Raw genomic sequence first — 57,671 nt, 5'->3', positions numbered from 1 at the left:
GACCGAACCCAGTTTGAGGATCTGGGTCAGTTCATCCAGTGCCGTACGACATTCCAGCAACAACTGCGGATCAGCCAGGTCGGTTTCGCTCAGGCGATCGCGGTAGTGCTTGTCGACCCACTGGGTCAGGGTGTCGTACAGCGGTGCGGTCATGATAACGCCTGGATTGACCGCCGCCAGTTCCGTTTCATTCAATGCCACGCGCAAGCGCAGGCACGCCGGCCCGCCACCGTTCTGCATGCTCTGCTTGAGGTCGAAGACCTTGACCTCGCTGACCGGCCCGCCTGCGCTGGTCAAGGACGACAGATAGGCCCAGACCCGCTCGTTGTTGCGGCACTCTTCCGGCACGATCAGCAGCATCGAACCATCGGCGCGAGACAGCAACTGGCTGTTGAACAGGTACGAACGCACCGCGTCCTCAACCGTCACAGCCGAGCGCGGAACGCAGATCGCCTTGAAGCTACCGCCTCGTTTAGCCAGTTTAGCCTGCAGTTGGCCAAGCATCGCCTCGGTCTCGAGGAAGGCGTCTTCGTGGTAGAACAGCACTTCACCGTTACCCACCGCGATCACATCGTTGTGGAACACGCCCTGGTCGATCACTGCCGGGTTCTGCTGGGCGAAGACCACGCCCTCCTCGCTCAGGCCATGCAGGCGCGCGACGGCTTGCGACGCCTCAAGCGTCTGGCGCGCCGGGTACTTCTGTGGCGCCGGGTAACGGGTGTCGAAGGCGCTGCGGCCGTAGACGAAGAATTCGACACCGGCCTCGCCATAGCTGCGGCAGAAACGCGTATGGTTGGCCGCGCCTTCATCACCGAACTGCGCCACCGCCGGCAAGGCGGCGTGGTGGGCAAAGTGCTTGTTATCGGCAAACATGGCGCCGAGCACGCGACTGGTGGTCGGGTGCTCGATGCTGCGGTGGTACTTGCAGTTGAGGTTGGCGGCGGTGAAGTGCACGCGGCCGTCCGCAGTGTCGGCACTGGGGCTGACGGTGGCGGCGTTGGCCACCCACATGCTCGAGGCCGAGCAGCTGGCGACCAGCAACGGCATGGCCTCTTTGGCGGCACGTTCGATCACTTGTGCGTCGCTTCCGCAGAAGCCCAGGCGGCGCAGCGCGGCCACGTCCGGACGCTCCTGCGGGGCCAGTACGCCCTGCTGGAAGCCCATTTCCATCAACGCCTTCATCTTCGCCAGGCCCTGACGTGCAGCCTCCCGCGGGTTGGACGCCTGCTGGCTGTTGCTTTGCGAGGCAACGTTGCCGTACGACAGCCCGCCGTAGTTGTGCGTCGGTCCGACCAGACCATCAAAATTCACTTCAAACGATTTCATCGGCAAGGCTCCGTGGACCTTTTGTTATAGGGAGACGCCTGGCGTCAGTGTCGCAGGCAGGGTCAGGCTGGCGGTCTCCAGCGAGGCTACCGGGTAAGCGCAATAATCGGCTGCGTAGTAGGCGCTGGCGCGGTGGTTGCCGCTAGCGCCCACACCGCCGAATGGCGCGCTGCTGGCAGCACCGGTCAGCTGCTTGTTCCAGTTGACGATGCCGGCGCGGCTTTGCAGCCAGAAGTACTGGTAGCGCGCGTGAGAATCGGACAACAGGCCGGCGGCCAGGCCGTACTGGGTGTTGTTGGCCTCGGCGATGGCTCCATCGAAATCGCTGTAGCGAATGACCTGCAGCAGCGGGCCGAAGAACTCTTCGTCAGGGCGGTCAGCGACCGCGGTGACATCGATGATGCCCGGGGTCAGCAAGGCGGCCGTGGCTTGCGGCTGGGTCATTTGCAGCAGCGACACGCCGCCGTTGCCGAGCAGGTGCGCCTGGGCATCAAGCAGTGCCTTGGCCGCGCCCAGGGAGATCACCGAGCCCATGAACGGCGCCGGCTGCTGGTCGAAGGCACCGACCGAAATGTTCGTGCTCACCTCGACCAGGCGCTTGAGCAGCGCATCGCCCCAGGCGCCTTGCGGCACCAGCAGACGGCGCGCACAGGTGCAGCGCTGGCCGGCGGAAATGAACGCCGACTGAATGATGGTGTAAACCGCAGCGTCGAGGTCCTTGACCTCATCGACCACCAGCGGGTTGTTGCCGCCCATCTCCAGGGCCAGGATCTTGTCCGGGCGCCCGGCGAACTGCTGGTGCAGCAGGTTGCCAGTGCGGCTGGAACCTGTGAAGAACAAGCCATCGATACCCGGGTTGGCAGCCAGGGCCACGCCGGTTTCGCGGGCACCCTGGACCAGGTTGAGCACGCCCGCCGGCAGGCCGGCCTCGATCCAGCATTTGACCGTCAGCTCGGCAACCTTCGGGGTCAGCTCGCTGGGTTTGAACACCACGGTATTACCGGCCAGTAGCGCCGGGACGATATGACCGTTGGGCAGGTGGCCGGGGAAGTTGTACGGACCGAACACCGCAACCACGCCGTGAGGCTTGTGGCGCAGCACGGCGGTGGCATCGGCCAGCGGGCCGCTTTTTTCGCCGGTGCGTTCACGGTAGCTCTGTACCGAAATCGCTACCTTGTTGACCATGCTGGTCACTTCAGTTGCAGCTTCCCACAGGGGCTTGCCGGTTTCTTCACCGATGCAGCGCGCCAGTTCGTCGGCATTGGCCTTGAGTGCGGCGGCAAAGGCTTCAAGTACGCTGATGCGCGCTTCCAGTGACTGCAGCGCCCAGCCGGCAAAAGCCTGGCGCGCGGCCTTGACCGCGCTGTCGACCTGCTCGGCGTTGGCGCCCTGGCCTTGCCAGACAACCTGCTGGCTGACCGGGTCGAGTGATTGCAGCGCTTGACCCTGCCCTGCCTGCCAACTGCCGGCGATAAAGTGAGTCGTCATTATTTGGCCTCCCGGGCAGCGGACAGTGGTACGGCACGCACCTGGTCACCGGCGCTCAGGCGCAGGCGTTTGGCGGTCTGTGGATCGACCACCAGGGTGCCGGCCGCAAGGCGCGCCGGTGCGGCAGTGATGCGGCAGTCTTCGCGCTTGCGGTTGTGGATGATGAAGGGGGTCGCGTCGTCGCCCGGGGTACCGACGGCCATCACCAGCGCCTGGCTGTCGTGCACCGCACGGATCTTGGCGGTCTCGCACTCCACGGCAGGGCCTGCGTCGAAGATGTCGACATAACCCTGGTAGCTGAAACCTTCGCTCTTGAGCATCGCCAGCGCAGGCTCGGTATCGGTATGCACCCGGCCGATGACGTTGCGCGCCGCTTCCGAGAGGAAGCAGGTGTACAGTGGGAACTTGGGCATCAGCTCGGCAATGAAGGCCTTGTTGCCGACACCGGTCAGGTAGTCGGCCTGGCTGAATTCCATTTTGAAAAAGTGCCGGCCCAGGCTTTCCCAGAACGGCGAACGGCCCTGCTCGTCGGACATCCCGCGCATCTCGGCGATGATCTTGTTGCCGAACAGCTCCGGGAACTCGGCGATGAACAGCAACCGCGCCTTGGCCAGCAGGCGGCCATTGAGGCCGCTACGGTGATCGGCACGCAGGAACAGCGAGCACAGCTCTGAGTTGCCGGTCAGGTCGTTGGCCAGGAACAGGGTGGGGATTTCCCGATAGATGTTCAGTTCCTGGGAAGCACTGACGGTCAGGCCGACCCGGTAGTTGTACCAGGGCTCACGCAGGCCGACCGCACCGGCAATGGCGGAGATACCTACCACCACGCCTTCGTCGTTTTCCAGCACGAACAGGTAATCGGCATCACCGCGCTCGGCTTCGCCACGGAAAGTCTTCTCGGCCCAGCCGACCCGGTGCGACAGGCGCTCTTCATTGGCCGGCAAGGTGGTCAGGCCGGTGCCGGTACTGCGCGCCAGCTCGATCAGCGCGGGTAAATCGCTGCTGCGTACGGGACGAACGATCATGCTATCTCCTCGGGCGGCGGCCTGTGGCCTGCCGCAAAACTCGACCTGGGTGCTCGGTTATCGAACCGCAGGGATCAAACCGCGACCAGGCGCACGCTGGCGCCTTCGCCGACGCCCAGGGCTTCGGCGGCTTCAAGACTCAGGCTGACCGGCTTGCCAGGTGCCCAGTCGAGCTCCAGCAGCACTGCGCGGTAATCCTGCAACTGGCCGTTGCTGACCAGGTACGGGCGCCCGCCCTTGCTGGCGTCATCGTCCAGCTTGACCGGCATCACCCGGCTTTGGGCAATCGAGCGGATCCCGGAAACCCGCGCATGCAGGGTCGGGCCGCCGTCGAAAATGTCGATGTAGTGATCGGTCTCGAAGCCTTCGCGCATCAGGATGTCGAAGGTGATCTGCGCCCGCGGGTGTACCTGGCCCATGGCCTCTTGCGCGGCATCCGGCAGCAGCGGCACGTAGATCGGGTAATGGGGCATCAGCTCGGCCAGGAAGGTCCGGCTCTTGAGACCGCACAGGCGCTCGGCCTCGGCGTAGTTGAGGTCAAAAAAGTTGCGCCCGATCGCATCCCAGAACGGCGAATCGCCGTGCTCGTCGCTGTAGCCGACGATCTCGGTCACCACCGATTCGGCAAAGCGCTCCGGGTGGGCCGCCATGAACAGCAGGCGCCCGCGGGAGTTGAGCTCGGCCCAGCCGCTGCCGACCAGTTCCGGCAGCACGTAGAAGCTGGTCAGCAGGCTGTTGCCGGTCAGGTCGTGGCACTGCGAGAGGACGTGAATCTTGTTGTGGATCTTCAGCTCGCGAGACGCATGCACGAAGGTCTCGTTGCGAAAACTGTAGAACGGCTCGGAATAACCGGCTGAGGCGACGATCGCCGAGCAGCCCACCAGCTTGCCGGTGCTACTGTCTTCGAGAACGAAGAAATAGCTCTCTTCACCGTTGAAGCTCACTTCAGCAGCGAAGGAGGTTTCCGAAGCGGCAATCTTGTCGCTCAGGCGACCGGCATCATCCGGCAAGGACGTGACACCAATGGGGCTGTCTGCGGCAAGACGCTGTACTTCGCCCAGATCAGCCATTTGCGCGGGGCGCATCACCAGCATGGTGTCACTCCTTTCGGGTATACAGGCCGACATCCGCCGGCTCAGAGAAAAACAGCAGGTGCCCGCAGGCACCTGCTCTGGAATTCGGTATCACCGGCCCCGCAGGGCCGATGACAGGACGGCAGGCGTGAATCAGGCCTGAGTCAGTTTTGCCGCGGCACGTTCGAAACGGTCCAGGCCTTCGTCGATGTCGGCATCTTCCACCACCAGGCTCGGGGCGAAACGCACGACATCAGGGCCGGCTTGCAGGACCATCAGGTTTTCTTTCTCGGCGGCGTTGAAAACCTCCTTGGCCTTGCCTTTCCAGGCCTCGGACAACACGCAACCGATCAGCAGGCCGACGCCGCGCACCTGGGTGAACAGGCCGTACTTCTCGCCGATCTGCTCCAGGCGCTTCTTGAAGCGCTCGTGCTTGGCCTTGACGCCCGCCAGCACTTCAGGGGTGTTGACGATATCGAGCACGGCGTTGGCCACGGCACAGGCCAGCGGGTTGCCGCCGTAGGTGGTGCCGTGGGTGCCGACGGTCAGGTGCTTGGCCAGGTCTTCGGTGGTGAGCATCGCGCCGATCGGGAAACCGCCGCCCAGGCTCTTGGCGCTGGAGAGGATGTCCGGGGTCACGCCGTAGTGCTGGTAGGCAAACAACGAGCCGGTACGGCCAACGCCGGTCTGCACTTCGTCGAAGATCAGCAGCGCGTTGTGCTTGTTGCACAGCTCGCGGGCGCCTTGCAGGTAGGCAATGTCGGCCGGGACCACACCGCTTTCACCCTGGATCGGCTCGATGACCACCGCGCAGGTTTTGTCGGAGATCTGTGCTTTCAGCGCTTCCAGGTCGTTGTACGGCACGTGGCTGATGCCGGTGATTTTCGGCCCGAAACCATCGGAGTACTTCGGCTGGCCGCCGACGCTGACGGTGAACAGGGTGCGACCGTGGAAGCTGTTAACGGTGGCGATGATCTCGTGCTTCTCGGGGCCGAAACGGTCGTGGGCTACACGACGGGCCAGCTTGAATGCGGCCTCGTTGGCTTCGGCACCGGAGTTGCAGAAAAACGCACGGTCGGCGAAGGTCGCGTCGACCAGCTTGTGCGCCAGGCGCAGGGCCGGCTCGTTGGTGAACACGTTGGACACGTGCCACAGTTTATTGGCCTGCTCGGTCAGGGCGCCAACCAGCGCCGGGTGGGCATGGCCAAGAACGTTCACGGCGATGCCGCCGGCGAAATCGATCAGCTCGCGGCCCGCCTGATCCCAGACGCGGGAGCCCGCTCCACGGACGGGAATGAACGCCGCCGGGGCATAGTTGGGGACCATCACCTGGTCGAAATCGGCGCGTTGCACCGGAGCTTGCGGAGCGGACATCGGAGTCTCCTGAAGATGAACGCCTGCCTGGAACTGGCGAGCGATGGGGGGATTGTAAGGACAGATCGGCGCCTGACCTTGCCGCCAAGCGACAACTTCTTATAGCGCCAAACCCTGTTTTACCAAGGCTTACGGCAATGCGACAAATAGGGTCGCAAAGGCGCAGTTTAAACGCTGCGGGGAATACGCGGGAGATTCTGTATGGGCGGTTCGATCGCGGGGCAAGTCGGGTCGCCGCACCGCCGTTCCCACAGTCATGATACCTGCGGGAGCGGGCTGGCCCCGCGATCAAAAATCAGCCGCGCTCCGCGGGGACCGACGACAGTTCGAACGGGCTGCTGCTACGTCGCTGGTTACGATCTTCGCGCGGCGTGGCGCCAAAGAAGTTGCGGTAGGCGCTGGAGAAATGCGGCCCGGAAGAAAACCCGCAGGACAGCCCGATCTGGATGATCGACTTGCTGGTCTGCATCAGCATCTGCCGTGCCTTGTTCAGGCGCAGTTCCAGGTAATACTGGCTCGGCACGCGATTGAGGTACTGCTTGAAGATCCGCTCCAGCTGACGGCGCGATACGCACACATGCTGGGCGATCTCGTCGGTGGTGAGCGGCTCTTCAATGTTGGCTTCCATCAGCAGTACCGCCTGAGTCAGCTTCGGATGGCTGGAACCCAGACGGTTCTGCAGCGGAATGCGCTGGCGCTCACCGCCTTCGCGAATCCGCTCGACCACCAGCTCTTCAGACACTGCGCCGGCAAGCTCGGCACCGTGATCACGGGCCAGCACCGCCAGCAGCAGATCGATCACCGACATGCCGCCGCAGGCCGTCAGGCGGTCACGATCCCAGTCGAACAGGTGGCTGGTGGCGATGACCTTGGGGAAACGCTCGGCAAAATCATCCTGCCAGCGCCAGTGCACCGCCGCCCGGTAACCATCGAGCAGACCCAACTGCGCCAACGGATAGACCCCCGCCGACAGCCCGCCGACCACGCACCCGGCACGCACCAGTTGTTTGAGTGCGCTGGCCAGGCTCGACGCCACCGCCTGCGGCGGCTCGTCCGCCAGCAAAAACAGCTTCTGGCAGCCCTCGAGCTTGCCGGCCCACGGCTCGCCCGGCAGGCGCCAGGCACCTTCGCCCGGCGCTTCGGCCTGCAGGAACGACAACTCGTAGACCACTTCCGGATGGACCTTCTGGGCAACCCGCAACACCTCTTCGGCCAGCGCCAGGGTCAGGGCTTTGGTGCTGGGCCAGATGAGAAAACCGATTCGCTGGGTGGTCATGGGATGCGGTCCGAAACCTGAGAGAGGTCAAGAAGTTAGAGCCTGGTCAGGCTGCGCTTGGCACGCAGCATGACCCATTTTGGTGCAAAGCGGCAATCTTACTTCAAGCTGCCCGAGAGGAACTGCTGCAGACGCTCCGACTGCGGGTTGACCAGCACTTCGCGCGGGTTGCCACTCTCTTCCACCAGGCCCTTGTGCAGGAACACCAACTGGTTCGACACCTCGCGGGCAAAGCCCATTTCGTGGGTGACCACGACCATGGTCCGGCCTTCCTGGGCCAGCGACTGCATGACCTTGAGCACGTCACCAACCAGCTCGGGGTCGAGCGCCGAGGTCGGCTCGTCGAACAGCATCACTTCCGGCTCCATGGCCAGCGCCCGGGCAATGGCCACGCGCTGCTGCTCACCACCGGACATATGCCCAGGATAGGCGTCCTTGCGGTGGGCGACACCAACTTTGGCCAGGTAGTGCTCGGCTTTTTCCAGGGCGTCTTTCTTCGACATGCCCAGCACGTGCACCGGTGCTTCGATGATGTTTTCCAGCGCGGTCATGTGCGACCACAGGTTGAAGTGCTGGAACACCATCGACAGGCGCGAACGCATGCGCTGCAGCTGCTTGGGATCGGCGGCCTTGAGCGCGCCGTCCTTGTTGGCGACCAGCTTCAACTCTTCGTTGTTGAGCAGGATCTTGCCCGCGTGCGGCTGCTCGAGCAGGTTCATGCAGCGCAGGAAAGTACTTTTGCCCGATCCGCTGGAGCCGATGATGCTGATCACGTCGCCTGCCTTGGCCGCCAGGGACACGCCCTTGAGCACTTCGTGACTGCCGTAGCGTTTATGCAGGTCTTGGACTTCGAGTTTGTACATGCTGTCGATTCTCACAAAGCAGTCAGTCTTGAGCTAACGCTCAGGGCGAAAAAGTGGGCGCAGGCTTCAGTGCTTGCGCGGCGCCAGGTAGCCCAGCCAGCGGCGCTCGGCCAGCTTGAACAGGCGCACCAGAATGAAGGTCAGGCACAGGTAGAACACGCCAGCGGTGATGTAGGCCTCGAACGGCAGGTAGTACTGGGCGTTGACCGTGCGCGCCGCACCGGTGATGTCAATCAGGGTGACGATCGACGCCAGGCTGGTGGTCTGCAGCATCATGATCACTTCGTTGCTGTACTGCGGCAGCGCCCGGCGCAGGGCCGATGGCAAAAGGATGCGGCGGTACATCTTGACCCGCGACATGCCCATGGCCTTGGCCGCCTCGATCTCGCCATGGGGCGTGGCCTTGAGGCTGCCGGCAATGATCTCGGCGGTATAGGCGCTGGTGTTGATGGCAAAGGCCAGGCAGGCACAGAAGGTCGCACTCGACAGCCAGGGCCAGAGGAAGCTTTCACGCACCGCCTCGAACTGGGCCAGGCCGTAGTAGATCAAGAACAGCTGCACCAGCATCGGCGTGCCGCGGATCACGTAGGTGTACAGCCAGGCGCTCATGTTCACCAGCGGCTGCTTGGAAACACGCATCAGGCCCAACGGGATCGCCGCCAGCAAACCGAACAGCAGCGAAAGTGCCAGCAGCTTGAGGGTGGTCAGCAGGCCGCCCAGGTACAGCGGCAGCGCTTCCCAGATGACGTTGTAGTCAAAAATCATAGATCAGCCGCCTTTACGCCAACCGAGTAGCGCTTCTCGAGGTAACGCAGGGCCAGCAGCGAAACACTGGTGATCACCAGGTACAGCGCTGCTACCGCCAGGAAGAAGGTGAAAGGCTCGCGGGTGGCGTCGGCCGCCTGCTTGGCCTTGAACATCATGTCCTGCAGGCCGACCACCGAAATCAGTGCAGTCGCCTTGGTCAGGACCAGCCAGTTGTTGGTGAAGCCCGGGATCGCCAGGCGAATCATCTGCGGCACCAGCACCCGGAAGAATACTTGCAGGTTGCTCATGCCATAGGCCATGCCGGCTTCGGCCTGTCCCTTGGGGATGGCCATGAACGCGCCGCGGAAGGTTTCCGACAGATAGGCACCAAAAATAAAACCCAGGGTGCCGATACCCGCCATCAGCGGATTGAGGTCGATATAGTCGTCAAAGCCCAGCAGCGGCGCGACGCGGTTGAGCAGATCCTGGCCGCCGTAGAAGATCAGCAGGATCAGTACCAGATCGGGAATCCCGCGGATCACGGTGGAATACAGATCGCCGAGCCAGGCCAGCCAGCGCACTGGCGACAAACGCAGCGCCACACCGATCAGACCGAGCACGATGGCCAGGGCCATGGACGACAAGGCGAGCTGTAGCGTCAGCCACGCTCCGTCGAGGATGACTGCCCCGTAGCCTTTCAACATGATGAGGTCCTCGACCTTAGGGATGAAAAAATGGTGCAAACCTCAGAGTCTCTGCTGCTTGCACCATTGAACAGGTGAAACGTCGACGATTTACTTGGCTTCTGGGCCGTAGATGTCGAAGTTGAAGTACTTGTCCTGAATCAGCTTGTACTTGCCGTTGGCACGGATGCCGGCGATGGCTGCGTTGATCTTGTCTTTCAGCGCGTCACCTTTGCGTACAGCGATACCAATGCCGTCACCGAAGTACTTGGCGTCGGTGAACGATGGGCCAACGAAGGCGAAGCCTTTACCGGCGTCAGTCTTCAGGAAACCGTCTTCCAACAGCGTAGCATCGGCGACGGTACCATCCAGACGGCCAGCGGCGACGTCCAGGTAGATTTCGTTCTGGGTGCCGTAGGGAACGATGGTGGCGCCTTGGGCACCGAACACTTCCTTGGCGAAGCGGTCGTGGATCGAGCCGCGCTGCACGCCGATCTTCTTGCCCTTCAGTTCAGTCAGGCCTTCGCTGACGGCAGTACCTTCCTTCATCACCAGGCGCGCCGGGGTCAGGTAGTACTTGCCGGTGAAGTCCACGGACTTCTTGCGGTCTTCGGTGATCGACATGGACGACAGGATGGCGTCGATCTTGCGCACCTTGAGTGCCGGGATCAGGCCGTCGAATTCCTGCTCAACCCACACGCACTTGACCTTCATCTCTTCGCACAGGGCGTTGCCGATGTCGTAGTCGAAGCCGACGATGCTGCCGTCCGGCGCCTTCGATGCGAACGGTGGGTAGGCGGCTTCGATCCCGATTTTCAACGGTTTCTCATCAGCCAGCGCTGCCAGGGAAAACACGGACAGCGCCAGGGCGCCAAGCAGTGCGAGTTTCTTCATCTGGAACTCCATCGGTAAAGGGCAATACGAGGCAGGATTGAGAGCTGCCCGATATGCGAATGGGTACAACGCGAGCTGCGCAGGGTCGGCATTGAAGCAGACGCGACGAGCGAGTGATCGGCATTTTAACGACAGCTCCGAAGCCGATATTTCTTCAATGCGACAACTAGTTACAGAAGCGCAGGAACGCGGGGGCGCAGATATTGACAGCTTTCACGGAATATGCAAAAGCAAAAGACAAATAACCAATCAATGAAGCAATAAGCGGGCCTATTATTGGCAAAGCCTTCTAATCCGGCAAGCGCAGCGTTTGAGCAGGCGAAAATGGGCGACTGAAACGCCCTGAAAACCCACAGTTGCGTTTCGCTTTGCCCCGCTTTTGTGCGAAAGCGGTGACAGAAGGGTTACCGATGATTGTCGAAGTAACAGAATGCACAAAGCCCCGCCGGGAGAACCAGGCGGGGCTTTGTGTGAACCCGATCGCTGTGTAGGAGCGGGCTTGCCCCGCGATGCTTTTAGGCCGAAGCCTTGCTCATATCCTTATGGGTATCGATCAGGTGCTGCACCACGCCCGGATCAGCCAGGGTCGAGATATCACCCAGGCCGTCGTACTCGGCCGTGGCAATCTTGCGCAGGATGCGGCGCATGATCTTGCCCGAGCGGGTTTTCGGCAGGCCGGGCGCCCACTGGATGACATCCGGCGAGGCAATCGGGCCGATCTCCTTGCGCACCCAGTTCTTCAGCTCCAGGCGCAGTTGCTCGGTTGGCTCGACGCCGCCATTGAGGGTGACGTAGACATAGATGCCCTGCCCCTTGATATCGTGCGGCACGCCAACCACTGCGGCCTCGGCGACTTTCGGGTGGGCGACCATGGCACTTTCGATCTCGGCGGTGCCCATGCGGTGGCCGGAGACGTTGAGCACGTCATCGACGCGGCCGGTGATCCAGTAGTAGCCGTCTTCGTCGCGACGGGCACCGTCACCCGTGAAGTACATGCCGCGAAAAGTCTTGAAGTAGGTGTCGACGAAGCGGTCGTGGTCACCGTACAGCGAGCGCGACTGGCCCGGCCAGGAATCGAGGATCACCAGGTTGCCTTCGGCGGCGCCTTCGATCAGGTTGCCCAGGTTATCCACAAGGGCCGGCACCACACCAAAGAACGGACGGGTCGCCGAACCCGGCTTGAGCGCGGTAGCGCCTGGCAGCGGGCTGATCAGCACGCCGCCGGTTTCGGTCTGCCACCAGGTGTCGACGATCGGGCAACGCTCCTTGCCGACGGTGTGGTAGTACCAGTTCCAGGCTTCCGGGTTGATCGGCTCGCCCACCGAACCCAGCAGGCGCAGGCTGGAACCATCGGCACCGGCGACGGCAGCCTGACCTTCGGCCATCATCGCGCGAATGGCAGTCGGTGCGGTGTAGAGGATGTTGACCTTGTGCTTGTCGATGATCTTCGACACGCGGGTGATGTCCGGATAGTTCGGCACGCCTTCGAACAGCACGGTGGTCGCGCCGTTGGCCAGCGGACCGTAGACAATGTAACTGTGGCCGGTGACCCAGCCGACATCGGCGGTGCACCAGTAGACTTCACCTGGACGGTAGTCGAACACCCGCTCATGGGTCAGCGCGGCGTAGACCATGTAGCCGCCGGTGGTGTGCAGCACGCCCTTGGGCTTGCCGGTAGAGCCGGAGGTATAGAGGATGAACAGTGCTTCCTCTGCGCCCATCTCCTTCGGCGCGCAGTGGCTGGAGGCAACCTTCATCAGGTCTTCGTACCAGATGTCGCGGTGCTGGTGCCAGGCGATGTCGCCGCCGGTGCGCTTGCAGACGATGATCTTCTGCACGCTGCTGGTTTCCGGGTTGGTCAGCGCCAGGTCAACGTTGGCCTTGAGAGCGGTGCGCCGACCGCCGCGCAGGCCTTCGTCGGCGGTGATGACGATTTTTGACTTGCAGTCGATGATGCGCCCGGCCAGCGCCTCGGGCGAGAAGCCACCGAACACCACCGAGTGGATCGCACCGATACGGGCGCAAGCCAGCATGGCGACCACGGCTTCGGGAATCATCGGCATATAGATGGTGACCACGTCACCACGGTGCACATCCTGGCCGCGCAGGGCGTTGGCGAACTTGCACACTTGCTCGTACAGTTCACGGTAGGTGATGTTGCGGTGCTCGGAAGGGTCGTCGCCCTCCCAGATGATCGCAATTTGATCGCCGCGCTCGGCCAGATGGCGGTCCAGGCAGTTGTAGGAAACGTTCAGAGTGCCGTCAGCAAACCATTTGATATCGACATGGTGGTCGTCGAAGGAAGTCTGCTTGACCTTGGTGAAAGGCTTGATCCAGTCGAGGCGCTGAGCCTGCTCGCGCCAGAAGCCGTCCGGGTTGATCACCGACTGCTGGTACATGGCCTTGTAGGTCGCCTCGTCGGTCAACGTGTTGGCCGCAACCTCGGGACGAACGGGATACAGGGGAGCCGCACTCATCTTTGTTACCTCGGTGTAATAGTTGTTTTTGTATGACCTCGTTGTAACTGTACCAGACTGCGCCGGCCATTCGACGTTGGTAGTAACGCCTTGGTCTTTTCTGCCTGCGACAAGCCGCGAAGGCTCAAGGCTGGGGCTGCACGGCAGAAAAATTAAAAATCCCGGCAGTCTGCCAGGCGATTGTTACAGTTTCTGCCAACAGTGTTTATCAAAACCGTGGCTGTTTAAGCGCAAGCCGCACTCCTAGAATTCACCTCGCCAGCAACGGCACCACGATTAACTTTCTTGTAGCCCCCCACGAAGGGAAGTTAATCGGCAAATAATCGTGATAGTTGATCCTGTTGTACACGCGGCGCCACAAGCGCTGCGTGCCCCCTTACGACCTTAGACAGGTAAAAATGAAGATGAAAGCTTTACTGGTATTGGCACTGGGTAGTCTTTGCAGCGTGGCCATGGCCGACGAAGTTGCAAATGGCGGCGCCGAGCAGATTCCGGTTGAACAGTACAGTTACTCGCAGCATCTGGACATCGCCAAGGTCATTTCCATGAGCGAAGTGCCGAATGTCTGCGAAGTGGTCCCGGCGCGCATGACCTACGAAGATTCCCAGGGCAAGCGCCACATTCTCGAGTACCGGGTGATGGGTAACGGTTGCTCGAACGGTTGATCCAATGGGTTGACCGCCTGCAGCGCCTCGGTTGGCAATCAACGAGGCGCGCTGCACTAAGTGAACAGCACACCTGTAACTAACACCCCACCGCTATTACCCATACTTTATTAACAGCGGATTAATTAATCCGATTTGCCGACTGCATGTTCACGCAACTTGTTGGCAATAGTGGTATGGGAAACTCCCAGACGCTTACCCAGTGCCCGGCTACTGGGAAATTCGCTCATCAAACGCTCCAGCACCGCCTTCTCGAAACGCCCGACTATTTGCCCCAGATCGCCCTCAAGGGAAAACTCGCCCAGGGGTTGCCGACCGCCGTAGTCCGGCAAGCGAATATGCTCGCTCTTGACCACCCCGCCATCGCACAGTGACACGGCCTGGAACAACACGTTCTCCAGTTGCCGCACATTGCCCGGCCAGTGGTACTGGCTCAGACGCTCCATGGCCGCCGGCGCGAGCTTGGGCAGCGGGCAACCGATCTGCCGGCTGGCCTGGTCAAGAAAGTGCTCGACCAATGGCGGCAAGCCATCCAGGCACTCGCGCAGCGGTGGAATGTGCAGCGACAGCACGTTGAGGCGGTGGTAGAGGTCCTGACGAAACTCGCCACGGGCGCACAGCTCGGACAGGTCGACCTGGGTCGCGCAGATGACCCGTACATCCAGGTACACCTCTTCATCACTGCCTACCCGGCGAAAACAACCGTCCTGCAGAAAACGCAGCAGTTTTACCTGCAAGCGCGGACTCATCTCACCGACGCCATCGAGAAACAGCGTGCCGCCGGCCGTCAGCTCCAGTAGCCCCAGCTTGCCCTCGGCCCGCGCGCCCTCGAATGCCCCCGGGCCATAACCGAACAATTCGGTCTCGGCCATCGACTCGGGCAAGCCGGCGCAATTGAGCGCCATCAGCGGCGCCTGGCCACGGGGGCTGGCCAGGTGACAGGCGCGGGCCAGCAATTCTTTGCCGGTGCCGGTCTCGCCCTCGATCAGCAACGGTGCGTCCAGCGGTGCCATGCGCCGCGCCTCGCGCACCACCGCGGCCATCACCCGCGAACTCTGGAAGATGCTGTCGAAACCACGCAACTCCTGCTTGCGCACGTTATAGATGCGCTCGCCAATACGGTCGGCGCGGTGCAAGGTCAATACCGCTCCGGCCAGGGCCTCGCTGTCGTCGTGCTCGGACTGCAACGGCGCAATATCGGCGAGGAACACATCGCCCTTGACCTTGACCCGCAGGCCGTTGATGCGCGACTTGTTGGCCCGCACCAACTCCGGCAGGTCGAAATCCTCGGCGTAGCGCGACAGCGGAATGCCCGGCACCTCGTCGACACGTACCCCGAGCAACTGCGCCGCCGCGCGGTTGGCGGCGACGATGGAGCCGCCCATGTCGATCGACAGCACCGGGAAGTCCAGGGCGCCGAGCAAGGCATTGAGCTCCATGTGCCGACGTTCGCTAGGCATCAGGCCGACGCGCTTGACCCCGAAGACCCCGGCGATCGATTCGAATTTCGGCCGCAAGGCCTGGAACTGCAGGTTGATCAGGTTCGGGCAGTGCAGATAGATGGCATTGCCATGCTCGCCACCGACCTCACCGCGGGCGACGTTGATGCCGTACTCCACCAGCAGGTTGAGGATGTCGCGCAGGATGCCGATGCGGTTCTGGCAATGCACTTTAATACGCATGAAATGTCCTACAAGAAGGTCTGGTACGCGGCACGGCAGGCAAGTTTTTGCAGCGACCGAAGAATAGTCGTAAAGATTATGTGACAGATGGCCGCAGTTTCAAGGGATAACGCCCCCGTTTTTTCTGCATGCCGGCTAATTCGTAAAGTTATCGTTACAAAAATCAGAACAGAATCAGCCTGAATCCACCATCAGGCCGCTGCAAACCGGTCAAATGCGAGTTATCACTAGGGGCAATGGCTTGATCACATAACAAGAATGGCCCTCAGCAGGAGAGCAGCATGAAACAGACGCAATACGTGGCTCGCGAGCCCGATGCGCAGGGTTTTATCGACTACCCGCAGCAGGAACATGCGGTGTGGAACACCCTGATTACCCGTCAACTGAAGGTGATCGAAGGCCGCGCGTGCCAGGAATACCTGGACGGCATCGACCAGCTGGGCCTGCCTCACGACCGTATCCCACAGCTGGGTGAAATCAACAAGGTGCTGGGCGCCACCACCGGCTGGCAAGTTGCCCGGGTACCGGCCCTGATCCCCTTCCAGACCTTTTTCGAACTGCTGGCCAGCAAGCGCTTTCCGGTGGCGACCTTCATTCGCACCGAAGAAGAACTCGACTACCTGCAAGAGCCGGACATTTTCCACGAGATCTTCGGCCACTGCCCGCTGCTGACCAACCCCTGGTTCGCCGAATTCACCCACACCTATGGCAAGCTCGGCCTGCAGGCCACAAAAGAAGAGCGCGTGTACCTCGCCCGCCTCTACTGGATGACCATCGAGTTTGGCCTGGTGGATACCCCGCAGGGCCGCAAGATCTACGGCGGCGGCATTCTTTCTTCGCCAAAAGAGACCGTCTACAGCCTGTCCGGCGAGCCCGAGCACCAGCCGTTCGACCCGCTGGAAGCCATGCGCACGCCGTATCGTATCGACATCCTGCAACCGCTGTACTTTGCCCTGCCCAACCTCAAGCGCCTGTTCGACCTGGCCCATGAAGACATCATGGGCATGGTTCACACAGCGATGAAGATGGGTCTGCACGCACCGAAATTTCCACCCAAGGTCGCTGCCTGAGCGATCTTGCAAACCAATAACAAACCACTTGCGGAAAACCTTATGAACGCCTTGAACCAAGCCCACTGCGAAGCCTGCCGTGCCGATGCTCCACAGGTCAGCGACGAAGAACTGCCGGTACTGATCAAGCAGATCCCGGATTGGAACATCGAAGTCCGTGACGGCATCATGCAGCTGGAAAAAGTCTTCCTGTTCAAGAATTTCAAGCACGCCCTGGCGTTCACTAACGCCGTTGGCGAAATCTCCGAAGCCGAAGGTCATCACCCAGGCCTGCTGACCGAATGGGGCAAGGTCACCGTGACCTGGTGGAGCCACTCGATCAAGGGCCTGCACCGTAACGACTTCATCATGGCCGCGCGCACCGACGAGGTCGCCAGCACCGCCGAAGGCCGCAAGTAATGCACTTCGGCGCCATTGGGCGCGTACCTGGCGACCCGATCCTCGGGTTGATGGAGGCGTATGCCAAGGACAGCAACCCGGACAAGTTCGACCTCGGTGTCGGCGTGTTCAAGGATGCCCAGGGCCTGACGCCAATCCCGGCAGCGGTCAAACAGGCCGAACAACGCCTGCTTGAGCAGCAAGCCAGCAAGAGCTACGTCGGCGGTCATGGCGATGCGGATTTCGGCCGGCTGATCAGCGAGCTGGTACTGGGTAGCGATTCGTCGCTGCTCAGCAACAAGCGCGCCGGCGCCACCCAGACCCCGGGCGGCACCGGTGCCCTGCGCCTGGCAGCGGAGTTCATCGAGCACTGCCTGCCGGGCCGCGGCATCTGGCTGAGCGACCCGACCTGGCCGATCCACGAAACCATCTTCGCCGGCGCCGGCCTCAAGGTCAGCCACTATCCTTATGTCGGCGCGGACAACCGCCTGAACGTCGCGGGGATGCTGGCCGCCCTGGAAGTCGCGCCCAAGGGCGACGTGGTCTTGCTGCACGCCTGCTGCCACAACCCGACCGGTTTCGACCTGAGCCAGGACGACTGGCGCGCCGTGCTCGAGGTGGTGCGCCGCCGTGAGTTGCTGCCGTTGATCGACTTCGCCTACCAGGGCTTTGGCGATGGCCTGGAAGAAGACGCCTGGGCGGTACGGCTGTTCGCCGCCGAACTGCCTGAGCTGCTGATCACCAGTTCCTGCTCGAAAAACTTCGGCCTGTACCGTGACCGCACCGGCGCCCTGCTGGTGTGCAGCCATGATGCCGAGAAGCTGCTGGATGTACGCAGCCAGCTGGCGCTGCTGGCCCGCAACCTGTGGTCGACGCCACCGGATCATGGCGCGGCGGTGGTGGCGCAGATTCTTGGCGACGCCGACCTCAAGGGCCTGTGGGTCGAGGAAGTCGACGCCATGCGCCAGCGTATTGCCGAGCTGCGGGTCGGCCTGGTCGAGGCCCTGGCGCCCCACGGCCTGAGCGAGCGTTTCGCACACATCGCCGAGCAACGCGGGATGTTCTCCTACACCGGTTTGTCGCCGGAGCAGGTCAAGCAACTGCGTGAGCGCCACAGCGTTTACATGGTTGGCACTGGCCGGGCGAACATCGCCGGTGCCGATGCCGCACGCCTTGAAGCACTGGCTGCAGCCATCGCTGACGTCTGTCGTTAAAAGCATCGCCGGCAAGCCTGGCTCCCACACTGGATCTGCCTATACCGGACCCCGTGGGAGCTGGCCTTGCCAGCGATTGGCTGCGAAGCAGCCCCGAAGAACGCTCGATCTTCAACGCCAATCGGCAGGAAAATTCATACTGTCATTCAGACTCCTGTATCCTGCACAGGCTTTTACAAGCCCATGCGCGCCTTGCGCAGCCTTTCCACACACTTGCGAGGAACGACGAGATGCATGAAATCCCGAATCTTCCCTTCCCAAGCCTGAACCCAGAAGAGCAGACTCCTGCCACTCACAGCGCCGAACCAGCCCAGGCTGACTACGACGGCGACGAAACTTCCAGCGCCGACCAGGAATAAATCGCGCACGATCAGACTGTGTGAAAACGGCTGATGCAGGGACCACCCCGTCAACACGTTTTCACACCGTCAAGAATTCCTCTTCTACGAAAGCCCGCACATGCCCGACTCACCGCGCCCCCTTGCGGTCACCCTGCAAGTCGTCTCCATTGTCCTGTTTACCTTCATCGGCTACCTGAACATCGGCATCCCCCTGGCTGTACTGCCTGGCTATGTGCACAACGACCTGGGCTTCGGCGCTGTAGTCGCAGGCCTGGTGATCAGCATCCAGTACCTGGCCACCCTGCTCAGCCGCCCTTACGCCAGCCGCATCATCGATAACCAGGGCAGCAAGCGCGCCGTGCTGTATGGCCTGGCCGGCTGCGGCCTGAGCGGTGTGTTCATGTTGCTGTCGGCCTGGCTTCAGCATGCGCCTTGGTTGAGCCTGGGCAGCCTGTTGATCGGCCGCCTGGTACTTGGCAGTGCCGAAAGCCTGGTGGGTTCCGGCTCGATTGGCTGGGGCATTGGCCGCGTCGGTGCGCAGCACACAGCCAAGGTCATCTCGTGGAACGGCATTGCCAGCTATGGTGCGCTGGCCATTGGCGCACCGCTGGGTGTAGAGCTGGTACAGCACTTTGGTTTGTGGAGCATGGGCGCCAGCATCCTCATCTTGTGCGTACTGGGTCTGGCATTGGCCTGGCCAAAAACCGCCGCGCCGGTGGTTGCCGGTGAACGCCTGCCGTTTCTGCATGTACTGGGCCGGGTGTTCGGCCATGGCTCGGGGCTGGCCCTGGGCTCGATCGGCTTCGGCACCATCGCCACCTTCGTCACCCTGTACTACGCCAGCCACAACTGGAACAACGCGGCGCTGTGCCTGAGCCTGTTCGGCGCCTGCTTCATTGGCGCCCGCCTGCTGTTCGGCAACCTGATCAACCGTATCGGTGGTTACCGGGTTGCCATCGCCTGCCTGGCGGTAGAGACCGTTGGCCTGCTGTTGCTGTGGCAAGCGCCAAGCGCCGAGCTGGCATTGGCCGGTGCGGCGCTGAGCGGATTTGGTTTTTCGCTGGTGTTTCCGGCCCTGGGGGTCGAAGCGGTCAACCTGGTGTCCGCCTCCAATCGAGGTGCGGCCGTGGGCGCCTATTCACTGTTCATCGACCTGTCGCTGGGCATCACCGGCCCGTTGGCCGGGGCGATTGCTGCAGGCTTCGGCTTCGCCTCGATCTTTGTCTTTGCCGCGGGCGCGTCATTCTGCGGTTTGCTCCTGAGCCTTTACCTGTACCGCCAGGCCCGACTGCATCGGCCCCTGCCTCAGTAATCTATCTTGCCGCGCCCGGCCTTGATTGCCCCGCGCTTGCTCTTGGTGTCCAGGCGACGGGTCTTGGAACCCAGGGTGGGGCGGGTCGGGCGTCGCGCCTTCTCGACCTTGGTCGCTGAAAGGATCAACTCGCGCAAGCGCTCCAGAGCATCGGCACGGTTCTGCTCCTGGGTTCGATATTGCTGGGCCTTGATGATAATCACCCCGTCACGGGTGATGCGGCTGTCGCTCAGGGCCAGCAGGCGCTCCTTGTAGAACGGCGGCAATGACGAAGCCTGGGTGTCGAAACGCAGGTGCACGGCGCTGGAGACCTTGTTGACGTTCTGCCCGCCCGCGCCCTGGGCGCGGATGGCGGTCAACTCGATCTCGTCGTCCGGGATCTGCACCGCGTTGGAAATTTGCAACATCACACATCCTTTGATCGAACATTCAGGCCGGTTCCCGTAAGCGTGATCGCTCACGCCCGGTCCCCTCAACCCCCTTGCACAGCACCTCGGCTACACGTTGCACGCAACCCTGATCAACCGGAGACAATCGGCGAAACAATATCAACAGCTCGCTTTCGCCTTCGCTCAAGGGTTGCTCTGGTGATGCGTCACGTTCCGTGTTGAATGTGCAGGATTTATGCTCCGACATGATCACCCTTCCCTAACGAGACTGAATGCATCGACGTTACGAGCAATCCTCTGCAGACCCACCAGGACGGTTCCGAGCGTTTCGTAGGAAAATTGAGATAGTAGCTATGCGCTACTACCTTTCGCGTCGTGCATGGCCCCGACAATTCTATGCACAACTTCTTGGTCAGCGATAGCCAATGAGCGGTATTGAGCCAGCAGCCGCTGTTCCGGTTCGTTCAACGAAGCGCCATCATCTATCGTGCGCACGCCGGTGATCACATAACGCACATCGACACCGGCGCCCGCTACCGCCGCCAGGTAAGCCGCGTCGGGGTTGCGCTCGCCTTTTTCATAACTGCCCTGGGTGTTGCGATTGACCCCGCCAAGCTGGGCGAAATCGTCCTGACGAAGGCCCAGGCGGGTACGCTCCTGGCGCAAGCGCTCACCACTCTCTGCCGATTTCGGTGCAGTTGTTGCACAACTTTTCAATCAAAACCCCTTTACACGAACATTTTTTTGGGCATAATCGGCATCCGAAGATCACTGACGCCTTGCCGAGCACTATGCCCCCGCTGTTTAGGCCTGGGCAAGGCCAAGCAAAGCACATAAAACCAAACATTCGCACGTTCAATCTTCTAACTAGTACGTGTGAAAAATCGTCACGGATGACACAGGATCAGGGGCCAACCCTGGTAACTGGTACAGCAGGCCTGCCATGCGCGCCTGAACAACCATCCGCTGCCGACTCATGCATAAGACCAACAACGGCACGGAGGTTCATTCATTTTCAAAGGACCGAATAATGAACACCAAGCCTTTGTGCACCCTGACCGCTCTGCTGACCTTCGTCAGTGCTGGCGCGCATGCCAACAGCACTGACGTCAACATCAGCGGCACCATCACCCCGGCGGCCTGTACGCCATCGCTCTCCGGCAATGGCCAGGTCGACTTCGGCAATATCACCATGCCTGACCTCGATCCGCAGCCCGGTATTCCCGACCATTCGATCCTGGCGCCGCGCAGCCTGACCTTCAGCGTCATTTGCGATCGCGCCACCCGCTTTGCCCTGGTGGCCACCGGCAACCGCCGCGACAGCAGTTCGATACCGCTGCCCAAGGCTTTTGGCCTGGGCACCACCACCGGCGGTCAGGCCATCGGCTTCTACAGCGCGACCTGGCCCGACAACGGCGCGACCCTCGATAACCTTCCCGCCGACACGCTGTACTCCGAAGACAGCGGCAGCACCTGGCTCAGGGTTCCCGGCAGTGGCTTCGAGCATCTGGGCGACAAACCTGAATCGCGGCTGGGCTTTGCCCTGCGCGGGCAGACCAGCCCCAGCGCAGCGCAGGTCCTTAACCTGCGGCTGGATGTCGCCGGCTGGTTGCGCAATGACATGACCCACGTCGACGAGGCGCTGCTGGACGGGCACATGACTATCGAGCTGCAGTACCTCTAGCCGGTAACAGAACGCATACGCGTCACGGCCCGGCCCGGGCCGCCAAGAAGAACCCGTCGAATGCACAAGGCTTCCCTGCAATAACCGGCAGGGAACGGACCACTGCGCTCGAAAAACGGGTCTCCCGCAACATCCAACACCAACACTTGAAAAGGAAAACCGCTGTGAAAAAGTCCGTATTGTCCCTTGCTGTGCTGATGTCCCTGGCCACTGCCAACGCCCTGGCTGCGACGACCGACCTGACCGTGACCGGTACCATCACCCCCGCCGCCTGCACGCCGACCCTGAGCAATGGCGGGTTGGTCGAATACGGCTCGCTGGCCTTGACCGAGCTTGAAGAAACTTCGGTCGGTTACAACCTGCCGGCCAAATCCCTGAACTTCTCCATCGAATGCAGTGCCCCGGCGACATTCGCGCTGATCGCCAATGACAACCGTCGTGACAGCAGCGGGGTCGACCCATGGTTTTTCGGTCTGGGCAAACATCAGGACCAGTCGATCGGTTCGTATGCTATGACCTGGCAATATGAGAGCACTGTGGTCGACGGTGCACAGGGCGAAAACCTGGCATCCCCCGATGGCGGCAACAGCTGGACCAGTATCATCGACGGCGTTCTTCATGACGCAGGAAGAGCACCCAATTTTCTCGCAGGCTTCTCCTCTGGCACTAACCTGGGCCCGACTCCCGCAACCAGCGTCAACGTGACCATGGACATTCCTGGAACGATCAACAAGAACCTGACCATGAACGGCGCAATGGAGCTCGATGGCAGCGCGACCATCGAAGTCGTCTACCTCTAAGACCGTTGCTGACAACAGAGCCCGCCGAACGCTACCCGCCGTCCATTCCCTGGGCGGGTGAGCGTGTTCGCAAACGGGCCACCAGCAACCGCCAACACTGATAAGGAACACGTTGTGAACAAATCCCTGCTGTCCCTTGCTGTACTCTTTACCCTGGCGTCTACCAATGCCATGGCCGCAACCACCGACCTGAGCGTATCCGGGACCATCACCCCGGCAGCCTGCGCCCCCACATTCGCCAATAGCGGTGTGGTTGATTATGGCTCCCTCGCGGTGACCGAACTCGAAGAGATGTCTTACGACTACTTACTTCCTGCAAAGTCGCTGAACCTGTCGATTGAATGCAGCGCCCCGGCAAGCTTTGCCCTCATCGCCCATGACAATCGTCGACAGAGCGGCGAGGCTGCCGGGGCAGTGTTTGGCCTCGGCAAACATCTGGACCAGAACATTGGTGGCTACAGGCTCAGATGGAGTAACGACACCGTACTGATCGATGGTGCGCAAGGCACTACTGTGGAGTCCATGAACTCCGGCAACTCCTGGACCATTGTCCCCGGTGGCAATTTTGAAGAAGCTGGGTACTGGCCTCAGTTTCGAGTGGGCTTTTCGACCGGCGCCGAGCCCAGGCCTACCCCAGCGAGCAGCGTGAGCCTGACCCTGGATATCTGGAGCCATGTCAAAAAGGATCTGCCATTCAGCGACCTCGTCGATCTGGACGGCAGCATGACCGTTGAGCTCCTCTACCTCTAGTCGATCTTTCCAGGGAACGTGAGCAAGGATCCTCGCGACCACCTCAATCCACGGCCAGCATCCTCCCCTCGCCGAGCCTGCCGGATGCAGCTGGAGGGGAGCGGTGTCCGACGCCGCAGAAGAACCTTACAACCATGACTATTGCGTGCAAATCCTTTGCCGGCAGCCTGCTGCCTGCAATTTTCATCTGCACCCTACCCCTGATGCAGGCACACGCCGACGGTATGGTGCCCAGAACCTCGGTGGTGATCGTTGAGGAAGCCCGCGCCAACGGCAGCGACTTCGTCGTCACCAATACCGACCCCCACGCCGCCCTGCTGGCGGTATTTATCGAAAACCCGAGCGAAGACACCGACAACCTGCTGGTGGTCCAGCCCACGGTGGCCAGGGTCGAAGCCGGCAAAGAGCAGCAGGTGATCTTCCACTACGTCGGCAACGAACCACTGCAGACCCAACGCCTGCGCCGGGTGATCTTCGAAGGCATCCGCGAAACCGCTGCGGGTGATCCCGGGGCCATGCGGGTGAACTTCGGCGTGCGCCAGAACCTGCCGGTGATCCTTCACCCCAAGGGCCTGGCGCGCAACAGCGAGCCGTGGAAAGGCCTGACCTGGCGCATCGACGGCAAGCAACTGCGGGTAGAGAACAACACCCCCTATGTGGTGCGCCTGGCCCAGGAGCTGAAACTGTTGCCCGGCCAGCACGCCCTGGACCTTGGCCGCACCTACCTGCTGGCCAATGAAACCATCACCCTCGACTTGCCTGATGCCGCCGCCGCGGCCAACACCGTGCGCTTTCAACCGGCCACGGTCTATGGCTTTGCGGTCGATCCTTACGAGGCACGCATCCTGTGAAGGTCATTGTTGAGGCAATCGGCAAAACCCGCCCGCGCGAGCAATTGATTCTTGGCCTGTGCCTGACGTTGCTGGGTCTGGAGACCTTCAAGCCCGCGCGCGCGGCCAACGAGCCCGGTTTACCCGGGCACAGCGTGTTCGACCAGGAGGTGCTGCGCCAGCGCGGGATCGACCCAAAACTTGCCGCCCTGTTCGGCCGGCAAACCCGCTTCCCACCCGGACGCCAACAGATCAGCCTGAGCGTCAACGGCCGCGACAAGGGCGCCACCCTGGCGCGCTTTAGCGAAGATGGCAGCCTGTGTGTCGACGACGCCTTGCTGGCCTTCGCCGGCTTGCGTCAACCCGCCGAATGGTCCACCACCCTGGATGCCCAGGAGCTGCCTGCCGATCCGGGCTGCCTGGCCCTGGCCACGGCCTTCCCCCAGGCCCAGGTCGAACTGCAGCCCGGTCAGCACCAGGTGCAGCTGTTCATGCCCGACCAGTCCCTGGTCAATGAGCGACAACTGTCGGACGACTTCAGCCAGGGCGGCGTAGCCGGGCTGCTGAACTACGACATTTTCAGCTCGTTCAACCGCTACGACGGCCAGTCCAGCCGGTATGCTGCGGCCAATACCGAACTGGGCCTGAACCTGGACAACTGGATCCTGCGCAGCCGCCAGGTACACAGCCGCTTCGATGGCAAGATGCGCAGCGAAATGCTCGACACCTATGTGCAACGCAGCTTCGCCCAGCACCGCAGCCTGTTCCAGGCCGGCGAGATCAGCCTGGTCAACCCGGTGCTCAACGGCGCGCAGATCATTGGCGCGCAGATCACGCCGGAGTATGGCCTGCTCTCGCAGCTCGACAACGCCAGCGTGCAGGGTATCGCCAACAGCCAGGCGCGGGTCGAGGTGCACCAGAACGGCGCCTTGCTGTACAGCACCGTGGTACAGCCCGGGCCCTTTACCCTCACCAACATACCGCGCATTACCTCGCGTTCGGACCTGGAAGTGACGGTGATCGAGACCAATGGCGAGCAACGGCGCTTTAGCGTGCCGGCCAGCCTCGCCGCCAGCGCCCGCCCGCAAAGCGGCTACAGCATCGGCGCCGGAGTGGTGCGCAGCCATGGCCATGGCAGCAACGACCCGGCGGTGGTGAGCCTTGGCCAGAGCGGTGCGCTGGGCAATACCTCGGTCATCAGCAGCGGCTTGATCCTCGCCCAAGGCTATCGCAGTCTTGGCGCCAGCCTCGGCACCGCGCTCACGCCGCAACTCAGCGCCGAGGTGTTTGCCATCGGCGCGCAAGCCAGCAGCCTCGACCAACAGGGCGCACAACTGGGCGGCCAGCTCAACTGGCAAATGCACGAGCAATGGAGCAGCCTGGTGGCCGGCAACCATCGCAGCCGCGGCTACCGCGAACTGCTCGACAGTACCTACCGCGACAACGATCAGTTCGCTTCCAGCTACCGCGACCAGTTCAGCACCAGCCTGCGTTGGGCCAGCCGCGCCCTGGGCAGCCTCAACCTGGGGTACACGCAAAGCACCTACTACGAGCACGACAGCAGCCAGCGCCTGTTCCTGTCCTGGGGCAACAGCTACGGCGGTGTCACGCTCTCGGCGACGGTGGAAAAGGCCCTGGGCAGCAGCGACGGCTACAACGACGACGCCCTGTACTTCAGCGCCAGCATCCCCCTGGACGGCCGCCGACGCCTGCGTAGCAGCGTGCGCCATAACGACAGCAGTACCACCAGCACGGTTGCCTATAGCGAACAAGTGAACGACAGCCTTGGCTATCGCCTGGGCGCCGAGCATCGGTCCGGCGATTCCAGCACCCTGGCCAGTGCCGGCGTTTCGGCCTTGCCGCGCTACACCCAACTGGATCTGAACTACAGCGGCGACGGCGACAACGCCAACTACAACCTCGGCCTGCGCGGCGGTATCGCGCTGCATGGCGCCGGGATTACCCCCTCGCCCTACCCGATCCGCGACACCTTCGCGATCCTCTCGGTCACCGACACCCCCGGCGTCAAGGCCAGCACCCCGAGCGGCCCGGTGTGGACCGATTATGCCGGCAACGCGGTGGTGGCCTCGCTCACCGCCTATGGCAAAAGCCCGGTCGAGGTCGACACCCAAAGCCTGCCGACCCACATCAACGTCGACCAGGGCGCCGGCATGCTGCGCGCCACGCGCGGAGCGGTACCTCGTCTGAGTTTCCGCGCCTGGAGTGTCCGTCGGGTGCTGCTGACCTTGCTCGACAGCAGTGGCCAGCCACTGACCAGCGGCGCGTCGGTGTTTGACGACCGTGGGCGCTTCATCAACCTGGTGCAGCCGGGCGGGCTGGTGTTCATCGACAACAGCGCCGACATCGGCCACCTGATCATCAGCGACCACCAGGCCCGCGAATGCCGCGTCACCCTCGACTCGGATACCGGCGCCAGCAGCGACAGCTACTACACCCAGGCCCGACACACCTGCAGTTGAGGCCCCTTTCCGACGACATGACGCCAGACGGCAGCTACACCTTGTGTCGTCCTTCCATACACCGCTTTGGTGAGGATGCGTCAAATCATGAACACCCGGTACAAAACCCCGCTTGTAATGCTTGTGCTCTTCGGACTGCCGCTGACAGCCTTGGCGAGTGAATGCCGCCTGCAGGTCACTCCCACGCCGCTGGACTATGGCACCCTCGACCGCAGCCGCCTGCAGCCCGGCAGCCCGGGCCTGGCACTGCCGGAGAAATCCGCGCAATTGACCCTGAGCTGCAGCGAAAGCAGCGACCTGAGTGTGTTCTATACAGCCAGTGCCCTGGACAGCGAGCGCTTCGAATTCAGCGCGGGCGGGCACTACCGAATACGTGCCGCCGATGCCGTGGTCGACGGCGAACGCGTTGACCTGGCCCGGATCGAACAAACCGGCGCCGTACCGGGCCCGTCCAGCGCCTCGCTGGGCTGGCAGCCGCGTAGCGGCATGGTCCCGGTCCGGGCCGGCAAAGCCGTGCAAGGCCGCAGCCTGAATCTGGCCCTGGTGTTCGAAGCCGAGCTGTCTGCCAAGGCTTTCGAAGTGCGCGAGTCGACCTCATTGCGCAGCAGCGGGCAGTTCGCTGCCCCTGCCTCCGGCAGCACTGCTGAACTGGCTCTGCAATGGCAGATCCAGCCAGCGGCCTGCACGCCATTGCTGTCCCAGGGCGGGGTGGTGGACTACGGCAAGATCAGCCTGCAGAGCCTTAACAGCGACAAGCGCACGCGTCTGCCCACGCGCCAGCTGAACCTGTCGATCCAGTGTGACAGCCCGGCGCGCTATGCCCTGCTGATGCAGGACAACCGCGACGGCACGGCGGTGGTCGATTCGCTGAATTTCTACGGATTGGGCCGGGATGGCAGCGAGAACAAAATCGGTCTTTATGAGGTGCAGATCGACCCAATGCACATCAGCGCCGACCAGTTGCCGGCCGTGTATGTCACCCAGTCGACCCACGGCACCGGCTGGAGCACCGCGGGCAGCACCAGCAAACCGCTGACCACCACTACCCTGCTCGGCTTCAACGATGTCGAGAACAACAGCAACGGCCCGATCGCCATCCGCCACCTGAGCACGCCGATCAACATCATGCCGGTGATCGCCGCCACCGATGAACTGGACAACCGCCAGGACATCCACCTCGACGGTTCGGCGACGATCGAGATCATCTACCTGTAAACGAAAACGCCCCGCATTAGCGGGGCGTTTTTTCAACCATGTGAATCAGCGCTTGAGCGAAGCCGGGGTGGCCGCTGCCGCCGCTTTGCTGCGGTTGGTTTTCAGGCTGTAGCAGACAACCATCACCAGCAGCCAGACCGGAATCGCGTAGACCGAGATCTGGATGCCCGGGATCTGCAGCATGATACCCAGGATCAGCACCACGAAGGCCAGGCAGATGTAGTTGCCATAGGGGTACCACAGCGCCTTGAACAGCGGCGTCTGGCCGGTCTTGTTCAGGTGCTGGCGGAACTTCAGGTGCGAATAGCTGATCATCGCCCAGTTGATCACCAGGGCGGCAACAACCAGCGACATCAGCAGCTCCAGCGCATGCTGCGGGATGAAGTAGTTGAGCAGCACTGCAACCAGGGTTACCGCCGCCGAAGCCAGGATCGAACGCACCGGCACGCCGCGCTTGTCGATCTTGGCCAGGCCCGCCGGGGCATCGCCCTGTTCGGCCATGCCGTAGAGCATGCGGGCGTTGCAGTAGGTACCGCTGTTGTACACCGACAGCGCCGCCGTCAGCACCACGAAGTTGAGGATGTGCGCGGCAACATCACTGCCCAGCAGCGAGAACACTTGCACGAACGGGCTGGCGCCGTAGGTACCACCGGCCGCATCGAGGCTGGTGACCAGGCTGTCCCATGGGGTCAACGACAGCAGCACCACCAGGGCACCGATGTAGAAAATCAGGATGCGGTAGATCACCTGGTTGATCGCTTTGGGGATCACGGTCTTCGGCTTGTCGGCTTCAGCGGCGGTAAAACCGAGCATTTCCAGGCCGCCGAAGGAGAACATGATGATCGCCAGGGCCATCACCAGGCCACTGACGCCATTGGGGAAGAAGCCGCCGTGTTCCCACAGGTTGCTTACCGAGGCTTGCGGGCCGCCGCTACCGCTGGCGAGCATCCAGCTGCCCAGGGCGATCATGCCGACAATGGCCAGGACCTTGATAATTGCAAACCAGAACTCGGCCTCGCCAAACACTTTGACGTTGGCCAGGTTGATCGCGTTGATCAGGATGAAGAAGGCTGCAGCCGAGGCCCAGGTCGGGATCTCCGGCCACCAGTAGTGCACGTACTTGCCGACGGCGGTGAGCTCCGACATGCCCACCAGGATGTACAGCACCCAGCAGTTCCAGCCCGACAGGAAGCCGGCGAAACCACCCCAGTATTTGTGCGCGAAGTGACTGAAGGAACCGGCCACCGGCTCTTCGACGATCATCTCGCCGAGCTGGCGCATGATCATGAAGGCAATGAAGCCACAGATCGCATAGCCGAGGATCATCGACGGGCCCGCCGACTTCATCACCCCGGCCGAACCCAGGAACAGCCCGGTACCGATTGCCCCGCCCAGGGCGATCAACTGGATATGGCGATTTTTCAGGCCGCGTTTCAGCTCGCCTGAATGCGTGTTTTGTCCACTCATGAACGAAGTCACCTGCTTGTTTTTATCTGTGACGGAATCGGACCCACCGCGCTCGTGGCGCAGCGGAATTAACAAGGTGATTACCTTGAGGATCTTGGACAACTGCTGCCCATCCAGGGCAAAAGCCGTGGGCGAATCAGCCGGGTGTCAGCAAGAGTGCGCGGTACGCATTGGGGTCACAGTTAAAACGCGGCGCATTGTATACCCCTACAGACGCGCAGGGGTCAACACGTTGCGTGACTGTCTGACGACAAAACGCACCGGTCCTGAGGAAGGGTTCTAGCCTGGGGGGGTAATCGGCGTACATGGCGCCTCCATTTGTTCTTATTGAATGCCCGGCTCTCCGGCCCGGCTTTGCACACGGCAATGGCGCCTATCTCACCGCTCCCGGGGCTTGCGAACAAGCCGTTGACGGGCACGTAGAGCGCCCTGGCCCGGGCGTTTCGGCAAGTTCTGTTTACACGGGCTAAAACCTGCAGAAAGAGCCCGTGTATCGGCCGATATTTGTAACGATTTATTTACATGATGGTGTAAAAACTTTCCAGACCTTACGGAAGTGTCTGTAAGACAAGGAAATTTGCACAAAAAAAAGCCAACCCGAAGGTTGGCTTGTTTAACCGGCCCGACTTACGGGCGCGGTTTGTTGCGGGTACTGCCTGGACGCTTGGGCGCCGGCTTACCGCGCTTGTTCATGTCGCTCGGGCGCTCGGCCACGGTGCTGCTGCCACGGCCGCTGTCCTTGCGCGGGGCTTCGCCACGCGGTTGACGGGCTGGCCGCTCGTCGCCACGGGGCTGGCGAACCGGACGCTCGGCTTCACCACGGGGCTGACGCGCAGGGCGCTCACCGGTTGCAGTGCCATCCTGGGCCGGACGCAGGGTGCGCACGCGCTCGCCACGGCCCAGCGGCCGGGTGGACTTGCGCTGCAGGCGCTCGAGCTTGTCCTTGCTCTTGTGGTTCAGCGCCGGCATGGCCACCGGGGTCAGGCCCACTTCAGCGGCAAGAATGTCGACTTCCTGCTGGCTCATTTCGCGCCAGCGGCCCATCGGCAGGTCGGAGTTGAGGAATACCGGGCCGAAACGCACGCGCTTCAGGCGGCTGACCACCAGGCCCTGGGATTCCCACAAGCGGCGAACTTCACGGTTGCGGCCTTCCATCACCACGCAGTGGTACCAGTGGTTGAAGCCTTCACCGCCAGGGGCTTCCTGGATGTCGGTGAAACGCGCCGGGCCGTCTTCGAGCACGACACCGGCCTTGAGGCGGGCAATCATGTCTTCGTCGACTTCACCACGCACACGTACCGCATACTCACGGTCCATTTCGTAGGACGGGTGCATCAGGCGGTTGGCCAGCTCACCATCGGTGGTGAACATCAGCAGGCCAGTGGTGTTGATGTCCAGGCGACCGATGTTGATCCAGCGGCCTTCTTTCGGCCGCGGCAGGCGATCGAACACGGTCGGACGGCCTTCCGGGTCGTCACGGGTGCAGATCTCGCCGTCAGGCTTGTTGTACATGATCACCCGGCGCACGGTTTCGGCGGCTTCTTCGCGCTTGATTACGCGGCCGTCGACCGAAATCGCATCGTGCAGGTCGACGCGCTGGCCCAGGGTGGCGTTGACGCCATTGACCTTGATCCGGCCCTGGCTGATCCAGGCCTCGACGTCGCGGCGCGAGCCCACGCCGATACGGGCGAGAACTTTTTGCAGTTTCTCGCCTGATGGCGGCAATGGCTGGGTTTCTTGCAGGTCTTTTTCACTCATGCTGGGCACCTCCCGGTGTATTTACAAAAATCTGGTATGGCGAACAAGCGCCAAAAAGGGTCGCGAATCATACGCTGATCGCGGCGTGAACGCACCTCAGACTAGCCGAAAATACAAAAGTTGCCGGGCCTATCCGCCCGAAGGCCCAGATTAGGGGTGCGGCGTCTGCGGTTCGGCTTCCAGCGGCTCGTCATCCACCTCCATCTGAGTGTCGTCGACCAGGTCATCGAAATCGGTCTTGAGCCCCTCTTCCATGGCGTCCAGCTCGGTCAGCAGGCTGCGGAAGCTGGTTTCTTCCTGGGGCTCTTGCGGCTCGGCACTGGCATCGGCCAGCGCCTGCAGATGCGCCGGCACCGGTGCGTCGTCCAGCTCCAGCACAGGTTCGGGCTCAGGCTCCATCTCGCGCAACTCGGCCAGTGGCGGCAGTTCGTCGAGATTTTTCAGGTTGAAATGGTCGAGAAACGCCTTGGTGGTGGCGAACATCGCCGGCTTTCCGGGCACTTCACGGTAGCCGACGATGCGGATCCACTCGCGCTCAAGCAGGGTCTTGATAATGTTGGTGTTGACCGCTACACCGCGCACGTCCTCGATCTCGCCGCGGGTGATAGGCTGACGGTAGGCGATCAGCGCCATGGTCTCCAGCAGGGCGCGGGAGTAGCGCTGCGGACGCTCTTCCCACAACCGGCCGACCCAGGGCGCGTAGTCCTCGCGAATCTGCAGGCGGTAACCCGAGGCCACCTCCTTGAGCTCGAAGGCGCGGCCATTGCAGGACTTGCGCAGTACCTCCAGGGCCTTTTTGAACACCGCAGGCTCCGGGCGCTCGGCTTCCTCGAACAGCTCGTACAGGCGCTCAAGGGATTGCGGTTTGCCCGAGGCCAGCAAAAAAGCCTCGAGCAGGGGCGCCAGGTCGCGCGGTTCGTTCAGGTTCATGGGCTTGCTCAGTTGTTACTCGGCGCGGGCGCGGACATGGATCGGCGCAAAGGGCTCATTTTGCACCAGTTCGATCAAGGATTCCTTGACCAGTTCGAGAATCGCCATGAAGGTCACCACCACCCCGAGCTTGCCCTCCTCGGCGCTAAACAGCTCGACAAAGGGCACGAAACCGCCGCCCTTGAGGCGCTCGAGCACGTCGCTCATGCGCTCGCGGGTCGACAGCGCCTCGCGGCTGACCTGGTGGCTTTCGAACAGGTCACCCCGTCGCAACACTTCGGCCATCGACACCAGCAGCTCTTCCAGGCTGACCTCGGGCAACAGCTTGCGCACCTTGGCCTGCGGCGCGTCCAGACGCGGCACGATGACTTCGCGGCCAACCCGGCTGAGACCGTCGATGCCTTCGGCAGCGGCCTTGAAGCGCTCGTACTCCTGCAGGCGGCGAATCAGCTCGGCACGCGGGTCGGCCTCTTCTTCCTCGATCTCGGCCGAACGCGGGAGCAGCATCCGCGACTTGATCTCGGCAAGCATCGCCGCCATCACCAGGTACTCGGCGGCCAGCTCCAGGCGCACGGTTTTCATCAATTCGACGTAGCCCATGTACTGGCGGGTAATTTCCGCCACCGGGATGTCGAGGATGTCGACGTTCTGCTTGCGAATCAGGTACAGCAGCAGGTCCAGCGGTCCTTCGAAGGCCTCCAGGAACACTTCCAGGGCGTCCGGCGGAATGTACAGGTCCACCGGCATCTCGGTCATGGCTTCGCCATACACCAGCACCAGCGGCAGTTCCTGCTGGGCGCCTGCTTGCGGGTCGATGTTTGCGTCGGTGGTGGTCGCCTGGCTCACGCTTCGACCATGAACGGTGCAGGGTCGCCGCAACCGACGCGGATCACTTCCGGCTCGTCACCGGCCAGGCTGATCACGGTCGAGGCCTTCAAATCACCAAAGCCGCCATCGATGATCAGGTCAACATGGTGTTCCAGGGCCTGGCGGATCTCGTAGGGGTCGGTCATCGGCTCGTCCTCGCCGGGCATGATCAGACTGACGCTCATCAGTGGCTCGCCGAGCTCTTCGAGCAGTGCCAGGGCGATCGGGTCGGACGGCACTCGCAGGCCGATGGTGCGGCGCTTTTCGTGCAACAGCAGGCGCGGCACTTCGCGGGTGGCGTTGAGGATAAAGGTATAGGGCCCCGGCACATGGGCCTTGAGCAGGCGAAAGGTGGCGGTGTCGATCTTGGCGAAAAGTCCCATTTGCGACAGGTCGCAGCAGATCAGGGTGAAGTTGTGGTTCTTGTCGAGCTGGCGCAGGCGACGAACCCGCTCAACGGCGTTCTTGTCGCCGATCTGGCAACCCATGGCGTAGGAAGAGTCGGTGGGATAGACCACCACGCCGCCCTTGCGGATGATTTCGACGGCCTGTTTGATCAGGCGCGGTTGCGGGTTTTCCGCATGAATCTGGAAAAACTGACTCACGTTCTCTTCCTGTTCAGACTGCCGAGATAGGCTGCTCATGTTTGAATCGGCGCCACAGTGGTGGCAGGTCCTCTGGCAATGGCCGGTAGACACCGATCTCGCCCCAGGTGCCAGGGCCATGGAAATCACTGCCGGCACTTGCCAGCAGACCGAATTCACGGGCCAGGATCGACATAGTGCCTACCTGTTCGGCCGGCATCATGCCGTTGACCACTTCCAGCGCCTGCCCGCCTGCTTGAATATAGTCGGCAATCAGCCGGCGGCGCTTGCTGCGGGTTAAATCGTAGTGCATCGGGTGCGCCAGGCTGACCCAGGCATCGGACTGGCGCAGGGTCTGAACGGTCTCATCGAGGGTCGGCCAGTGCAGCTTCACATCACCCAGCTTGCCGGCCCCCAGCCACTTGCGAAACGCCTCGGCGCGGTCTTTTACGTAGCCTGCACGCACCAGGTACTCGGCAAAATGCGGGCGCGCCGGGGCATTGCCGCTGTCGCCCAGCTCCTGCTGGATGGCGCGGGCGCCGTCCAGCGCGCCCTTCATGCCCTTGAGCGCCAACCGCCGGTCGATTTCTTCCGAGCGCAGCCAGCGACCGCGGTGCAGCGACTCGACGGCGGCCTGCAACGGCGCGGCGTCGAGGGGGAAGTTGTAGCCCAGCACGTGGATGGTCGCCCCACCCCAGGTGCACGACAGCTCGATGCCGCTGACCCAGTGCATGTCATGGGCCTGGGCGGCGGCGCGGGCTTCGAGCTGGCCTTCGAGGGTGTCGTGGTCGGTCAGCGAGAGCATCCGCACGCCGTGCTCATGGGCCCGGGCGACCAGTACCGTTGGCGACAAGGCGCCGTCGGAGGCCGTACTGTGGCAGTGCAGATCAACATTCATAGGTGGCGCTTTCGCTGTCATTGATGTTTGTTATTATGCCGTCACATCCTGCTTCTGGCTGCCACTGTGAAACAATTCATCGATTTCATCCCGCTGCTCCTGTTCTTCATCGTCTACAAGCTCGAACCGCGTGCCGTCGAATTCGCCGGGCACACCTTCGAACTGGGCGGCATCTACAGCGCCACGGCGATGCTGATCATCAGCTCGCTGGTGGTCTACGGCGCCCTGTTCATTCGCCAGCGCAAGCTGGAGAAAGGCCAGTGGCTGACCCTGGTGGCCTGCCTGGTGTTCGGCGGCCTGACCCTGGCCTTCCACAGCGAAACCTTCCTCAAATGGAAGGCACCGGTGGTCAACTGGCTGTTCGCCCTGGCCTTCACCGGCAGCCACTTCATCGGTGACCGGGTGCTGATCAAGCGCATCATGGGTCACGCCCTGACCCTGCCGGAGCCGGTATGGACGCGCCTGAATATCGCCTGGATCGGCTTTTTCCTGTTCTGTGGCGCGGCCAACCTGTTTGTCGCCTTCACCTTCCAGAGCTTCTGGGTCGACTTCAAGGTGTTCGGCAGCCTGGGCATGACCGTGCTGTTCCTGGTGGCCCAGGGTGTCTACCTGTCCCGTCACCTGCACGACAGCGACCCGACCACCCCGCCTTCTACTCCCAAGCACGAGGAATGACATGCTTTACGCCATCATTGCCACAGACGTAGCCGATTCGCTGGAAAAACGCCTGGCTGCGCGCCCGGCGCATATCGAACGCCTGCAGCAGCTCAAGGAGCAAGGTCACGTGGTCCTGGCCGGCCCACACCCGGCCGTTGACAGCAACGACCCGGGCGCCGCAGGTTTCACCGGCAGCCTGATCGTCGCCGAGTTCGACTCGTTGAGCGCCGCCCAGGCCTGGGCCGACGCCGACCCGTACATTGCCGCCGGCGTCTACGCCAACGTCATCGTCAAGCCGTTCAAGCAAGTCCTGCCGTAATGCCGTAGGGCGGTGGCCGAGTCGGCCCACCGCCCGTTGCAGCTTTCTCTTGGCAATTGCTCATTATTCTCGCCCGATGGCCGACAACCTCCTGAACCATCCAATGGAATCAGGAGTTCCGATGCGTCAAGGTCCGTTGTCCCTGCTGCTGTGCCTGTTGCTGCTGACCCCATTGGCCCAGGCCGAGGAGCCCGCTGGTTCCAGCACCCCGCTATCGCTCAGTGCCGGCAGCCAGATCACCGAGCTGCAACAACGCCTGAAAGAAAGCGAGCGCCTGCGCGACACCCTGGTCCAGCAACTGCACAACGCCGACAGCGAACGCGAAAGCGCCCAGCTCACCCGCTTGCGCCAGGAAAACCAGCGCTTGAAGCTGGCGCTCAAGGAATTGCAGGCGAGCGCCGCGCCGAAACTCATCACCGACCAGCAACAATGGTTCCTGATTGGTGGCGCAGTTGCCCTGTTTGCGGCACTCTGCGGTATCTTTGCCAGTGGCGGACACAGAAAGCGTCGGCAATGGTTGAATTGAGTGAGTCATGAGCGAGCTGTTACTGATTGATGATGACCAGGAACTCTGCGAGCTGCTCGGCAGCTGGCTGACCCAGGAAGGTTTCGTGGTACGTGCCTGTCACGATGGCCTCAGCGCCCGCAAGGCGCTGGCCGAACAGGCGCCGGCCGCCGTCGTGCTCGACGTGATGCTGCCCGACGGCAGCGGTCTTGAGCTACTCAAGCAACTGCGCAGCGAGCACGCCGAACTGCCGGTGCTGATGCTCTCGGCCCGCGGCGAACCGCTGGACCGGATTCTCGGCCTGGAACTGGGTGCCGACGACTACCTGGCCAAACCTTGCGATCCGCGTGAACTTACCGCCCGCCTGCGCGCCGTACTGCGCCGCAGCCACCCCAACGCGACGCCGAGCCAGGTGGAGATCGGTGACCTGTGCTTCAGCCCGGCCCGCGGCGTGGTCAGCCTCGACGAGCACGAACTGACCCTGACCCTCTCCGAAAGCCGCATCCTCGAAGCCCTGCTGCGCCAGCCAGGCGAGCCGCTGGACAAGCAGGAACTGGCGCAGATTGCCCTGGGCCGCAAGCTGACCCTGTACGACCGCAGCCTGGACATGCACGTCAGCAACCTGCGCAAGAAAATCGGCCCGCACGCCGACGGCCGCCCGCGCATCGTTGCCCTGCGCAGCCGCGGCTACTACTACAGCCTGTAATGTCAGCAAGGCGCGCCGGCATCTTTACCCAAGCTTTACCCTTGCCTGACCGCCGCTGACCTTGATCTCCCTAAACTGGGCACATCCGGTAACGACCGGCCTCAGAAAGGAGAGTCACCATGCGCAAGACCCTTATCGCCCTGATGTTCGCCGCCGCCCTGCCTACTGTCGCCATGGCCATGCCTGATGGCGGCGGCCCGCGCCACGGCGAGCACCACCGCGGTGGAGCGCCTTTCGCCCAGCTGGACCTGAGCCGCGAACAGCGCCAGCAGATCGGCAAGCTGATGGGCGAGCAGATGAAAAGCCGCCACGAAATCACCCAGCGCTACCTGGAAAAACTCCCGGCCGCTGACCAGAAGGCCCTGAAAGACGAACTCAAGGCCAAGAAAGACAAGACTCAGTCGGAAATTCGCGCCCTGCTCAAACCCGACCAGCAAAAGCAGTTCGACGAAATGACGAAGAAACAGGATGAACGCAATGCCGAATGGGCAGAGTTCAAAGCCTGGAAAGCTGAAAAAGCCGACAAGGCCCAGTAAGCTGTCTGCCATCCGCCCGGCCTGCCCCAGCAGGCCGGGCTTTTTCCGTTAGAGGTGCCTCTTTTGCGTTCACTGTTCTGGCGCATCCTGGCCAGTTTCTGGCTGGCCATCGCCCTGGTTGCCGGGCTGTCGATCCTGCTCGGCCATATGCTGAACCAGGATGCCTGGATTCTCAGCCGCCACCCGGGCCTCAACACCCTGGCCAAGAACTGGACCCAGCACTATGAACAGCAAGGGCCGGAGTACGCGCAGCGCTACCTGGAACACCGCAAGCGCCGCTACAACATCGACGTGCAAGTACTCAATGACAGTGGCGATGCGGTGGTGCCCGGCACCTTCCCGCGTCGCGCCGCCGCCTTTGAGGCGCGCCGGCACAATGATGAGCGGCACCTGCCGTGGCGACGGCTTACCGAGGAATACACCAGCCCCGACAGCGGCGAGACCTACCTGCTGATCTATCGCATCCCACACCCGGAACTCGACGCCTGGCACCGCGACAGCCTGCTCTGGCCCTTGAGTGCCTTAGGCATTGCCCTGGTGGTGCTGACCCTGTTCAGCTTGCTGGTGACCTTGTCGATTACCCGCCCGCTGAGCCGCCTGCGCGGCGCCGTACATGACCTGGGGCAGACCACCTACCAGCAGAACAGCCTGGCGCGCCTGGCCAACCGCCGCGATGAATTCGGCGTCCTGGCCAACGATTTCAACCGCATGGGCGCACGATTGCAGAGCCTGATTGGCAGCCAACGCCAGCTGTTGCGGGACGTATCCCATGAACTGCGCTCACCGCTGGCGCGCCTGCGCATTGCCCTGGCCCTGGCCGAACGTGCCGAGCCCGAGCAGCGCCAGGCCCTGTGGCCGCGCCTGACCCGCGAGTGCGACCGCCTCGAAGCGCTGATCAGTGAGATTCTGGTACTGGCCCGGGTCGATGCCGAACAAGCGCGGGCAGAGCCTGTGGACCTGGACACCCTGTTGGTCTCAGTGCACAAGGACGCGCAACTGGCAGCGCCCGAACAGGAGTTCCAGTTACACCATGAGACTGGGCTCAACCTGCAAGGTTGGCCGACCCTGCTGGAGCGGGCGCTGGACAACCTGCTGCGCAACGCCGTGCGTTTCAACCCGGCCGGGCAGCCGATAGAAATCACCGGTGTGCGCGATAACGACAAGATTGTACTGAGCGTGCGTGACCACGGGCCGGGAGTGGCGGCAGAGCACCTGGCGCAACTGGGCGAGCCGTTCTACCGGGCGCCCGGGCAAAGCGCCGCAGGGCACGGTTTGGGCCTGGCCATTGCGCGCAAGGCGGCGGCGCGCCACGGCGGCAACCTGAGCCTGGGCAATCACCCGCAAGGCGGGTTTGTGGCCAGGCTGGAGTTGCCACTGGCAAGGCCTGACTCAATGTAGCTTCGCGGGGCAAGCCCGCTCCTCCATTGTGGGAGCGGCGGTGCGACGCCTCGACGTGCCCCGCGATGAGGCCTTAACCCCCCTGCTACTCCCAGGCGCTGACAAAATCTGCCGTCGCCAGCACCGGCGCGGTACGCGGTTCGTTCTGCGGCGTACCCAGGTACAAAAAGGCGATGATCTCTTCGTTGTCCGCCAGCCCCAGCCCCTTGGCCACGTGCTTGCTGTACGAAAGCTCACCGGTACGCCATACCGCACCAATACCCTGGGCATGGGCCGCAAGCAGAATACCGTGGGCCGCGCAACCGGCTGCCAGGCGCTGCTCGGATGCCGGCACCTTGAAGTGATCCTGCAGGCGCGCGACTACAACCACCAACAATGGCGCCCGCAATGGCATGGCCCGGGCCTTGTCCAGTGCCGCCTGGCCAGTCTCGCCATTGAGTTTTACTGCTTCGGCGAGCAGTTCGCCAAGCTTGGCCCGTGCCTCGCCTTCGATCGTCAGGAAGCGCCAGGGCCGCAGCTGGCCGTGGTCTGGCGCACGCAGGGCGGCCTGAAACAGCGCCTCGCGTTGTGCGGCATTGGGTGCCGGATCCAGCAGACGTGGAACCGAAACACGGTTGAGCAATGCGTCGAGAGCCTCCATTGGCTACCCCTTGTGGATAAATGTCGGGCTATTCTAGCGTTTACTTAAAAAGGTCCATAGGTAGAATGGCGCCCTTCCGTTTCGAGTCAGAGCAGATCACATGGCGTTGCCGACCTTAAGGATCATTGGTTTTATCATCGGCATCTTCCTGATCACCCTGGCGATCAGCATGGTCGTGCCCATGGCCACCCTGGTGATCTTCGACCGCACGGGCGACCTGCCGTCGTTCCTCTGGGCCAGCATGATCACCTTTATCGCAGGCCTGGCCCTGGTCATCCAGGGCCGCCCCGAGCACGTGCACCTGCGCCCACGGGACATGTACCTGCTGACGGTCAGCAGCTGGCTGGTGGTGTGCATCTTCGCCGCCCTGCCGTTCCTGCTGACCCAGCACATCAGCTACACCGACGCCTTTTTCGAAAGCATGTCCGGCATCACCGCCACCGGCGCCACCGTACTCAGCGGCCTTGACAACATGTCGCCAGGCATCCTGATGTGGCGCTCGCTGCTGCACTGGCTCGGTGGTATCGGCTTTATCGCCATGGCTGTGGCGATCCTGCCGCTGCTGCGCATCGGCGGCATGCGCCTGTTCCAGACCGAGTCCTCGGACCGTTCGGAAAAGGTCATGCCGCGCTCGCACATGGTCGCCAAGTCGATCGTGCTGGTGTACATCGGCATCACCAGCCTCGGCGCCCTGGCCTTCTGGCTGGCCGGGATGAACCCCTTCGACGCGATCAACCACGCCATGTCGGCGATTTCCACTGGCGGTTTTTCCACCTCCGACCAGTCCCTGGCCAAGTGGGACATGCCGGCGGTGCACTGGGTGGCAGTGGTGGTGATGATTCTTGGCAGCTTGCCGTTCGCCCTGTACGTGGCGACCATCCGTGGCAACCGCAAGGCGCTGATCAAGGACCAGCAGGTCCAAGGCTTGCTGGCGATGCTGGTGGCGACCTGGCTGGTGCTCGGCACCTGGTACTGGGCCACCACCAACTTGCACTGGCTCGATGCCCTGCGCCATGTAGCCCTGAACGTCACCTCGGTGGTCACCACCACCGGCTTCGCCTTGGGCGACTACAGCCTGTGGGGCAACTTCTCATTGATGCTGTTTTTCTACCTGGGCTTCGTCGGCGGCTGCTCGGGCTCGACCGCCGGCGGCATCAAGATCTTCCGCTTCCAGGTGGCCTATATCCTGCTCAAGGCCAACTTGAACCAGCTGATTCACCCACGGGCGGTGATCAAGCAGAAGTACAACGGTCACCGCCTCGATGAAGAGATCGTGCGTTCGATCCTGACCTTCTCGTTCTTCTTCGCCATCACCATCTGCGTCATCGCCCTGGCCCTGTCGCTGCTGGGTGTCGACTGGATGACCGCACTGACCGGCGCCGCCAGTACCGTGTCGGGCGTCGGCCCGGGCCTGGGCGAAACCATCGGCCCGGCCGGCAACTTCGCCACCCTGCCGGATGCGGCCAAGTGGATCCTGGCCTTCGGCATGCTGCTCGGGCGCCTGGAGATCATTACGGTGCTGGTGCTGTGCATGCCGGCGTTCTGGCGTCACTGACCGGCTCACCCTCTAGCGGGGCCGCTGCGGCCCCGTTCAAGCGCGCCCGGTACTCGCCCGGGGTGACATCGAACCAGCGGCGAAACGCCCTGAAGAAATTGCTCGGGTCGGCGAACCCCAGAAGGTAGGCGGCCTCCAGCAGGGTCATGTTGGCTTGCGCCAGGTACTGCTCGGCAAGCTCGCGACGGGTATCGTCCAGCAGCGTTTGAAAGCTTGTGCCCTCTTCCTGCAAACGCCGCTGCAAGGTGCGCTGGGACAGGTGCAAGGCCTGGGCGATGGTTTCGCGCTTGGGCTCGCCCTGGGGCAAGACCCGGCACAACACCTGGCGCGCGCGATGGGTAACCCGGCTTTCCGAGAAGCGTGCCAGGTATTCGCCGGCAAAACGGTCGTGCAGCGTGGCCATGGCCTCGTTGGCGGTTGGCAGCGGCGCCTCCATGTCGGCGCGCTCGAACACCAGCGCATCGTAGGGTGCACTGAACACCAGCGGGGCATGGAAAGCAGTCTTGTAGGGTGCCAGGTCCTTGGGCTGCGGCCCCTGGACCAGCACCCGGCGCGGCTGGATCACCCGCCCGCTGAGCCAACTGCACAGCGCCAGGGCGCAAGCCAGCGAAGCTTCGGCGCTGTGCCGGGTGGGCGGCAGGTGATCGCCATGGACGGTCAGAATCAGCGCATAGCCGTCGGGTTCAAGGCGGAAACTCAGGTCGGAACTTTCGGCGATGATCCGTTGATAACGCACCAGCCGCTCGAAACCTTCGGCCAGGGTGCGGCTCGACATCAGCGCGTAGCCAACCACATGAAACGACGCCGGACGCACCACCCGCGCCATGTTCAGGCCGATTGCCTGGTTACCGGAAAGATCGACCGCCAGTTGCCAGAGGCGGGTCATGGAGTCCTGGGTGAAACGTGCGTCGGGGTCGTCCAGCGCGGTGAAATCCAGGCCAAGTTGCTTGAACATGGCACGGCAATCGAGCCCTTCCAGTTCGAGTGCCTTGACGATCCCTGATGCCCAGCTTGCTGAAGTGGTTCTTTCGCTCATGGCTGGCTTCTTTTGTTACCGACAAGCCGCTCCTGCGGCGAACTCAAAGGATACTCAATTGGCGCCTATTGTCACTGCTCTGTAGTGTTACTCACTCTAGACTCAGATCAGGCTCCACGCCGTGTATCTTCGTCAGATCGACCAGACTCTGGAGCAGTGTCGTGAACAGCCCTCAGCAATTTCGCAGTTTTGCCGAGTTCTACCCCTATTATCTGGGTGAGCACAGTAATCCCACCTGCCGTCGCCTGCATTTCGTCGGTACCAGCCTGGTCATCGCCGTTCTCGCCTTTGCCCTGGGCAGCGGCAACTGGTTGCTATTGCTGGCACTGCCCTTTGCCGGCTATGGCTTTGCCTGGGTTGGGCACTTCTTCTTTGAAAAAAACCGCCCCGCCACCTTCAAGCATCCGCTGTACAGCCTGATCGGCGACTTCGCCATGTACCGCGATATGCTGCGCGGCAAGGTCAGCTTCTGATTTTCGGCCCGCAAGGTCAGAAACCCGTCCCGCGCGGCCACTGCCCCGACCAACGGTACAGGTAGAGTGCCCTGAAACCCCGCGTTTCGGAGCGCCGATGAACCAGCAGGCCCGTTTCAACCATATGCAGGATGGTACCGAACAGGACTGGGCGATCATCGCCGAGGACTTCAGGGCCTATGCCAGCCAGCTGGCCGATCGTATCGTGGCGCACCTGCGCCTGCTTGACGGCGACTTCGGCGGCTTCCCCATCGACCGCCTGAGCCACTCCCTGCAAACCGCCAGCCGCGCCTGGCGTGACGGACGCGATGAAGAGTACGTGGTGTGCGCGCTACTGCACGACATCGGCGATACCCTGGGCAGCTACAACCACCCGGACATTGCCGCCGCCATCCTCAAGCCCTTTATCAGCCCGGAAAACCTGTGGATGGTAGAAAAACACGGGGTCTTCCAGGGCTACTACTTCTTCCACCACCTGGGCATGGACCGGCACCTGCGCGAGCAATTCCAGGGCCATCCGCAATATCAGCAAACCATCGAGTTCTGCGCCCGCTATGATGCCGCCGCCTTCGATCCGGGCTACGACAGCCTACCCCTGAGCTTCTTCGAGCCGATGCTGCAGCGCCTGTTCGCCAAGCCCCGGCAATCGATCTACAAGGCCGCGCTAGAGCAACCCGCCGCCACTGCCTGAATCCACCAGCTCCTCCAGCCCGGCCAGGCGCCGGGCGGCTTCGGCCTGGGCGTCGGCCAGGCGGTAGAGCTCGATGCTGCCGTCCCAGTGCTCGATCAGTGCCGTGCACGATTCGACCCAATCCCCACAGTTGAGGTAATCCACCTCGCCGACCTTGCGGATCTCGGCATGATGTATGTGCCCGCAGACCACGCCGTGAAAGCCGCGCTTGACGCATTCATGGGCGATGGCCTCTTCGAAGTCGCTGATAAAGCTGACCGCGGTCTTGACCTTGTGCTTGAGATACGCCGACAACGACCAGTAGCCGTAGCCATAGCGTGCACGCCAGTGATTGAGCCAGCGGTTGAGGGTCAAGGTGAACTCGTAGGCCGAATCGCCGAGGAACGCCAGCCAGCGGTGATAACGGGTGATCACGTCGAACTGGTCGCCATGAATCACCAGCAGGCGCCGGCCATCTGCGGTCAGGTGCTCGGCCTGGTCGACCAGCTGAATATTGCCCAGCACCAGCTTGGAATAGCGGCGCAGGAATTCGTCGTGGTTGCCAGTGACGTAGATCACCTCGGTGCCGCGCTTGCTCATGGTCAGCAGGCGACGGATCACGTTGGTATGCGCCTGGGGCCAGTAAATGCCGCCGCGCAGCTTCCAGCCATCGATGATGTCACCGACCAGGTAGATGCGGTCGGCCTGGTAGCCCTTGAGAAACTGCGACAGGTGTTCGGCCTGGCAATCCCGGGTACCCAGGTGCACGTCCGATATCCACAGGGTGCGTACGCGCTGTTTACGCGAGGGTCTGGCAAGCTCGGCACGGGTCATCGGCAGGCTCCGGGAAGGTTTGCGCCAGCTTGCCAAGCAGCGGTGAATCGAGCGTGACCGCCAGGTGTCGGTCTGATGACATGCCCGGCCCGCCTGCTTGCCTGTACACTGCTGCGATTGCCGGAGGACCCTTCGATGAGCCGCGCCCCGATACTTTCCCTGCGCCATTATCGCCACGACCTGATCGCCCATAGCCACGACCACCCGCAACTGGTGTTCGGCCTGCGCGGGCGCCTGGAATTCGAGGTCGAAGGCCGCGGCGCGCAGTTGGAGCGCCAGGACCTGATGGTGGTCCCGGCCGGCAGCCATCACACCTGCGGCAGTACCGTCGGTAGCGATTGCCTGGTGTTGGACGTGCCGGTCGACAACTGGCTGGGCCAGAGCCTGGGCGCGCACCTGGACGCCAGCCAGCGCCTGCTCGAACGGGCCGGGCCATTGAACCTGGACCATCGCCAGCAGCAGTTGGTCGACTGGCTGGCGGCCAGCCCGATCAACGATCCACTGATTGCCCAGCAAGGTGCGGTGTTGCTGCTGGCCAGCCTGAACGGCGGCGCGGCGCCCGTTGCGCCTACAACCACACTGCCCTACGCCCGCTTCGACGCCCATATCGAGCAGAACGCCGCCTACCCGCTGCAAGTGGCCGACCTGGCGCGCCTGGCCGGGCTTTCCAGCGCGCGCCTGCATGCGCGGTTCATGGCTGAATGCGGGCTCACGCCCATGGACTATGTGCGCCAGCGACGCCTGCTGCGCGCACGGCAGCTACTACGCGACACCCGCTTGCCGATCGGCGAAATTGCCTGCCAGGTCGGCTACAGCTCGCAAAGCGCTTTTGCCGCCGCCATGCTCAAGGCCTTTGGCCGCACACCCGGTGCCCTGCGCCGCGATTCTGCCGACAATTGACGCGAGGACCGCGACAGACAGTGCCAGCGCCGCCCCCGTAAACTGGCGCCGCTGCCCTGCTCTATGACAAGGACCACCATGAATCACCGTACTGCCCTCGGCGCCCTGCACATCGGCGCACTGTTTTTCGGCCTCACCGGCGTGTTCGGCAAACTGGCCAGCGCCGCGCCTGCGATCATCGTCTTCGGCCGGGCCGCCTTCGCCGTGCTGGCATTGACCGTGTTCGCAGGCTTTGCGCGCAAGGCCTGGCAGCCCCTGCAAGCTCAAGACTGGCGCCGCCTGCTGCTCGGCGGCGTGCTGCTGGCCGGGCACTGGGTAAGTTTTTTCATCGCGGTGAAAGTTGCCGGTGTCGCCATCGCCACCCTCGGTTTTGCCAGCTTCCCGGCCTTTACCGTGATCCTTGAAGGGCTGCTGTTTCGCGAGCGCATCCGCAACAACGAGATCGTCCTGGTGCTGCTGGTGAGCCTCGGCCTGGTGCTGGTAACCCCGGACTTCGACCTGGCCAGCCAGGCCACCGGCGGGCTGCTCTGGGCGCTGCTGTCAGGCCTGCTGTTTTCGCTGCTGTCATTGACCAACCGCGCCGGCTCCGGGCGGATCCCGGCGGTGCAGGCAGCCTTGTGCCAGAACGCTGTGGTCGCCCTGTGCCTGCTGCCGGCAGCAGCACCAGCGCTGGGCAGCGTCAGCGCCATGGACTGGCTGTGGATCGGCCTGCTCGGGGTGTTCTGCACCGGTGTCGCCCACAGCCTGTTCGTCGCCAGCCTGGCGGTAATCAAGGCACGCACCGCCGCCGTGGTGTTTGCCCTGGAGCCGGTCTACGGCATCGCCATGGCCTGGTTGATCTTCGCCGAAACCCCGACCTTGCGCATGCTCATGGGCGGTGTGCTGATCATTCTGGCCATCGTTATTTCCAGCCGCCTGGCGGCCAGCAATCAAGTAGGCAAGGCTGCGCTCGCCAAGGGCTGAAGGTCAGGGCCGGTCGTTGTGGCCAAGATCGCGCTGCGGGTCGATCTGGTCGCGCACGCGCTGCTTGAGCACCTTGGCTTCAGGGAAGCCGCCATCGGCCTTGCGCTCCCAGATCTGCACGCCGTCGCAGGTAATACGGAAGGTACCGCCGGTGGCGGGTTCAAGGGCCACCCGCGCCAGATCGTCGCTGAAGGTGCTCAGCAGTTCCTGGGCCAGCCAGGCGGCACGCAGCAGCCACTGGCACTGGGTGCAGTAGGTAATGACAATTTCCGGTTTATGCGCGGACATATACTGAAGGTCTCCTGACAGGTGGGCGCGCTTATACTAGCGGTCTTTAGCCTTCGCTCCGAGAGCCATGATGCACCGCCTGCTGTTATCCCTGCTGCTGATGTTCGTTTCTTTCCCGCTGCTGGCAGCCGAAGCGCCCCGACCGAAAGTCGGCCTGGTGCTCTCCGGCGGTGCTGCCCGTGGCCTGGCCCATATCGGCGTGCTCAAGGCCCTGGAAGAACAGGGTATCAAGGTCGATGCAATTGCCGGCACCAGCATGGGCGCGGTGGTCGGCGGCCTGTACGCCTCCGGCTACAAGATCGACGAACTTGAGAAACTTGCGTTGAACATCGACTGGCAGCAGGCGCTGTCCGACGCGCCGCCGCGCAAGGACGTGCCGTTCCGGCGCAAGCAGGATGACCGCGACTTTCTCGTCAAACAAAAGCTCAGCTTTCGCGACGACGGCAGCCTGGGCCTGCCGCTAGGGGTGATCCAGGGCCAGAACCTGGCGCTGTTGCTGGAAAGCATGCTCGCCCACACCAGCGACACCCGCGACTTCGACAAGCTGCCGATTCCCTTCCGCGCCGTGGCCACCGACATCGCCAGCGGCGAAAAGGTGGTATTTCGCCGTGGCCACCTGCCCCAGGTGATTCGCGCCAGCATGTCGATCCCGGCGGTATTCGCCCCGGTCGAGCTGGATGGCCGGCTGCTGGTCGATGGCGGCATGGTCGACAACATCCCCCTGGATGTCGCCCGCGAGATGGGCGTGGATGTGGCCATCGTCGTCGATATCGGTACCCCGCTGCGCAGCCGCAAGCAGCTGGCGACCGTGGTCGATGTGCTCAACCAGTCAATCACCCTGATGACCCGGCGCAACTCCGAAGAGCAACTGGCGGCCCTGCACCGCGACGACATTCTCATCCAGCCACCGCTGTCGAGCTTTGGCGTCACCGACTTCGGCCGCGCCCAGGATATGATCGACGCCGGCTACCGCGCCGCCCGCGCCCTGGATGCGCGCCTGGCGGTGCTCAAGCGTCCACAAGCCAGCGACGGCGAACTGCTGGCCGCGCGCTCGCCGAGCCAGCGCACCCCGGTAATCACCGCGATCCGTATCGAGAACGATTCGAAAGTCAGCGACGACGTGATCCGCTACTACATTCGCCAACCCATCGGCGAGCCACTGGAACTGGGCCGCCTGCAGACCGACATGGGTACCCTGTACGGCCTCGATTACTTCGACCGGGTGCAGTACCGCGTGGTCCACAAGGGTGACGACAACACCCTGGTAATCAACGCCCGCGGCCGTCGCGGCGGCACCGACTACCTGCGCCTGGGCCTGAACCTGTCGGACGACATGCGCGGCGACAGCGCCTTCAACATCGGCGCCAGCTACCGGGTCAACGGCATCAACACGCTCGGCGCCGAATGGCTGACCCGCGCGCAAATCGGCGACCAGCAAGAGCTGTATAGCGAGTTTTACCAGCCGCTGGATGCCGGCTCGCGCTACTTCATCGCGCCGTACATCGACCTCGGCTCGCAGAACATCGAGGCCACCCTGGACGACGACCCGATTGCCGAGTACCGTCTGGAGCGCTACGGCTTCGGCCTCAACCTCGGCCGGCAGATCGGTAACAACGGCGAGGTGCGCTTTGGCGTCGGCCAGGCCTGGGGCCAGGCCGAGGTGCGCATCGGTGACCAGGACCTGCCCAAGGTCAATTTCAACGAAGGCTTCTACGAGCTCAAGTACTCGTTCGACACACTCGACAACGTCTACTTCCCCCACAGCGGCGAGGACATCAACCTGACCTTGCGCCAGTACGACCCGAACCTGGGCTCTGACCAGCGCTATCGACAGTGGGATTTGAACATCGACAAGGCCATGAGCAGCGGCCCCAACACCTGGGTGGTAGGCGGACGCTACGGCAGGACCCTGGATGATGCCGAGGTGGTCACCTCAAGCTTCGTGCTCGGCGGCGCCCGGCAGTTGTCGGGCTTTCGCCAGGATTCGGTGTCCGGGCAAAACGTCAGCCTGATGCGCGTAGTGTATTACCGCCGCCTGACCCCGCGCGCCTACCTGCCGCTGGACTTCCCGCTGTACCTGGGCGGCTCGCTGGAACGCGGCCGGGCCTGGAACAACGACAACGAGTTCGACAGTGGCTACATCAATGCAGCCAGCATCTTCGTCGGTTTCGAGACGCCCCTGGGGCCGCTGAACTTCAGCTACGGGGCAAACAGCGAGAATCAGAAGGCGATGTACCTGAACCTGGGTCACACCTTCTGAGGGTGTGATCAGGACTTTTCCAGGTTGGCCAGGATCCGCGCATGGACGCGCATGCAAATGCGCAGCTCCTCTTCGTCGACACCGACGAACAGCTCGGCGCGCAAGGCGTTTGCAATGGTTTCGATCTGGTCGATCAGTGGCTTGGCCGGCGGGCAGAGAAGGATTTTTTTTGCCCGGCGGTCTTCCAGCACCGCTTGGCGGCGAACCAGACCCTGGGTTTCCAGGCTGTCGAGCAGGCGCGCCAGGGTCGGGCCTTCGACGCCAACACTCTGGGCCAGCTCGCGCTGGGTCGGCGGCTCTTCGAAACGGGCCAAGTGCAGCAGCACCAGCCAGCGGGCCTGGGACAGGTTGAGCCCGGCCAGGCGCCGATCCAGTTCAGCGCGCCAGCCGCGGGACATATGTGCCAGCTGCATCCCGAATTTGTGTTGGTCGGTCAACGGCATAGAGAAACTCATCATCAGAACTAATTATTAGTCAGCTAACCATGACCTTGAGCCACAGGCAAGACTCATACAGCTGCAGGTGGTTCGATAATCGTTATAAATGATGACAAAGCCGGGTTTACATCTCGAATTCGGCAGCCAGCGCAGCCCGTACGCAATACAACACGCCTTCGGGCACTCGCCCGCCAAACTGCTCGGCAATCGCTGACACCGGCGGCAACTCGCCTTCACCATCGAGGAAGGCATCCTGGACTTCGCCCAACAGGTCTTCCGGCAGGTCCAGGGCCTGGTCCAGCGACAGCTCCTGGCGGCCAATGGCTTCGGCAAGCAGGCTGTAGACGTTCTTTTCGCTGCAGCTCAGTTGCCCGGCGATCTGCATCGGAGTCATGCCGGCGCGGGCCAGGCTGACCAGCTCGTGGCGCAGGTCGGTGACGATTTTCGGCGCCTCGACGCCGCCACCCAGCACTTCGAGGAAGGCTTCGCCGTAACGTTCCAGCTTGCGCGCACCGACGCCGCTGACCCGGCCCATCTCGCTGAGGCTGGTGGGCTGGCTGCGCAGCATCTCCAGCAGGGTCGAGTCGGGGAAGATCACATACGGCGGTACACCGTGCTCTTCGGCCAGCTTGCGCCGCAGCGCGCGCAAGGCTTCCCATTGTTCGCGCTCTTCGCCACGCACCAGCTGGCTGGCCGGGCTGCCGCCACTGCTGGAACCCTTGCTACTGGTTTGTGGCTTCAGATCTTTGCGCAGTTCGAGACTGACTTCACCGCGCAGCAACGGCCGGCACGTGTCGGACAGGCGCAGGCCGCCATAGCCTTCGAGGTCGATGTCGGCCAGGCCACGGGCGACCAGCTGACGGAACAGCGAACGCCAGTCGTGCTCGGAGCGGTCCTTGCCAACGCCGTACACGGCCAGCTTCTCGTGGCCGAAATTGCGGATCTTTTCGTTGTCGCGCCCCAGCAGTACATCCACCAGGTGGCCGACGCCATAGCGCTGACCGGTGCGATACACCGCCGACAGCGCCTGGCGCGCAGGCTCGGTGGCATCCCAGGTCTGCACGCCATCGATGCAGTTGTCGCAATGCCCGCACGGCTGCGGCAGCTCTTCGTCAAAATAATTGAGCAGGGTCTGGCGGCGGCAGCGGGTTTCTTCGCACAGGGCGAGCATGGCGTCGAGCTTGTGCTGCTCGATGCGCTTGTGGCGCTCGTCGCCTTCGGAGTTCTGCAACATCTGCTTGAGCATCACCATGTCCTGCAACCCATAGGCCATCCAGGCATCGGCAGGCAGGCCGTCACGACCGGCGCGGCCGGTTTCCTGGTAATAGGCCTCGAGCGACTTGGGCAGGTCGAGGTGGGCAACAAAGCGTACGTTAGGTTTGTCGATGCCCATGCCGAAGGCAATGGTGGCGACCATGATCAGGCCTTCCTCGTTGAGGAAGCGCCGCTGGTTGGAGGCGCGGGTCTCGGCAGGCAGGCCGGCATGGTACGGCAAGGCCGGGAAACCCTGCTCGCACAGGTAGGCGGCGACGTCATCGACCTTCTTGCGCGACAGGCAATAAACGATACCGGCGTTGCCGCGCCGCTCGCCGAGGAACGCCAGCAACTGCTTGCGCGGCTGCTCCTTGGGCACGATGCGGTAAAAGATATTCGGCCGGTCGAAGCTCGACAGGAAGCGCTCGGCGTTCTGCAGGTGCAGGCGGGTGACGATTTCTTCACGGGTGCGCATGTCCGCGGTGGCCGTCAGGGCGATGCGCGGCACATTGGGGAACAGTTCGGCCAGTTGCCCCAGTTGCAGGTACTCGGGACGGAAGTCATGGCCCCATTGCGATACACAGTGGGCTTCGTCGATGGCGAACAGGGCGATGTCGAGGGTGCGCAAGAAGTCGAGCATGCGCGGCTGCACCAGGCGTTCGGGGGCCAGGTAGAGCATCTTAACCTCGCCGCGGCGGATACGCCCGGCCAGTTCGCGCTGCTGCTCGGCACTGAGGGTGGAGTTCAGCGAGGCAGCGGCCACACCCAGCTCATCGAGGGTCGCCACCTGGTCGTCCATCAGCGCGATCAACGGCGACACCACCACCGCCAGGCCCGGGCGCAACAGGGCCGGCACCTGGAAACACAGCGACTTGCCGCCGCCGGTAGGCATCAGGACCAGCGCATCGCCACCCTTGGCCACGCATTCGATGATCGCACCCTGGCGACCCCGAAAACTGTCGTAACCGAAGATGTCCTTGAGGACGCGCTGAGCCTGTTCGAGCATAAAAACTCCAAAAATCGCAGAACCATCCTGGGCACAGGCTGGACGAAAAACCCGCTGGCGACACCCGAAAATGCGTAAGCGGCTTTTACCCGACCCCCGAGTTGCAAGGGCCCTAGGATAAAAGCCGGGCATTATACCGGAGCCTGCGGCCTTGCAGGATGCTCTGCGATAGACGTCTTCCTTTGCCTCGTTTGCGCTGCAAGGTGCTAGAATTCAGTATCGTTTATTCCCAAGGTAGCCCCGTAATGTCCTTCGCCGAGCAATTGACCCGCCTGCAAGCCTTTCTCGACGCCGACGAGCTGCACGAAGAGGCGCTGGACTACGTTGCCGCCCACGGCTACATGACCGCGCTGTCGATCTGTGCTGAGTCGGTCCCGGACCGCGAATGGATCGACGCCCTGTTCGCCGAAGAGCCGCATTACAAGGACGACGCCGAGCGCGAAGCCATCGAAGGCACCCTGCTCGCCCTCAAAGCTCACATCGCCCGCCAGCTGGCCAGCGACGAAGAGTTCGAGCTGCCATGCGACCTCGACCTGGGTGACGAGCCGGACGACTCCGACCTGCGCGGCTGGTGCATCGGCTTCATGGAGGGCGTGTTCCTGCGCGAAGAGGCCTGGTTCGAATCGGCTGAAGAAGAAGTCAGCGAGATGCTCCTGCCGATCATGGTCGGTTCCGGTCTGTTCGATGAGCAGCCTGAGTTCGCCGACATCGCCAGCGATGCCAACCTGATGGACGACATGATCGTGCAGATACCGGAAGCGCTGACCGCGCTGTACCTGCTGCTGCACGCCCCGGAAGAGAAGCCAGCCCTGCTCAAGCCTCGCCACCACTGAGTCGGCGTCCATGCGCTACCTGCTGCTGGCCACCGGCTGGCTCAGCGTCGCGCTGGGGGTGATCGGGATCTTCCTGCCGGTATTGCCGACCACCCCGTTCCTGCTCCTGGCCGCTGCGTGCTTTGCGCGCAGCTCGCCGCGCTTCCATCACTGGCTGGTCAACCACCCCAGGCTCGGGCCGTGGATTCGTGACTACCTCAGTGGTGAAGGCATTCCCCTCAAAGGCAAAATCTACGCCATCGGCCTGATGTGGCTGAGCATCGGCTTGTCCTGCTACCTGGTGCCGCTGATCTGGGCGCGGGGCTTCATGCTCACCAGCGCGGTGCTGGTGAGCATCTACATCTTGCGCCAGAAGACCCTGCGGCGCCCATCCTGAGGCACTAGCCCTCAGACCTGCAGGGTCATACGGTATCCACCTTCAACGAATGATCATTGAGCATGCCGTTGATGATCGTCGCCGTGTCCTGCCCCGCCGCAATCACCCCGCCCGCACCTGCCGTAACCCCATAGTGCTGGGCCAGGTTGACCCCTGCCAGATCAATGGTCTGGGTCGGCGCCGCGCCTGCCACCGAGCTGACCTCGATGGTCGACACCACGCTGGCGCCACTGCCGGTGACCTTGAAGTGCAGGTAATCATCCAGCGACGCGGTCGTCGGATTCTCACCCTGCAGCAGTTGCGACAGGTCCAGGTGATCGGTGCCGGGGGTAAAGTCGGTGACCACATCGTGCCCGGTGTTGCCCTGCTGATAGAGGAAGGTATCACTGCCGGTCCCGCCGGTCAGGGTGTTGTTGCCCGGGCCACCGATCAACACATCGTCGCCGCCACCGCCGATCAGGGTGTCGTTGCCCAGGCCGCCGTTGAGCACGTTGGCGTTGTCGTTACCGGTCAGATTGTCGTTATAGTCCGAGCCGATCAGGTTCTCGATTGCCACCAGGGTGTCGGTTCCGGCACCCCCGGTGTTCTGTGCACCGACCGTGCTCAGGTTGACCGTCACCGCACTGCCGGCACTGGCGTAGCTGGCGGTGTCGATACCCGCGCCACCGTCGAGCAGGTCGTTGCCGGCGCCACCGATCAACAGGTCATTGCCATCGCCACCGTAGAGGAAGTCGTTGCCATCCCCGCCGATCAGTACGTCGTTACCCGCCCCGGCATTGAGGGTGTCATTGCCAGCGCCTGCCAGCAGGGTATCGTCGCCGCTGGTACCGGTGAGGGTATTGCCCTCCTGATAAACGATGTCGACATTGCCGGTGCTGCTGCCACCATGTCCGTCGCTGACGGTATAGGTACCGTAGGCAGTTTCATTCTGGGCGTTGGAATAGTCGACGGTCATGGTCAACGCGTAGTTCTCAGCCGCGTTGGTGTTGCTGCCTGACGTATTGGTGAGGTTGACCAGGTGGATACTGTAGAGGCCGGCATGGCTGGCAGTGAAGGAGCCGCCGTCGGCGATGGTCTGGTAGCTACCACTTTCGTCCTTCCATTCCATCAGGATGTTGCCAGCCGCCAGGTTGTGATCGAGTGTCAGCGTCTCGCCTTTTTTAAGGGTAACGGTCAATACGTCCTCATCGTTGGCATTGGCCGTGGTCACTGCCCCCAGGTAGCCACTGACAACCAGTGCCGCCGTCATGGCATTGGCCGGGCCTCTGAAGGCACTGCGCGGCAGGTCCCGCAACTGGTTACCGCTACTGTTGTTGGTGCCATTGAAGGTAACTGTCGGCGGTGTCGCGCTGCCCACGGTGAAGCCTGCTCCTTTTGCCGCCCAGCCAGTATCGAAGGTGGTCGTCGAAGGCACGCTGAGGCGATCATGGTTGGTGTCGCTATCATTGGCCAGCAGTGCTTCGGCGGGCACGGTGATGCTGCTCGACAGAATGTTGCTGATGATATGGTCGGCTCCGGCCACTGGCGCGGTGTTGGCGTAGACGTTGATCACAAGGTTGGCACTGGCGGTATCGCCATCGTTGTCACTGGCCACGAAGCCGATCTGCTCGACCTGGCCACTGCCGGTGTCTTTGGGCGGCGTGTAGGTAAAGTCGCCGGTATCCATGTTAACCACGATGCTGCCGCCTATCGCCGTCTTCACGGTAATGCTGTTGGTGCCGGTATCGAAGGTGCCCCGGTCCGCCGCACCGCTGGTGGCATAAGACCCCGCACCGCCGTTGCCCTTCGGATCGTAGGTATAGGTAGTGCCGTCAATCACCAGCGACTTGATAAAGCCGCCATCAGCGCCGAACTGGCCGCCGCTCATCAGGCTGCCGGTGATCGGCGCCCCCTGCACGGTACCGGACAGCACCGAGTTGAGCTGGTTGAGGTCGGTGACCACGGTGGCATTGGTGTCGGTGTGGGTACTACCGTCGTAGGACAACGGATTGAGGTTACCGGCATTGACGCCATTGCCCAGACCGATCGCGTAGGACTTGATCCCATTGCTGTCGAGGAAACCCTCCCATTCAACTTCGCGCGGCGCGGTAATCGAGTGCCCCGAAGTGGGTGCGCCGTCAGAGAAGAAGTACACGATATTCTGCGCACCGGTGATTTTACCCCCGGTGGTGTAGGCCGACTGCGCCGAGGTAATCGCCGAATCGTAATAGGTCGAACCACCGGCACTGAGGCCGTTGACGATAGCCTTGGCCTGGTCGACGGTCACCCACACCGCTGAAGGCTGGTTGGCCCCGGTGGAGAAGGTCACCAGCTGGACCTTCACATCGCCCATTTCATCGTACTTGTCGAGCAAGGCATTGATCGCCTGCTTGGCCAGTTGCATGCGCGTCAGCCCTGGCACACCAGAGGCTTCCGCCATACTGCCGGACACGTCGATCACCAGCAGCAGGTTGGAGTCCACCTGACCTGGGGTCACCGAACGTTCGGCGCCCACTGCATTCGGCACGTCGTCGACGATCTTCACATCGATCGTGGCGTTGGCGGAACTGCCGTCGGTGTCGGTGGCGACGACATTGATGCTTTCGTTGAGGTTGTTGATGCCATTGGCGTTCGGATGGTTTTCGTTGTCGAGCAAGGTGTAGGTGTAACTGACTACGCCAGTGGCCGCGTTGTAACCGGTGATGGTGATGGAGTTACCCAGCGGCGTAGTACCCGTCTGCGGGAAGCCGTTGACCACCCCGCCACTGACCACGCTGATGCCACCGACGGTCAGGCTTTGCAGGCCGTCATGGGCCGTGACGGTGAAGGTGCCACTCTGGGTCAGGGCCGGGGAATCCGGGCTGGTGCCGTCGCTGAGGTTCTTCTCGTAGACGGTCAGCTCGCCACCGTTGACGTTCAGGCCGTCAATGGTTACCGGGTTGTCGAGATTGCTGACATTGAGCTTGAGGGTCGCCGTGCTGGTGTCGCCGTCGGCATCGCGCAAGGTGTAGGTGAACGTATCGACACCTGTGCCACCGCCGTGCAGGTTGATGAAGTCCTGGTCGTTGGGGTTAAGGGTGTAGGTATAGGAGCCATCAGCGGCCAGTACCAGGGTGCCGTAGGTACCGACGAAGGTACCCGCGGTAATCGGCCCGGTTACGCGGTCGGCACCTTGCACGTCGTTGGTCAGCACGTTTCCGGTCAAGGTCAGTTGCACTTCGGTGGCGGTGACCGCGTTGGTGTCGTTAACCGCGGCAGGCAAATCATCGACAATATTGATGTCGATGGAGCCGCTGGCGGTACTGCCGTCGGTGTCTGTGGCCGTTACGGTAAAGCTTTCGCTCAGGCTGTTGGCGCCATTGGCCGTCGGATGGTTCTCGTTATCGAGCAAGGTGTAGCTATAGGTCACCACGCCGGTGGCCGGGTTGTAGCCGGTGATGGTCAGGGTGTTGCCCAGCGCCGTGGTTGCCGATTGCGGGAAGCCGCTGGCCACCCCGCCACTGACCACCGTGATGCCGCCGACAGTCAGGGTCTGCAGGCCGTCCGGGGCGGTGACGGTAAAGCTGGCGCTCTGGGTCAGGGCCGGGATACTCGGGTTGCTGCCGTCGCCAAGGTTCTTCTCGAAAACGGTCAGCTCACCGCCGTTGACGTTCAGGCCGTTAAGGGTCACCGGGTCATTGAGGTTGGTGATATTCAGCACCAGGTTGGCGGTGCTGATGTCGCCGTCGGCGTCCTTCAGGGTATAGGTAAACGTCTCGGTGCCATTGCCGCCACCGTGCAGGTTTTTGAAATCCGCGTCGGTGGGGTCGAGGGTGTAGGTGTAGGAGCCGTCAGCGGCCAGCACCAGGGTGCCGTAGGTGCCGACGAAGGTGCCGGCGGTGATCGGACCGGTTGTCACACGGTCCGCGCCCTGCACGTCGTTGGTCAGCACGTTGCCGGTCAGGGTCAGCTGGTTCTCGGTAGCGGTAACGGCGTTGGTATCGCCCGCCGCAGTCGGTACATCGTCGACGATGTTCACGTCGATGGAACCGCTGGCGGTGCTGCCGTCGGTGTCAGTAGCCGTTACGGTAAAGCTTTCGTTGAGACTATTGGCGCCATTGGCCGTCGGATGGCTCTCGTTATCGAGCAAGGTGTAGCTGTAGGTCACCACGCCGGTCGCCGGGTTGTAGCCGGTGATGGTCAGGGTGTTGCCCAGTGCGGTGGTTGCCGATTGCGGGAAGCCGTTGGCCACGCCGCCACTGACCACGGTAATGCCACCGACGGTCAGGGTTTGCACACCGTCCAGCGCAGTCACCGTGAAGCTGCCAGTTTGAGTCAGTGCTGACGTATCCGGGTTGCTGCCGTCGCCGAGGTTCTTCTCGAAAACAGTCAGCTCGCCGCCTTCAACATTCAAGCCGTTGAGGGTCACCGGATCGTTGAGGTTGGTGACATTGAGCACCAGGTTGGCGGTGGACACATCGCCATCGGCATCGGTCAGGGTGTAAGTAAAGGTCTCGAGCCCATTACCGCCGCCATGCAGGTTGAAGAAGTCCGGATCGGCAGTGTTCAGCGTATAGGTGTAAGACCCGTCGGCGGCCAGCACCAAAGTGCCGTAGGTACCGACGAAGGTGCCGGCAGTAATCGGCCCGGTTGGCACACGGTCCGCGCCCTGTACGTCGTTGGTCAGCACATTGCCGCTGAGGGTCAGTTGGTTCTCGGTAGCGGTAACAGCATTGGTATCGCCCGCCGCGGTCGGCACGTCGTCGACGATGTTCACATCGATCGACCCGCTGGCGGTGCTGCCGTCGGTATCCGTCACACTAACCGTAAAGCTCTCGCCCAGGCTGTTGGTGCCGTTGGCATTCGGGTGGGCTTCGTTGTCGAGCAAGGTGTAGCTGTAGGTCACTACGCCAGTGGCCGGGTTGTAGCCGGTGATGGTCAGGGTGTTGCCCAGTGCGGTGGTTGCCGATTGCGGGAAGCCGTTGGCCACGCCGCCACTGACCACGGTAATGCCACCGACGGTCAGGGTTTGCACACCGTCCAGCGCAGTCACCGTGAAGCTGCCAGTTTGAGTCAGTGCTGACGTATCCGGGTTGCTGCCGTCGCCGAGGTTCTTCTCGAAAACAGTCAGCTCGCCGCCTTCAACATTCAAGCCGTTGAGGGTCACCGGATCGTTGAGGTTGGTGACATTGAGCACCAGGTTGGCGGTGGACACATCGCCATCGGCATCGGTCAGGGTGTAAGTAAAGGTCTCGACCCCGTTACCGCCGCCATGCAGGTTGAAGAAGTCCGGATCGGCAGTGTTCAGCGTGTAGGTGTAGGACCCGTCGGCGGCCAGCACCAAAGTGCCGTAGGTGCCGACGAAGGTGCCTGCGGTGATCGGACCGGTTGTCACACGGTCCGCGCCCTGCACATCGTTGGTCAGCACGTTACCGGTCAGGGTCAGCTGGTTCTCGGTGGCGGTAACGGCGTTGGTATCGCCTGCCGCGGTCGGCACGTCGTCGACGATGTTCACATCGATCGACCC

52 protein-coding genes and 1 pseudogene (1 of these 53 running past the window's edge) are annotated in these 57,671 nt (G+C 62.6%); 26 read left to right on the top strand and 27 right to left on the bottom strand.

Going from position 1 to position 57,671, the window contains the following annotated elements; genetic code table 11:
• The 11 genes from astB to acs all read right to left on the bottom strand — a co-directional run.
• On the bottom strand, positions 1-1,326 hold the 5' portion of the coding sequence (gene astB, locus ABIE20_RS25765; protein ID WP_429508254.1) for an N-succinylarginine dihydrolase. It extends 24 nt beyond the left edge of the window; the window shows 1,326 of its 1,350 coding nt (coding positions 1-1,326); it begins with the start codon at positions 1,324-1,326; the stop codon falls past the left edge of the window.
• A 24-nt stretch (positions 1,327-1,350) separates the two neighbouring features.
• Positions 1,351-2,817 carry a succinylglutamate-semialdehyde dehydrogenase gene (astD, locus tag ABIE20_RS25760; protein WP_429508262.1) on the bottom strand — a complete coding sequence of 489 codons (1,467 nt, stop codon included), beginning with the start codon at positions 2,815-2,817 and terminating at the stop codon, positions 1,351-1,353.
• Positions 2,814-3,839, bottom strand: a complete 1,026-nt coding sequence (astA, locus tag ABIE20_RS25755; protein WP_429508253.1) for an arginine N-succinyltransferase — start codon at positions 3,837-3,839, stop codon at positions 2,814-2,816. The genes astD and astA overlap by 4 nt, the downstream gene beginning before the upstream one ends.
• A gap of 74 nt (positions 3,840-3,913) precedes the next feature.
• Entirely contained in the window at positions 3,914-4,933 is a 1,020-nt protein-coding gene (aruF, locus tag ABIE20_RS25750) for an arginine/ornithine succinyltransferase subunit alpha (RefSeq protein ID WP_429508252.1), read from the bottom strand.
• Between the two features lie 132 nt (positions 4,934-5,065).
• Positions 5,066-6,286, bottom strand: coding sequence for an aspartate aminotransferase family protein (locus tag ABIE20_RS25745; protein ID WP_429508251.1), 1,221 nt, complete (start codon positions 6,284-6,286; stop codon positions 5,066-5,068).
• Between the two features lie 295 nt (positions 6,287-6,581).
• Positions 6,582-7,562, bottom strand: coding sequence for a transcriptional regulator ArgR (gene argR, locus ABIE20_RS25740; RefSeq protein ID WP_010226652.1), 981 nt, complete (start codon positions 7,560-7,562; stop codon positions 6,582-6,584).
• Between the two features lie 98 nt (positions 7,563-7,660).
• The gene (locus ABIE20_RS25735; RefSeq protein ID WP_429508248.1) at positions 7,661-8,425 is read right to left on the bottom strand and encodes an ABC transporter ATP-binding protein; all 765 of its coding nucleotides are present in this window, start codon (positions 8,423-8,425) and stop codon (positions 7,661-7,663) included.
• 66 nt (positions 8,426-8,491) lie between these two features.
• Positions 8,492-9,190, bottom strand: coding sequence for an ABC transporter permease (locus ABIE20_RS25730; RefSeq protein WP_130263707.1), 699 nt, complete (start codon positions 9,188-9,190; stop codon positions 8,492-8,494).
• Positions 9,187-9,876, bottom strand: a complete 690-nt coding sequence (locus ABIE20_RS25725) for an ABC transporter permease (protein WP_429508246.1) — start codon at positions 9,874-9,876, stop codon at positions 9,187-9,189. The genes ABIE20_RS25730 and ABIE20_RS25725 overlap by 4 nt, the downstream gene beginning before the upstream one ends.
• A gap of 90 nt (positions 9,877-9,966) precedes the next feature.
• Positions 9,967-10,749: an ABC transporter substrate-binding protein gene (locus ABIE20_RS25720; RefSeq protein WP_429508244.1), complete on the bottom strand. Its 783-nt coding sequence runs from the start codon at positions 10,747-10,749 to the stop codon at positions 9,967-9,969.
• Positions 10,750-11,264: 515 nt separating this feature from the next.
• Positions 11,265-13,226: an acetate--CoA ligase gene (gene acs / locus ABIE20_RS25715; RefSeq protein ID WP_429508243.1), complete on the bottom strand. Its 1,962-nt coding sequence runs from the start codon at positions 13,224-13,226 to the stop codon at positions 11,265-11,267.
• Positions 13,227-13,630: 404 nt separating this feature from the next.
• Between acs and ABIE20_RS25710 the strand changes: the two genes are divergently transcribed.
• Positions 13,631-13,891 carry a DUF2790 domain-containing protein gene (locus ABIE20_RS25710; protein WP_045200148.1) on the top strand — a complete coding sequence of 87 codons (261 nt, stop codon included), beginning with the start codon at positions 13,631-13,633 and terminating at the stop codon, positions 13,889-13,891.
• A 125-nt stretch (positions 13,892-14,016) separates the two neighbouring features.
• Here ABIE20_RS25710 and ABIE20_RS25705 read toward each other — a convergent pair whose 3' ends face one another.
• Positions 14,017-15,573, bottom strand: coding sequence for a sigma-54-dependent transcriptional regulator (locus ABIE20_RS25705; protein ID WP_429508241.1), 1,557 nt, complete (start codon positions 15,571-15,573; stop codon positions 14,017-14,019).
• Between the two features lie 281 nt (positions 15,574-15,854).
• Here ABIE20_RS25705 and phhA point away from each other — a divergent pair, with 281 nt between their 5' ends.
• From phhA to ABIE20_RS25680, 5 genes are all read left to right on the top strand, one after another.
• Positions 15,855-16,643 (top strand): phenylalanine 4-monooxygenase, encoded by a 789-nt coding sequence (phhA, locus tag ABIE20_RS25700; protein ID WP_429508239.1) that lies wholly within the window; start codon positions 15,855-15,857, stop codon positions 16,641-16,643.
• A 42-nt stretch (positions 16,644-16,685) separates the two neighbouring features.
• The gene (locus ABIE20_RS25695) at positions 16,686-17,042 is read left to right on the top strand and encodes a 4a-hydroxytetrahydrobiopterin dehydratase (protein ID WP_036994257.1); all 357 of its coding nucleotides are present in this window, start codon (positions 16,686-16,688) and stop codon (positions 17,040-17,042) included.
• Positions 17,042-18,235, top strand: coding sequence for an amino acid aminotransferase (locus ABIE20_RS25690; RefSeq protein WP_429508236.1), 1,194 nt, complete (start codon positions 17,042-17,044; stop codon positions 18,233-18,235). Before ABIE20_RS25695 ends, ABIE20_RS25690 begins: the two co-directional genes overlap by 1 nt.
• A gap of 230 nt (positions 18,236-18,465) precedes the next feature.
• Positions 18,466-18,594 carry a hypothetical protein gene (locus tag ABIE20_RS25685; protein ID WP_258578902.1) on the top strand — a complete coding sequence of 43 codons (129 nt, stop codon included), beginning with the start codon at positions 18,466-18,468 and terminating at the stop codon, positions 18,592-18,594.
• Between the two features lie 100 nt (positions 18,595-18,694).
• Positions 18,695-19,888, top strand: coding sequence for an MFS transporter (locus tag ABIE20_RS25680; RefSeq protein WP_429508234.1), 1,194 nt, complete (start codon positions 18,695-18,697; stop codon positions 19,886-19,888).
• Here the strand turns inward: ABIE20_RS25680 and arfB are convergent.
• A complete protein-coding gene (gene arfB, locus ABIE20_RS25675) occupies positions 19,882-20,295 on the bottom strand; it encodes an alternative ribosome rescue aminoacyl-tRNA hydrolase ArfB (RefSeq protein WP_429508232.1) in 414 nt (137 codons plus the stop codon). The two genes, ABIE20_RS25680 and arfB, sit on opposite strands and share 7 nt — an antisense overlap.
• A gap of 333 nt (positions 20,296-20,628) precedes the next feature.
• Positions 20,629-20,943, bottom strand: coding sequence for a helix-turn-helix domain-containing protein (locus ABIE20_RS25670; protein WP_429508231.1), 315 nt, complete (start codon positions 20,941-20,943; stop codon positions 20,629-20,631).
• A 364-nt stretch (positions 20,944-21,307) separates the two neighbouring features.
• On the opposite strand from ABIE20_RS25670, the gene ABIE20_RS25665 reads away from it, so the two are divergent.
• The 6 genes from ABIE20_RS25665 (at position 21,308) to ABIE20_RS25640 (ending at position 28,036) form a co-directional block, all read left to right on the top strand.
• Entirely contained in the window at positions 21,308-21,961 is a 654-nt protein-coding gene (locus ABIE20_RS25665; RefSeq protein ID WP_429508230.1) for a DUF1120 domain-containing protein, read from the top strand.
• Between the two features lie 164 nt (positions 21,962-22,125).
• Positions 22,126-22,761, top strand: coding sequence for a DUF1120 domain-containing protein (locus ABIE20_RS25660; RefSeq protein WP_429508228.1), 636 nt, complete (start codon positions 22,126-22,128; stop codon positions 22,759-22,761).
• A gap of 114 nt (positions 22,762-22,875) precedes the next feature.
• Complete coding sequence (locus tag ABIE20_RS25655; protein ID WP_429508226.1) at positions 22,876-23,511, top strand: DUF1120 domain-containing protein; 636 nt, start codon at positions 22,876-22,878, stop codon at positions 23,509-23,511.
• Positions 23,512-23,645: 134 nt separating this feature from the next.
• Positions 23,646-24,362: a fimbria/pilus chaperone family protein gene (locus ABIE20_RS25650; RefSeq protein WP_429508224.1), complete on the top strand. Its 717-nt coding sequence runs from the start codon at positions 23,646-23,648 to the stop codon at positions 24,360-24,362.
• Positions 24,359-26,821, top strand: coding sequence for a fimbria/pilus outer membrane usher protein (locus ABIE20_RS25645; protein WP_429508222.1), 2,463 nt, complete (start codon positions 24,359-24,361; stop codon positions 26,819-26,821). The genes ABIE20_RS25650 and ABIE20_RS25645 overlap by 4 nt, the downstream gene beginning before the upstream one ends.
• 87 nt (positions 26,822-26,908) lie before the next feature.
• A complete protein-coding gene (locus ABIE20_RS25640; protein ID WP_429508220.1) occupies positions 26,909-28,036 on the top strand; it encodes a DUF1120 domain-containing protein in 1,128 nt (375 codons plus the stop codon).
• A gap of 45 nt (positions 28,037-28,081) precedes the next feature.
• Here the strand turns inward: ABIE20_RS25640 and ABIE20_RS25635 are convergent, their stop codons facing one another.
• The 6 genes and pseudogenes from ABIE20_RS25635 to ABIE20_RS25610 all read right to left on the bottom strand — a co-directional run bounded on the left by ABIE20_RS25635 (position 28,082) and on the right by ABIE20_RS25610 (position 34,540).
• A complete protein-coding gene (locus ABIE20_RS25635) occupies positions 28,082-29,503 on the bottom strand; it encodes an amino acid permease (RefSeq protein WP_045200547.1) in 1,422 nt (473 codons plus the stop codon).
• A 627-nt stretch (positions 29,504-30,130) separates the two neighbouring features.
• Positions 30,131-31,261: a 23S rRNA pseudouridine(2605) synthase RluB gene (gene rluB / locus ABIE20_RS25630; protein ID WP_429508218.1), complete on the bottom strand. Its 1,131-nt coding sequence runs from the start codon at positions 31,259-31,261 to the stop codon at positions 30,131-30,133.
• 165 nt (positions 31,262-31,426) lie between these two features.
• Positions 31,427-32,191 (bottom strand): annotated as a pseudogene (gene scpB / locus ABIE20_RS25625) (SMC-Scp complex subunit ScpB); the annotation flags it as partial.
• A 15-nt stretch (positions 32,192-32,206) separates the two neighbouring features.
• Entirely contained in the window at positions 32,207-32,905 is a 699-nt protein-coding gene (locus tag ABIE20_RS25620; RefSeq protein ID WP_429508260.1) for a segregation and condensation protein A, read from the bottom strand.
• A gap of 128 nt (positions 32,906-33,033) precedes the next feature.
• Complete coding sequence (locus tag ABIE20_RS25615) at positions 33,034-33,663, bottom strand: L-threonylcarbamoyladenylate synthase (RefSeq protein WP_429508217.1); 630 nt, start codon at positions 33,661-33,663, stop codon at positions 33,034-33,036.
• Between the two features lie 13 nt (positions 33,664-33,676).
• Positions 33,677-34,540 carry a PHP domain-containing protein gene (locus ABIE20_RS25610; protein WP_429508215.1) on the bottom strand — a complete coding sequence of 288 codons (864 nt, stop codon included), beginning with the start codon at positions 34,538-34,540 and terminating at the stop codon, positions 33,677-33,679.
• 66 nt (positions 34,541-34,606) lie between these two features.
• Here ABIE20_RS25610 and ABIE20_RS25605 point away from each other — a divergent pair, with 66 nt between their 5' ends.
• The 6 genes from ABIE20_RS25605 (at position 34,607) to ABIE20_RS25580 (ending at position 38,661) form a co-directional block, all read left to right on the top strand.
• A complete protein-coding gene (locus ABIE20_RS25605; RefSeq protein ID WP_429508214.1) occupies positions 34,607-35,215 on the top strand; it encodes a septation protein A in 609 nt (202 codons plus the stop codon).
• A gap of 1 nt (position 35,216) precedes the next feature.
• Positions 35,217-35,516 (top strand): YciI family protein, encoded by a 300-nt coding sequence (locus tag ABIE20_RS25600; RefSeq protein WP_429508212.1) that lies wholly within the window; start codon positions 35,217-35,219, stop codon positions 35,514-35,516.
• 121 nt (positions 35,517-35,637) lie between these two features.
• Complete coding sequence (locus ABIE20_RS25595) at positions 35,638-36,042, top strand: translation initiation factor 2 (protein ID WP_429508210.1); 405 nt, start codon at positions 35,638-35,640, stop codon at positions 36,040-36,042.
• A 7-nt stretch (positions 36,043-36,049) separates the two neighbouring features.
• On the top strand, positions 36,050-36,727 hold the full coding sequence (locus tag ABIE20_RS25590; RefSeq protein ID WP_429508208.1) for a response regulator transcription factor: 678 nt from the start codon (positions 36,050-36,052) through the stop codon (positions 36,725-36,727).
• Between the two features lie 119 nt (positions 36,728-36,846).
• A complete protein-coding gene (locus tag ABIE20_RS25585; protein ID WP_429508206.1) occupies positions 36,847-37,263 on the top strand; it encodes a Spy/CpxP family protein refolding chaperone in 417 nt (138 codons plus the stop codon).
• A gap of 63 nt (positions 37,264-37,326) precedes the next feature.
• Positions 37,327-38,661, top strand: coding sequence for a sensor histidine kinase (locus tag ABIE20_RS25580; protein WP_429508204.1), 1,335 nt, complete (start codon positions 37,327-37,329; stop codon positions 38,659-38,661).
• Positions 38,662-38,746: 85 nt separating this feature from the next.
• Here the strand turns inward: ABIE20_RS25580 and ABIE20_RS25575 are convergent, their stop codons facing one another.
• Complete coding sequence (locus ABIE20_RS25575; RefSeq protein WP_429508203.1) at positions 38,747-39,301, bottom strand: nitroreductase family protein; 555 nt, start codon at positions 39,299-39,301, stop codon at positions 38,747-38,749.
• 100 nt (positions 39,302-39,401) lie between these two features.
• On the opposite strand from ABIE20_RS25575, the gene ABIE20_RS25570 reads away from it, so the two are divergent.
• Positions 39,402-40,856 (top strand): TrkH family potassium uptake protein, encoded by a 1,455-nt coding sequence (locus ABIE20_RS25570; RefSeq protein ID WP_429508201.1) that lies wholly within the window; start codon positions 39,402-39,404, stop codon positions 40,854-40,856.
• On the opposite strand, the gene ABIE20_RS25565 is transcribed toward ABIE20_RS25570, so the two are convergent.
• Positions 40,813-41,892 carry an AraC family transcriptional regulator gene (locus ABIE20_RS25565; RefSeq protein WP_429508199.1) on the bottom strand — a complete coding sequence of 360 codons (1,080 nt, stop codon included), beginning with the start codon at positions 41,890-41,892 and terminating at the stop codon, positions 40,813-40,815. The two genes, ABIE20_RS25570 and ABIE20_RS25565, sit on opposite strands and share 44 nt — an antisense overlap.
• Before the next feature lie 161 nt (positions 41,893-42,053).
• Between ABIE20_RS25565 and ABIE20_RS25560 the strand changes: the two genes are divergently transcribed.
• Together ABIE20_RS25560 and ABIE20_RS25555 are read left to right on the top strand one after the other, a co-directional pair.
• Positions 42,054-42,365 (top strand): DUF962 domain-containing protein, encoded by a 312-nt coding sequence (locus ABIE20_RS25560; RefSeq protein ID WP_093385834.1) that lies wholly within the window; start codon positions 42,054-42,056, stop codon positions 42,363-42,365.
• 97 nt (positions 42,366-42,462) lie between these two features.
• Positions 42,463-43,056 (top strand): HD domain-containing protein, encoded by a 594-nt coding sequence (locus ABIE20_RS25555; protein WP_429508196.1) that lies wholly within the window; start codon positions 42,463-42,465, stop codon positions 43,054-43,056.
• Here the strand turns inward: ABIE20_RS25555 and ABIE20_RS25550 are convergent.
• Positions 43,030-43,869: a metallophosphoesterase family protein gene (locus tag ABIE20_RS25550; RefSeq protein WP_429508194.1), complete on the bottom strand. Its 840-nt coding sequence runs from the start codon at positions 43,867-43,869 to the stop codon at positions 43,030-43,032. The two genes, ABIE20_RS25555 and ABIE20_RS25550, sit on opposite strands and share 27 nt — an antisense overlap.
• Positions 43,870-44,004: 135 nt before the next feature.
• Here ABIE20_RS25550 and ABIE20_RS25545 point away from each other — a divergent pair, with 135 nt between their 5' ends.
• The gene (locus ABIE20_RS25545) at positions 44,005-44,769 is read left to right on the top strand and encodes an AraC family transcriptional regulator (RefSeq protein WP_429508192.1); all 765 of its coding nucleotides are present in this window, start codon (positions 44,005-44,007) and stop codon (positions 44,767-44,769) included.
• A 78-nt stretch (positions 44,770-44,847) separates the two neighbouring features.
• The gene (locus ABIE20_RS25540; RefSeq protein ID WP_429508191.1) at positions 44,848-45,732 is read left to right on the top strand and encodes a DMT family transporter; all 885 of its coding nucleotides are present in this window, start codon (positions 44,848-44,850) and stop codon (positions 45,730-45,732) included.
• A gap of 3 nt (positions 45,733-45,735) precedes the next feature.
• On the opposite strand, the gene ABIE20_RS25535 is transcribed toward ABIE20_RS25540, so the two are convergent.
• Entirely contained in the window at positions 45,736-46,020 is a 285-nt protein-coding gene (locus ABIE20_RS25535) for a SelT/SelW/SelH family protein (protein ID WP_123567899.1), read from the bottom strand.
• A 70-nt stretch (positions 46,021-46,090) separates the two neighbouring features.
• On the opposite strand from ABIE20_RS25535, the gene ABIE20_RS25530 reads away from it, so the two are divergent.
• Entirely contained in the window at positions 46,091-48,280 is a 2,190-nt protein-coding gene (locus ABIE20_RS25530; RefSeq protein ID WP_429508189.1) for a patatin-like phospholipase family protein, read from the top strand.
• 8 nt (positions 48,281-48,288) lie between these two features.
• On the opposite strand, the gene ABIE20_RS25525 is transcribed toward ABIE20_RS25530, so the two are convergent.
• Complete coding sequence (locus tag ABIE20_RS25525; RefSeq protein ID WP_429508187.1) at positions 48,289-48,723, bottom strand: MarR family transcriptional regulator; 435 nt, start codon at positions 48,721-48,723, stop codon at positions 48,289-48,291.
• Positions 48,724-48,841: 118 nt separating this feature from the next.
• Positions 48,842-50,977 carry a DNA helicase RecQ gene (gene recQ, locus ABIE20_RS25520; protein ID WP_429508185.1) on the bottom strand — a complete coding sequence of 712 codons (2,136 nt, stop codon included), beginning with the start codon at positions 50,975-50,977 and terminating at the stop codon, positions 48,842-48,844.
• Between the two features lie 245 nt (positions 50,978-51,222).
• Between recQ and ABIE20_RS25515 the strand changes: the two genes are divergently transcribed.
• Positions 51,223-51,810, top strand: a complete 588-nt coding sequence (locus tag ABIE20_RS25515; protein WP_429508183.1) for a UPF0149 family protein — start codon at positions 51,223-51,225, stop codon at positions 51,808-51,810.
• 10 nt (positions 51,811-51,820) lie between these two features.
• On the top strand, positions 51,821-52,186 hold the full coding sequence (locus tag ABIE20_RS25510) for a YbaN family protein (protein WP_429508181.1): 366 nt from the start codon (positions 51,821-51,823) through the stop codon (positions 52,184-52,186).
• A gap of 25 nt (positions 52,187-52,211) precedes the next feature.
• On the opposite strand, the gene ABIE20_RS25505 is transcribed toward ABIE20_RS25510, so the two are convergent.
• On the bottom strand, positions 52,212-57,671 hold a 5,460-nt coding region (locus tag ABIE20_RS25505; RefSeq protein ID WP_429508180.1), incomplete at its 5' end, for an Ig-like domain-containing protein.

The organism is Pseudomonas sp. 2835 (assembly GCF_050435905.1).
In the GTDB taxonomy this organism is placed as follows: domain Bacteria; phylum Pseudomonadota; class Gammaproteobacteria; order Pseudomonadales; family Pseudomonadaceae; genus Aquipseudomonas.
This window is presented reverse-complemented; position numbering and strand designations above follow the sequence as displayed.

Bases quoted from the DNA above. Each gene is read 5' to 3' on its own strand.
- astA (WP_429508253.1), bottom strand. From the start codon at position 3,839: ATGATCGTTCGTCCCGTACGCAGCAGCGATTTACCCGCGCTGATCGAG.
- aruF (WP_429508252.1), bottom strand. From the start codon at position 4,933: ATGCTGGTGATGCGCCCCGCGCAAATGGCTGATCTGGGCGAAGTACAG.
- ABIE20_RS25745 (WP_429508251.1), bottom strand. From the start codon at position 6,286: ATGTCCGCTCCGCAAGCTCCGGTGCAACGCGCCGATTTCGACCAGGTG.
- argR (WP_010226652.1), bottom strand. From the start codon at position 7,562: ATGACCACCCAGCGAATCGGTTTTCTCATCTGGCCCAGCACCAAAGCC.
- ABIE20_RS25735 (WP_429508248.1), bottom strand. From the start codon at position 8,425: ATGTACAAACTCGAAGTCCAAGACCTGCATAAACGCTACGGCAGTCAC.
- ABIE20_RS25730 (WP_130263707.1), bottom strand. From the start codon at position 9,190: ATGATTTTTGACTACAACGTCATCTGGGAAGCGCTGCCGCTGTACCTG.
- ABIE20_RS25725 (WP_429508246.1), bottom strand. From the start codon at position 9,876: ATGTTGAAAGGCTACGGGGCAGTCATCCTCGACGGAGCGTGGCTGACG.
- ABIE20_RS25720 (WP_429508244.1), bottom strand. From the start codon at position 10,749: ATGAAGAAACTCGCACTGCTTGGCGCCCTGGCGCTGTCCGTGTTTTCC.
- acs (WP_429508243.1), bottom strand. From the start codon at position 13,226: ATGAGTGCGGCTCCCCTGTATCCCGTTCGTCCCGAGGTTGCGGCCAAC.
- ABIE20_RS25710 (WP_045200148.1), top strand. From the start codon at position 13,631: ATGAAAGCTTTACTGGTATTGGCACTGGGTAGTCTTTGCAGCGTGGCC.
- ABIE20_RS25705 (WP_429508241.1), bottom strand. From the start codon at position 15,573: ATGCGTATTAAAGTGCATTGCCAGAACCGCATCGGCATCCTGCGCGAC.
- phhA (WP_429508239.1), top strand. From the start codon at position 15,855: ATGAAACAGACGCAATACGTGGCTCGCGAGCCCGATGCGCAGGGTTTT.
- ABIE20_RS25695 (WP_036994257.1), top strand. From the start codon at position 16,686: ATGAACGCCTTGAACCAAGCCCACTGCGAAGCCTGCCGTGCCGATGCT.
- ABIE20_RS25690 (WP_429508236.1), top strand. From the start codon at position 17,042: ATGCACTTCGGCGCCATTGGGCGCGTACCTGGCGACCCGATCCTCGGG.
- ABIE20_RS25685 (WP_258578902.1), top strand. From the start codon at position 18,466: ATGCATGAAATCCCGAATCTTCCCTTCCCAAGCCTGAACCCAGAAGAG.
- ABIE20_RS25680 (WP_429508234.1), top strand. From the start codon at position 18,695: ATGCCCGACTCACCGCGCCCCCTTGCGGTCACCCTGCAAGTCGTCTCC.
- arfB (WP_429508232.1), bottom strand. From the start codon at position 20,295: ATGTTGCAAATTTCCAACGCGGTGCAGATCCCGGACGACGAGATCGAG.
- ABIE20_RS25665 (WP_429508230.1), top strand. From the start codon at position 21,308: ATGAACACCAAGCCTTTGTGCACCCTGACCGCTCTGCTGACCTTCGTC.
- ABIE20_RS25650 (WP_429508224.1), top strand. From the start codon at position 23,646: ATGACTATTGCGTGCAAATCCTTTGCCGGCAGCCTGCTGCCTGCAATT.
- ABIE20_RS25640 (WP_429508220.1), top strand. From the start codon at position 26,909: ATGAACACCCGGTACAAAACCCCGCTTGTAATGCTTGTGCTCTTCGGA.
- ABIE20_RS25635 (WP_045200547.1), bottom strand. From the start codon at position 29,503: ATGAGTGGACAAAACACGCATTCAGGCGAGCTGAAACGCGGCCTGAAA.
- rluB (WP_429508218.1), bottom strand. From the start codon at position 31,261: ATGAGTGAAAAAGACCTGCAAGAAACCCAGCCATTGCCGCCATCAGGC.
- ABIE20_RS25610 (WP_429508215.1), bottom strand. From the start codon at position 34,540: ATGAATGTTGATCTGCACTGCCACAGTACGGCCTCCGACGGCGCCTTG.
- ABIE20_RS25600 (WP_429508212.1), top strand. From the start codon at position 35,217: ATGCTTTACGCCATCATTGCCACAGACGTAGCCGATTCGCTGGAAAAA.
- ABIE20_RS25595 (WP_429508210.1), top strand. From the start codon at position 35,638: ATGCGTCAAGGTCCGTTGTCCCTGCTGCTGTGCCTGTTGCTGCTGACC.
- ABIE20_RS25590 (WP_429508208.1), top strand. From the start codon at position 36,050: ATGAGCGAGCTGTTACTGATTGATGATGACCAGGAACTCTGCGAGCTG.
- ABIE20_RS25585 (WP_429508206.1), top strand. From the start codon at position 36,847: ATGCGCAAGACCCTTATCGCCCTGATGTTCGCCGCCGCCCTGCCTACT.
- ABIE20_RS25575 (WP_429508203.1), bottom strand. From the start codon at position 39,301: ATGGAGGCTCTCGACGCATTGCTCAACCGTGTTTCGGTTCCACGTCTG.
- ABIE20_RS25570 (WP_429508201.1), top strand. From the start codon at position 39,402: ATGGCGTTGCCGACCTTAAGGATCATTGGTTTTATCATCGGCATCTTC.
- ABIE20_RS25565 (WP_429508199.1), bottom strand. From the start codon at position 41,892: ATGAGCGAAAGAACCACTTCAGCAAGCTGGGCATCAGGGATCGTCAAG.
- ABIE20_RS25555 (WP_429508196.1), top strand. From the start codon at position 42,463: ATGAACCAGCAGGCCCGTTTCAACCATATGCAGGATGGTACCGAACAG.
- ABIE20_RS25550 (WP_429508194.1), bottom strand. From the start codon at position 43,869: ATGACCCGTGCCGAGCTTGCCAGACCCTCGCGTAAACAGCGCGTACGC.
- ABIE20_RS25545 (WP_429508192.1), top strand. From the start codon at position 44,005: ATGAGCCGCGCCCCGATACTTTCCCTGCGCCATTATCGCCACGACCTG.
- ABIE20_RS25540 (WP_429508191.1), top strand. From the start codon at position 44,848: ATGAATCACCGTACTGCCCTCGGCGCCCTGCACATCGGCGCACTGTTT.
- ABIE20_RS25535 (WP_123567899.1), bottom strand. From the start codon at position 46,020: ATGTCCGCGCATAAACCGGAAATTGTCATTACCTACTGCACCCAGTGC.
- ABIE20_RS25530 (WP_429508189.1), top strand. From the start codon at position 46,091: ATGCACCGCCTGCTGTTATCCCTGCTGCTGATGTTCGTTTCTTTCCCG.
- ABIE20_RS25525 (WP_429508187.1), bottom strand. From the start codon at position 48,723: ATGCCGTTGACCGACCAACACAAATTCGGGATGCAGCTGGCACATATG.
- recQ (WP_429508185.1), bottom strand. From the start codon at position 50,977: ATGCTCGAACAGGCTCAGCGCGTCCTCAAGGACATCTTCGGTTACGAC.
- ABIE20_RS25515 (WP_429508183.1), top strand. From the start codon at position 51,223: ATGTCCTTCGCCGAGCAATTGACCCGCCTGCAAGCCTTTCTCGACGCC.
- ABIE20_RS25510 (WP_429508181.1), top strand. From the start codon at position 51,821: ATGCGCTACCTGCTGCTGGCCACCGGCTGGCTCAGCGTCGCGCTGGGG.